This window comes from Microbacterium radiodurans, assembly GCF_008710705.1.
GTDB classification, from domain to species: Bacteria; Actinomycetota; Actinomycetes; order Actinomycetales; family Microbacteriaceae; genus Microbacterium; species Microbacterium radiodurans.
On record NZ_VYRZ01000001.1, the window covers coordinates 1,021,373 to 1,078,353 of the forward strand.

Sequence of the window (56,981 nt, forward strand, 5' to 3'; positions counted from 1 at the left end):
CCGGGAAACATCGAGAGCCTCACGCACTGCGCGACTCGGCTGCGCTTCCAGCTGAAGGATGCCGCGAACGTGGACCAGGCGACCGTCGAGGCGATTCCGGGTGTCCTCGGAGCGGTGCCGCAGGCCGGCGACCGCTATCAGGTGGTCATCGGCGGCGCCGTCCAGAACGTCTACAACGACATCAACGCGCTGCCGGCGATGGCCGGTGCCGGCGGTGGTGCGGTGGACGAGGACGACGCGGACTCGATCAAGGCGCGCGAGCGCGCGAAGGGTCCCCGCGGCAAGGTCGCCTGGCTCGACTCCCTCTTCGAATTCCTGTCGGACTCGTTCCGTCCGATCCTCGGCGCACTGCTCGGGGCGTCGCTGTTCATCACGTTCATGGCGCTCATGGCGACCCTCGGCGTCATCCCCGCCTGGAACGCTCCGGGCGTGACGCTCGAGCCGTCGTGGCAGTTCGTCAACCTGATGTGGCAGTGCGTCTTCATCTTCCTGCCGCTCATGGTCGCCTACAACGCGGCCAAGAAGGTCGGTGCCGACCCGTGGGTGGGCTTCTCGATCATGGCCGTCGTGATGCTGCCGCAGTTCACCGGGCTCCGCGACGCGGAGGGTGCTCAGCAGATCACGTTCCTCGGTTCCGACATCACCACGGTCCCGGTCTTCGGGATGCCGCTGACGATCTTCGACTACAGCTCGCAGGTCTTCCCGCCGCTCCTCATGGCGGGTGCCCTCGGGCTGCTCTGGAAGGGGCTCCGCAAGGTCATCCCCGAGAACATCCAGCTGATCTTCGTGCCGTTCCTGGCGATGCTCGTCATGATCCCGCTGACGGCGTTCCTCATCGGCCCGATCGGCGTCTACGCCGGTGCCGGACTGGCGAACCTGCTGAGCTCGATCAACGACTTCTCGCCGTTCATCTTCGCGATCGTCATCCCGCTGGCCTATCCCTTCATGGTGCCGCTGGGCCTCCACTGGCCGATCAACGCGATCATGCTGCTGAACATCCAGACCCTCGGCTACGACTTCATTCAGGGACCCATGGGCGCCTGGAACTTCGCCTGCTTCGGCGCGACCGCCGGTGTGCTGTGGATCTCGTGGCGCGCCCGTGACAAGCAGATGCGGCAGACGGCGACGGGGGCGCTCGCCGCAGGACTCCTGGGCGGCATCTCGGAGCCGTCGCTCTACGGCATCCACCTGCGGTTCAAGCGCATCTACCCCCGGATGCTGGTGGGCTGCCTCGTCGGCGGACTGATCATCGGCATCGGCGGCGGCGTCCAGACGCAGGCGTTCGTCTTCACGTCGCTGCTGACGATCCCGGCCTTCGACTCGGTCGTGCTCTACGGCATCGCGGTGCTCGCGGCCTTCGTCGTGGCGATGGCGCTCGTCATCTTCAGCGACTACCGCACGCCCGAGCAGCGTGCCGAGTTCGAAGCGCAGCGGGACAAGGCCGAGGCGAAGGCCGGTGCGACCTCTGCCGGTGCTGCGGCAGCGCCCGCTGCGGCTGCGGCCGCGGGCTCGTCGACCGCGGCGCCCGCGCAGACCGCGCAGGGGACCGCGACCGCGACTCTCGACGAGCCCGGCGCCACCGACGAGGTGTCGGCGGCGATCGAGATCGCATCGCCCATCGACGGCACGGCGGTCGCGCTCTCGGAGGTGCCCGACCCCGTCTTCGGCGGGGGCGTCATGGGACCCGGTGTCGCGATCGAGCCGACGGGGAGCACCGTCGTCTCGCCCGGCGCGGGAACCGTCGCGGCGGCCCAGCCCACCGGCCACGCGTTCGGGCTCGAGCTCGACAACGGGGTGGAGCTGCTCATCCACGTCGGCATCGACACCGTCAACCTCAAGGGCGAGGGCTTCGAAGTCCACGTCAAGGCCGGCGACCGTGTCGAGCAGGGCACGCCCCTCGTGACGTTCGATCGTGCCGTGATCGAGAAGGCGGGCTACCCGCTCATCACCCCGGTCATCGTCCTCAACGGCGACGCCTTCGCCACGGTCGACCCCGTCGGCCTCGGCGCGACGACCGCGGGCAGCCCCCTCCTGGTCGTCGAGAAGTAGCCCCCTCCCCGAGCGTCGACTCGCCACGAATCGCGGATGCCGGGCCCCCGGCATCCGCAGATCCTGGCGAGTCGACGTTCTGACGCGGGGTCAGGGCAGGCGGCGGAGCAGGAGGATGCCGTCGAGCAGATGCGGGGGGCGGGATGCTGCGGCGGCGGGGCGCTCGCGGACCTCTCGGCGCTCGCGGACCTCTCGGCGCTCGCGGACCTCTCGGCGCTCAACGATCTCCTCGCGCTCGACGACCCACACGGCGGGATCGAGGTCGAGGGCGGCGCGCTCCTCCGCCGGTGTCGGGAACGGCGGGTGCTCGTGCGCCTCGCCCTCCTGCGCCTCATCGACCCCCGCCTCGGGCGGCGGGCCGCCGGCGTGCGACACCACGAGCAGTCGGCCTCCCGGGGCGACATGCCGGAGGGCTGCGCGCAGGAGCGGGATGCGGGGGAACTCCGGGTCCCACGAGTGCAGGAAGCTCGTCGTCACGAGGTCGAACTCATCGAGCTCCGCGGCGTCGATCTCGCCCGCGACGAAGGTCGCGTCGAGCTGAGCGTCACGGGCGGCGGCCTGGGCACGCGATATCGCTGTCGGGGACAGATCGACGCCGGTCACCGACCACCCGCGCGCGGCGAGCCACAGCGCGTCGCCGCCCTCGCCGCAGCCGAGATCGAGCGCGGTCGTCGGGGTGACGGAGCCCGCCGCCTCTAGTTCGGCGATGATCGCCGACGTCGTCTCGTTCACCCGTCCCGACCAGACCCGGTCGGTCTCGGCGTATCGGGCCTCCCAGTCGGCGGCGTGGCCTCGACGCCGCTCGACCGCGGCTGCGGCATCGAGCGCGACGAGCGCTCCGTTCACGGCGGCCCCCGCCATCGACCCGGCGCCCATCGACAGCGGCACGTTCGCCATCGGGGCGACGACGTTTCCGGCGGCCCAGACTCTCGGGTGGCTGGTGGTGCCGGCGGCATCCACCGCGATGAACGACCCGGCCGGCCCGTCGGCGCGAGCGAGGTCGAGGTCGGCGACGAAGCCGTCGTGCGGCTCGAGGCGTCCGCCGGTGAAGATCGCGTCGATCGCGATGTGCTGACCGTCAGCGGTCACCACGGCCCCGATGGCGGCGTCGTGGGCGACATCCGCCGCATCGTCCGGACCGGTGACGGCGACGACGGGCGACGTGACGATGCGGATGCCGCGGGCGCGGAGCCGCTCGTCGACGTCGTCGCCGAGCTCGCCCACCGCGGCTGTGAAGGCGACGACCTCGGGGGTCCACTGTCGTAGGAGCTCGATCTGGTGCAGGCTCATCGGCGACGTCGCCAGTACGCCGATGCGTCGATCGCGCACCTCCCAGCCGTGGCAGTAGGGGCAGTGCAGCACGGTCCGGCCCCACCGCTCGGCGAGGCCCGGAGCGTCGGGCAGTCGGTCGGCGACCCCGGTGGCGATGAGAAGGGCGCGCGTCGTGATCCGCTCCGCGTCACCGCCGAGGACGACCTCCAGGCCGCCGTCGGTCTCGCTCACCGATTCGACGCGCGCCGCACGGAAGGCGACGCCGTAGCGTTCCGCCTCCTCGCGCCCGCGCCGTCGGAGCTCCGCGGACGAGATCCCGTCGAAGCCCACGACGGCGTGCATGTGCTCGGCGAATCGATTGCGCGGGCTGTCGGAGTCGAGGACGAGCGTGCGGCGGCGGGCACGCCCGAGCATCTGAGCGGCGCTGAGCCCCGCAGGTCCCGCGCCGACGATGACGACGTCATGATCGAAGTTCTGCATGCCGACCAGCATCCGTCGTGAAAACGACTATCAGCAAACGGGTTTGCGGAAATGGCAAACTGGAAGCATGACCGGATTGGATCAGATCGGCCCGCGCCTGCGTGCGGCGAGACGGGAGCGCGGGCTCACTCTCGACGAGCTCGCGGAGCGGGCCGGCATGTCGACGAGCACGCTCTCGCGGCTCGAGTCGGGCAAGCGTCAGGCGAGCCTCGAGCTTCTCGTGCCGCTCACGCGGCAGCTCGGCATCCGCATCGACGACCTCGTACCCGCCGAGCAACCCGATCCTCGGGTGCGTCGGCCCACGACGACGCGACACGGCCATGTCGTCGCGCCGCTGACGCGTGAGAGTTCACCCGTCCAGACCTACAAGGTGACGTTCCCGCCGTCGGATGCGGCACCTACGCCGCGGGTCCACGACGGCTTCGAGTGGTTCTTCGTGCTGAGCGGCCGCATCCGGCTTGTTCTCGGCGACCAGGAGCTCACCCTCTCGCGGGGCGAGGCGGCGGAGTTCGACACCCGCGTTCCGCATTCCATCAGCGCGGTCGGCACGCGCCCCGCCGAGGTCATCAGCATCTTCAATGCCGCCGGCGAGCGCATGCACACCCTGACGCCTCCCTCCTGACGCCGCCCCTCACCCGTCGACTCGCCAAGAACTGCGGATGCCGGTGCCCCGGCATCCGCGTTCTCTGGCGAGTCGACGGGGAGAGAGAAAGGGGGTCAGGAGTGGCGGTGGGTGCGGTAGTAGGCGAGGAGGGCCCGGGTCGAGGCGTCCTGCGACGCGAGGGCCGCGGCGTCGCCCTCGATCGCGGGTGCGATCTGCAGGGCGAGCTGCTTGCCCAGCTCGACGCCCCACTGGTCGAAGGAGTTGATGCCCCAGATCGTGCCCTGCGTGAAGGTGATGTGCTCGTACAGCGCGATGAGCTCGCCGAGCACCTTCGGGGTCAGGGCGGGCGCGAAGATCGACGTCGTCGGGCGGTTCCCCGCGAACGTGCGGGCGGCGACGAGCGCGCCGGTCGTGCCCTCGGCCTCGACCTCCTCGGCGGTCTTGCCGAACGCGAGCGCCTTCGTCTGCGCGAGGAAGTTCGCCAGGAACAGCCCGTGCACGTCGCGGCCGCCGTCGGTGAGCGGGTGGGCCGGGTTCACGAAGGCGATGAAGTCGGCGGGGATAAGCCGCGTGCCCTGGTGGATGAGCTGGTAGAACGCGTGCTGCCCGTTGGTGCCGGGCTCGCCCCAGAAGACCTCGCCGGTGTCGGAGGTGACGGGGGTGCCGTCCCAGCGGACCGACTTGCCGTTCGATTCCATGGTGAGCTGCTGCAGGTAGGCCGCGAAGCGGTGCAGCTGCTGCGCGTAGGGGAGCACGGCGTGCGTCTGGGCGCCGAGGAAGTTCGTGTACCAGACGTTCAGAAGTCCCATGAGGACGGGCACGTTCTTCTCGAGCGGGGTGGATGTCACGTGCTCGTCGACGGCGTGGAAGCCGGCGAGCAGGTCGCGGAACGCCTCGGGGCCGAGCTCGATGACGAGCGAGAGTCCGATCGCCGAGTCGACCGAGTAGCGGCCGCCCACCCAGTCCCAGAAGCCGAACGCGTTGGCGGGGTCGATGCCGAAGGCCTCGACCTTGTCGAGGGCGGTCGAGACGGCGACGAAGTGGTGCGCGACGGCATCCGTCTTCTTCGCTTCGGTGTCATCGATCGCACCGGCGCTCTGGAGACCGGCCCACAGCCAGTCGCGGGCGAGGCGGGCGTTGGTGAGCGTCTCGAGGGTGGTGAAGGTCTTCGACGCCACGATGAACAACGTCGTCTCGGGGTCGAGGTCCGAGGTCTTGTCGGCGATGTCGAACGGGTCGATGTTCGACACGAACCGCGCCTGGATACCCGCTGTCGCGTAGGGCCGGAGGGCCTCGGAGATCATGACCGGGCCCAGGTCGGAGCCGCCGATGCCGATGTTGACGACGTGCGTGACCTTCTTGCCGGTGATGCCGGTCCACTCGCCCGAGCGCACGCGCTCGGCGAAGGCCGACATGTTCTCGAGCACGGCCTGGACGTCGGTGTCGATCTCCTGACCGTCCACGACGAGCGCGGGCTCCGCGCCGGCGGGACGGCGCAGGGCCGTGTGCAGCACCGCGCGGTCCTCGGTGGTGTTGATGTGCTCGCCCGAGAGCATCGCGGCGTAACGCTCGGCGACGCCGGTCTGCTCGGCCAGGCGCACGAGGGCGGCGACGATCTCGTCGGTGACGAGGTTCTTCGACAGGTCGACGTGAAGGTCGGCCAGCGGCAGGCTCAGCCGCTCGACGCGACCCGGATCGCCGTCGAACCAGCCGCGCAGGTCGGGGGTGAAGCCGTTCTTCAGCGACTCGAGGTCGTTCCAGGCGGCGGTGGTGGTGGCATCGATGGGAGCAGCGGTCACGCTCTCACGGTAGCCGCGCCGCCGCATCCTCGTCCACGCGGCTCGACACACGGCGCCCCGAACGCTCCACCACACGGCCGTCGGCGAGTCGGCAGACGGCATCGACGGCTCCCAGTTCGCCGAGGTCGTGCGTCACCGCGACGACGGCGACCCCCGTCGCGGCGACGGCGGCGAGGGCGGACGCGACGGCGTCGCGGGATACCGCGTCGAGCCCGCTCATGGGCTCGTCGAGCAGCAGCAGGTCCGCGTCCTGGGCCAGTGCCTGCGCGAGATGCGCGCGCTGTCGCTGACCGCCCGACAGGGCGGCGAGCGGGCGGCGGGCGAGGCCCCCGAGTCCGACGGTCTCGATCGCCTCGGCGACGCGGACGCGGTCGGTCCGTCGCAGCGGCAGGAACGGGCCGCGCTCGCGCCACCGGCCCATCGTCACGAGGTCGCCCACGGTCAGGGGCAGCCGGGCGTCGTCGGCGGTGGACTGCGGCACGAGGCCGACACGCGCGCCGGCGGCGCGGACCGCCGTTCCCGACGTCGGCGCGAGCAGGCCGGCGGCGACCGACAGGAGAGTCGACTTGCCCGATCCGTTCGCTCCGACGATGCCGAGCAGCTCGCCGCGCACGACGTCGAGGTCGACGCCGCGGAGCGCTTCGTGGCCGTCGTATGACACCCGGACGGCACTCAGAGCGAGCACGGTGTCGGGGCGTCCGGGGGCTGCGGGCGAACGGGGCATGGCTCCATTGTTGCAAATGAAAACCGTTCTCAATTTCATGTACAGTCGTCGATCGTGTCCCTCCTTCTCGATCCGTTCGCCGTCGCCTTCGTGCAGCGCGCCCTGCTCGGCGGCGCCCTCGTGGCGGTCGTCTGCGGCGTGGTCGGAACCTGGGTCGTCCTCCGCGGCATGGCGTTCCTCGGCGAGGCGATGGCGCACGGCATGCTGCCCGGCGTCGCCGTCGCGACACTGGTCGGATTCCCGCCGATGGCGGGTGCGGCCGTCAGCGCCGCGGCCATGTCGATCGGGGTCGGCGTGCTGCAGCGGCGCGGCCGCCTCTCGGCCGACACGAGCATCGGACTGCTCTTCGTCGCGAGCCTCTCGCTCGGCATCATCGTGATCTCCGCGTCGCGGAGCTTCGCCACAGACGCCTCCGCCATCCTCTTCGGCGACATCCTCGCCATCGGCGCGGGCGATCTGCTCGCCCTCGGCGTCGCGCTCGCGGTCACCCTCGTCGTGGCCGCCCTGGGGCACCGGGCCTTCGTCGCGCTCACCGTCGACCCGCGGCAGGCGCAGCTCCTGGGGCTGCGTCCCCGCGCCGCCCACGTCGTCCTGGTCGGGCTCGTCACCCTCGCGGTCGTCTCGGCGTATCAGGCGGTCGGATCGCTCCTGGTCGTCGGGATGCTGCTCGGACCCGCCGTCGCCGCCGGGCGCTGGACGCGGCGGATCGTTCCGACGATGGTCCTGGCCGCCGCGATCGGCATCGTCTCGGTCGCCGCCGGCCTGCTGCTGTCGTGGCACCTCGCGACCGCGGCCGGTGCCACCGTCGCGTTCACCGCGATCTGCTCGGGCGCCGTCTCGACCGGCATCCACGCCCTCCTCGGTGCGCTCCGCAGACCGCACGCCGACGCCCTCCCGACCCTCCCGACCTTCCCGGAAAGGACCGCATGACTTCTCGTGCCCCGCTCTTCCTCCTCGCGCTGACGGCCGGCGCCGCCCTGCTCGCCGGCTGCCAGGCCGCCCCCGGTGGACCCGCCGCGACTGCCGACCCGGCCTCGACGTCCGAGGGCGAAGCGCTCGGCGACGGGCACGGCGCGATCGCCGGCGCGCGCGAGCTCGCGGAGCCCGCGCTGCACCTGACGAGCATCGCCGCCGACGGCGACATCCATCACCTCGACCTGATCGACGAGCAGTCCGAGGTCCTCGGCCGGATCGCCCCGGCCGACACCCTCGACAGCGAGGGGCGGTTCCTCTTCGCGGGGCGCGACGGCGAGGTCTCGATCGTCGACAGCGGCGTCTGGACCTGGAACCACATCGACCACTTCCACTACTACGAGGCGCCGGCCCGGCTCCTCGGCGAGCTCGAGGGCACCGGCGTTCCGCGCACCGTCACGAGCGACCTCGGCGCGGGGGTCTTCTTCGAGGGCGGCGGGCTCGGCGGCGAGGCCGTGCTGCTGGACTTCGAAGCGCTGAAGGAGGGCGAGATCGTCGAGAGCTTCCGACTCGCCCTCGACGCGCCGGGCGCATTCGTCGTCCCGCTGCCCGGCGGAGCGCTCATCGCCGACCCCTCGGCCGACGAGCTCCGTCACGTCGACGCGACGGGCGACGCCCTCGAGACCATCCCGTGCGACGACCCGGCCGGTTCGATCGCCACGAACGTCGGGGTCGTGGTCGGGTGCGCCGACGGCGCCGTCCTCGCCGTCGCGAACGCGGCTGTCACGAACGCCGCCGCGACGGATGCCGCGCACACGGCCTTCGAGCGGATCCCGTACCCGCCGGGCGGTCCCGGCCGCGCGCTCTCGTTCGCAGCCCGGGAGGGCCGTCCCACCGTGGCCGGACGCACCGATTCGTCGGCGTTCTGGCTGCTCGACACCCGCGAGCGCGTGTGGACTTCTCATGACGCGGGCGAGCCGATCGTCCGGGTGAGCGCCGTCGACGACGCCGATGAGACCGTCGTGGCGCTCGCGGCCGACGGATCGGTGATCGTCCTGTCGGGGGCGACGGGCGCGCAGCTCGCCCGCACCGCGCCGCTGGTCGCGGCATCCCTCGCCGACCCCGCACTCGCGAGCGGCGTCGACCTCGTCGTCGACCAGCGCCGCACCTACCTGGGCGGGCCGTCCGAGCGGGCGCTCTTCGAGCTCGACCCCGCCGACGGCGCCCGTGTCGCGCGCACGTTCAGCACCGACCACGCGCCGGTGCTCGTCACGGAGACGGGCCGATGAGGCGCGCCGTCCTCGGCTTCGCGCTCGCCGCCGCCGGCGTCCTCTCGCTCGTCGGCTGCGCCGCAGCGGCGGGCGATCGTCCGACGGTGGTCGTCACGACCAACATCCTGGGCGACATCGTCGAAACCCTCGCCGGCGACGAGCTCGAGGTCATCACGTTCATGCCGCCCGACGCGGATCCGCATTCGTTCGAGCTTTCGGCTCAGGATGCCGCCGTTCTGCGCAGCGCGGATCTGGTCGTCTCGAACGGACTCGGCCTCGAGGAGGGAGTGCAGCACCACGTCGACGCCTCCGCCGAGGACGGCGCGCCGCAGTTCGTCGCCGGCGACCACGTCGAGACCCTCGGCTACCTCGACTCCGACGCGGTCGACCCGCACTTCTGGACCGACCCGACGCAGACCGTCCGTGTCGTCGACGCGCTCGTGCCCGTGCTCGCCGGGCTGGCGGACGACGGTTCGATCGTGACGGATGCCGCGGCCGCCTACCGCGCCGAGCTCGAGACGCTCGACGCCGACCTGGCGGCCGGTCTCGGCGCCATCCCGGCCGAGCACCGCGCTCTCGTGACGAATCACCACGTCTTCGGCTATCTCGCCCGTCGCTACGACATCCGCATCCTCGGTGCCGCCGTGCCCGGGGGGACGACCCTCGCCGCTCCCAGCGCCTCCGACCTGCAGGAGCTCGTCGACGCGATCGACGACGCCGGCGTGCGGACGATCTTCGCCGACTCCTCCCAGCCCGACCGGCTCATGCGCGTTCTCGCCGACGAGGCCGGACGCGACGTTACGGTCGTGCCGCTCCTCACCGAATCGCTCGCCCCGACGGGACAGCCGGGCGACACCTACCTCGACATGATGCGCGAGAACCTCCGGCGCATCACCGACGGCCTCACCCGATGAGGCATTTCCCTGGAAAGGAAACACACCACATGAACAGAACTGTGCGCATCAGCGCCCTGGTCGGCGTCGCCGCCCTGGCGCTCGCGGGCTGCTCGTCGACCGCCGCTCCGGGGGGAGCGAGCACCAGCCCCTCCGGCGACGCCGCGGCCGAGACCGCTTCGGTCGACGGCGCCCGCGTCGCGATCGGCTACGAGGGCGGGGTCCTCGTGCTCGGCGGCGACGAGCTCGAGGTCCTCGGCGACTTCGACTCCGAGGACTTCATCCGGCTGAATTCCGCCGGCGACGGCCGCCACATCATGGTGACGACGTCCGCCGGCTTCCAGCTGCTCGATGTCCGGCAGCCGGAACTCACCGATCTGGTCGTCCCCGCCGCGACGGCCGGGCACGTCGTCGTCCACGGCGACACCACCGTGCTCTACGACGACGCGACGAGCGACACGACGATCTTCGACACGGCCGAGCTGGCGTCGCTCGACGGTTCCCTCCCCGAGTCCGAGGTCATCCCGGGCGTCGAGGCGCACCACGGCGTCTCGGTCGAGCTCGAGGACGGCACGCTGCTGACGACCGTCGGCGGGGAGGCCGGACGCACCGGCATCCGCGTGCTCGACGCCGATCGCACCGAGATCGCGACGAACGCCGACTGCCCCGGCGTGCACGGCGAAGGGACGGCCGAGGGCGAGCGCGTCGTGTTCGGCTGCGAGAACGGCGCGCTGATCTACGACGGCGGCGAGATCACCAAGGTGACGTCACCCGACGCGTACGGCCGCATCGGCAACGCCTACGTCTCCGAGGAGAGCCCGCTCGTGGTCATGGACTACAAGGACGACCCCGATGCGGAGGGCTACCTGCTGCGCAACATCGCGCTGGTGGACACCGCGAGCAAGACGCTCGAAAAGGTCGCGCTCCCGGCGGGCGTCGAGTACACCTTCCGGGGCGTCGCGCGCGGGCCCGCCGGCGAGGCGGTGCTCATCGGAACCGACGGCTCGCTGCACTGGATCGACCCGGCCGACGGATCGATCACGAAGTCGCTCCCCGTCATCGACGCGTGGGAGGGGCCGGCCGAATGGCAGGCGGCGCACCCGGCCGTCAAGGTCGCCGGCGACATCGCCTACGTGACGAACCCCGCCGACAGCGAGATCGTCGCCGTCGACCTCACGACAGGTGAGATCGCTCAGACGGTGAAGCTCCCGCACGTGCCGAACGAGATCGCCGCGATCTCCTGACGCGCAGCGGCCGCAGCGCCGCGTCGCCGCATCCGTTCTCCGTCGATCCCGCGTTCTGCGCACGGTGACACGGGAACGGATGCGGCGCACCCGCGATCCGCGCGGTTAGCCTGTCGTCGTGGCTGCCGTATCGACCTCGCAGCGCACCTACCGCTATCTGCGGCTCGCGCTCGCCGGAGCACCGATCGCGCTTCTGATAGCCGTCGCCCTCGCGGTGCCGGATGCCGGTGTGCTCCCGAGCGTGAGCCACTACTTCTACACGCCGGCCCGCACCGTCTTCTCCGCCGCCCTCGTCGCGGCGGCGGCCTGCCTGCTGGCCCTCTCGGGCCGCGGTCCGCAGCGCGTGCTGCTGGATGTCGCCGCACTCCTCGCGCCGCTCGTCGCCATCATCCCGACCCCGATCTCGGCGGGGGAGGTGCCGGGCCTCGACCCCGCGTGCGCGGGCGCGTGCGTTCCCGCACCGTTCGCCGACGACCTCGACAACGCCCTGCTCACCTATCTCGTCATGACGGCGCTGGTCGTCGTGATCGGGATCGTCCTCGGCATCCGCGGCGACGTGCCGCTCCGGACGGCGGCCCCGACGCTCGCGACCGCGGTCGTCGTGCTCGTCGCCCTCGCCCTGCTCTGGACCCTCGCGCCCGCCGCGATCGTCGGCTCGGCGCACGTCGTCGCCGCCGTCGCGTTCTTCGCCCTCATCGCCGTCACCGCGCTCGCCGAGGCGCTGCGTCCCTCGCCCGAGCACCCGCCGTGCCGCCGGATGCGCGTCGGGTACCTCGTCGTGGCAGCGGCGCTGCTGGTGGATCTCGCGGCGACGTTCGTCCTGGGCGTGATGGCCGGTCTGCCGGTGATCCTCGCGGGCGAGGTCGCCGCGCTGGTGCTGTTCGTCGTGTTCTGGATGATGCAGACGGCCCAGAAGTGGTCGGTCCCCGACCCGTCGATCCGCGGCTGACCGTCGCCGCGCAGCCCGGTCTTCTGCGTGTCGGCGGCGAGGTCTACGCTTCGCTGCATGACCGTCCCGCTCACCGCCGAGCAGCGCACTCGGATGCGCGCGTTCCTCCAGGTGCTCGGCAACACCCTCGTGGCCAACGTGACCTCGAGCTTCCTCTGGTTCGCGCTGACGTTCTGGGCCTACCTCGAGACGAAGAACGTCCTCGCGACGTCGATCATCGGCGGCTCGTACATGCTGCTGGTGGCGGTCTTCGGCATCCTCTTCGGGGCGCTCGTCGACCACATGAAGAAGAAGGCGGTGATGATGCTCTCGAGCATCATCACCCTGAGCACCTACCTCGGCGCCGGTGCCGTCTACCTCGCCTTCCCGGAGTCGACCCTCATCGACTGGGGGCGGCCCTGGTTCTGGGCGTTCGCGGGCCTCATCCTCGTCGGCGGGGTCGTCGAGAACCTCCGGAACATCGCGCTGTCGACGACGGTCACCCTCCTCGTGCCGGGCGACCGCCGCGACCGGGCGAACGGACTGGTCGGCACCGTGCAGGGTGTCGCCTTCATGGTGACGAGCGTCTTCTCCGGGCTGTCGGTCGGGCTTCTCGGCATGGGATGGACGGTCATCATCGCGGTCGTCGCGACGGCGATCGCGCTCGCGCACCTCGTGTTCGTGTCGATCCCCGAGCCCCGGCTGGTCCGGGCCGGCGACGCGGCGATGCCGTCGTTCACGTTCCGCGGTGTCCTCACGACGATCCGCCGGGTGCCCGGGCTGCTCGCGCTGATCGTCTTCACGACGATCAACAACCTGGTGGGCGGCGTCTTCATGGCGCTCATGGACCCCTACGGATTGACGTTGTTCAGCGTGGAGATCTGGGGCGTCGTGCTCGCGGTCACCGGCACGGGATTCATCGCCGGCGGTGCGATCGTCGCCGCTCGCGGACTCGGTCGCAACCCCGTGCGCACCCTGCTGATGGTCAACGTCGGAATCGCGATCCTCGGCATCGTCTTCGCGCTGCGCGAGTGGTGGTGGCTGTACGCCCTCGGGATCTTCGTCTTCATGATGATCATGCCTATCGCCGAGGCCGCCGAGCAGACCGTCATCCAGCGGGTCGTCCCGTTCGAGACCCAGGGGCGCGTGTTCGGCTTCGCCGCATCGGTGGAATCGGCGGCCGCACCCGTGTCGGCCTATCTCATCGGGCCGGTCGCGCAGTTCTGGCTCATCCCGTTCATGCAGACCGATGCGGGGCAGCGCAGCCTCGGCTGGCTGCTCGGACCGGGCGAGGCGCGCGGCATCGCCCTCGCGTTCGTCGTCGCGAGCTCGCTGCTCCTCGTGCTCGTCGCGGTCGCGTTCGCCTCGCCGCAGTACCGGCGCCTCTCGCAGGCCTACGCCGACGCGCCGCCGCCCGAACCGCAGGCGGCGGGTGAGGACGCGGCGCCGGATGCCGCGGAACCGGCACCCGAGGCCGCGGTCCGCTCGACGACCGACGCGGCCGTCGACAGCCCCCTCCCCGGACGCATTCCGCCGGTGTGACCCGAGGCGGGTCGCCTCCGGCCGCTGGCTACGCCGTCGATCGTGCCGGCAGTCCGACGAGCGCGGCGATCGTCGCGAGCGCGATGAGGACGAGCACGCTCCCCGCGACTCCGGTCCAGCCGAGACCGTCGAACGCGTATCCCAGCGACCAGCCGAACAGGCTCGATCCGCCGTAGTAGCCGAGGTAGTACAGCGACGCCCCCTGCGCCCGGCCCGCGGTTCCGGCGATGACCGGCGCCCAGCCCGACGCGATCGCGTGCGCGGCGAAGAAGCCCGCCGTCAGCACGAGCAGGCCGATGACGATCGTCGCGACGGTCGGGACGAGGGTCAGGGCCGTGCCGCCGGCCATCACACCGAGAGCGCCGAGCAGCACCGGGCGGCGTCCGAAGCGACCGGCCAGCGCCCCCGCCCCGGGCGACGTGATCGTGCCGGCCAGGTAGGCGAGGAAGAGCAGGCTCACGAGCCAGAGCGGCAGCAGGTAGGGCGGGGCGGAGAGGGAGAAGCCGAGGAAGTTGTAGACGGCGACGAAGCCGCCCATGAGGAGGAATCCCTGCGCGTAGAGCGCGAGCTGGCGCCCGTCGCGGAGGTTGGCGCCCAGGCGGGCGAGCAGGCTCGGTGACGAGCCCGGCGCCTGCGGGTTGCGGAGGCGATGGGGCGTGAAGCCCCGCGCGGCGGGTGTCAGCACGAGGAACAGTGCCGCGGATGCCGCGCACACGACCGCGACGGCGAAGACCCCGCCTCGCCAGGCGCCGACGTCGCCGAACGGTCCCGCGACGATCCGGCCCAGCAGTCCGCCGATCGTCGTGCCGGCGATGTAGCTGCCGGCGGCCGCGGCGGTGGCTGCGGCGTCCACCTCTTCTGCGAGGTAGGCGAGGGCGATCGCGGGGACGGCGCCCAGCGCGATGCCCTCGAGGAGACGGGCGCCGAGGAGAAGCGGCAGGGTCGGGGCGAACGGGGCGAGCAACCCGAACGCGGTGGCGGCGATGATGCCGACGGCCATCGCCGGCACCCGGCCGAGGCGATCGGCCACCACCGACCAGGGGATGACGGCCGCGGCGAGGCCGAGCGTCGAGGCCGATACGGCGAGGGCCGCGGTCGCCGGCGCCGCGCCGAACTCTTCGGCGACGAAGGGGAGGACGGCCTGCGGCGAGTAGAGCTGTGCGAAGGTCGCCACGCCCGCGAAGAAGAGCCCGGCGATCAGGCGGCGATAGGCGCGTGTGCCGGGCACATGGCCGCGGAACTCGGACACGCCCCCAGCGTACGGGGGGACGGGAAAGGGCCGGTCGACTCAGAAACGCCGACCGGCCCTGTCATCCCTTGCACCAGAGAATCACACCACGCAGTTGGGGGGAACTGCGTTGAGAAGAAGTTATAACGGACAGATAACGGGGCGCAATCGGAATCGGCGGTTCATCAGCGGTGCATAGGAGCCTTCCAGGATCGCCCGCCCGGCGTCAGCGCGACTCGCGCAGCACCACCGAGCCGGCCGAGACGCGGACCTCGACACGGGCAGCGGATGCCGCATCCTCCGTCAGGCGATTGTCGAAGCTGCCGGCTTCCGTCGTCGCCACGACGGCGTAGGGGCCCGTCGGCAGCGCGAGATCGATGCCGCCGGCTTCGGCGGACACCGAGACGGTGCTCGGGGCCGACCCGGTGAGCGAGCCCGTGACGCGTCCGGCGCTGACCTCGACGATCGCGCGCTGCACCCCGTCGAGCTGGACATCGGCGCGCCCGGCCGAAACCGTCGTGTCGAGCGCCGTCGCGGTCCCGGCGGCGTCGAGAGACCCGGCGTCCACCGTCAGATCCAGGGCGCCGAAGTCGCCGGCGATCCGCATCGCACCCGCGCCGACCCGCAGGTCGGCGTCGAGACCGGTGAGGCGATCGGGCAGCACGAGGGTCGCTCGCGACGTGTCGCCCCAGAGCTTCCAGCCGCTCCACCAGTCCCGGTCGGAGTCGACGACGAGACGGTCTCCGTCGCGCGTCATCCCCCAGCCGTCGGAGCCACCGGCCCCGGTGATGGTCAGCGTCGCCTCGTCGACGGCGGCGAAGGAGACCTCGACGTCGGCGGCCGAGCTGTCGACCTCGAGCGCCGAGACCCCGCGGGTCTGCGCGGTCAGCACGGCGGTCTCGACCGAACCGCTCACGGCGGTCGCCGCGGCGCTCGTGCCGAGGGTGACGGCGATGATCGCGGCACCCGCGGCGGCGGTGAGGATCGCGATGGCGCGAGCGCCGGGCGGCCGCCGGGTGGGCGGGGCCGGGTGAGGGGCCGGGGTCGTACGAGGGGTCGTATCAGGGGTCGCTGCGGTGCTCATCGGACTGCTCCGTTCTGCGGCTGCGAGCCGCCGTGTTCGAGGTGGACGAGCGCGGCGAGCACGCGGCGGTTGCCGTGCTCGTCCTGCTCGAGGTCGAGTTTCTGGAAGAGCGAGGTGATGTACTTCTCGACGCTCGCCTCGCTGAGGAACATCGCGGCGGCGATCGCCTGGTTGCTCCGGCCCTCGGCGATCAGCGCGAGCACGGTCCGCTCGCGCTCGCCGAGCCGCGAGAGCCGCTCGTCACGCGAGCGGCGCGTCAGCAGCTGGGCGACGACCTCCGGATCCAGAACCGTCGCGCCGGCCCCGATGCGGGCGACCGTGTCGACGAACTCGCCCACGTCGGCGACCCGATCCTTCAGCAGGTACCCGAGGGCCGCGCCGTGCGAGGTGATGAGATCGCTGGCGTAGCGCTCCTCGACGTACTGGCTGAGCACGAGGATCGGCAGCGCGGGGTTGTCGGTGCGGAGTGCGAGGGCGGCGCGGATGCCCTCGTCGGTGAAGGTCGGCGGCAGGCGGACGTCGAGGATGCAGAGGTCGGGCGCGGTGTCGGTCACCGCCCGGCCGATGCCGTCGGCGTCGGCGAGGGCTGCGACGATCTCGTGACCGGCGTCGGCCAGCAGTCGCACGAGCCCTTCGCGCAGCAGCGTTGAGTCCTCGCAGATCAGGATGCGCATGGGACGCTCACCTCCAGGGCGGTCGGGCCGCCGGCCGGGCTGTCGAGGCGGGTCGTGCCGCCCGCGGCGGTGATGCGATTGCGGATGCCGTCGAGCCCGCCGCCGGCGATGACGCGCGCCCCGCCGACGCCGTTGTCCTCGACGCGGGCCCAGAGCGTGTGGTCGTCGCGGTGGCGGACGACGACGCGGCACTCGGCGGCGCGGGAGTGCTTGGCGGCGTTCGTCAGCGACTCGGCGATCGCGAAGTAGACGGCGGCCTCGGCCGTGCGGCTGCACCTCGCGTCGACGCGGACGTCGAGACTCACGGGCACGTGGGAGCGCGCGGCGAGAGCCGACAGGGCGGCATCGAGCCCGCGGTCGTCGAGCACGGAGGCGTGGATGCCGCGGGCCAGCTGCCGCAGCTCGGTGATGGCGGCCTTGGTCGAGGTGTGCGCCTCGGCGAGGAGGGCCTTCGCGGCATCCGGGTCGTCGTCGATCTTCTGCTGCGCCAGCCCCAAGGTCATGCCGACCGACACGAGCCGCGGCTGGACGCCGTCGTGGAGGTCGCGTTCGATGCGGGTGCGCTCGAGCTCGCTCGCCCGAACGGCGCCCTCGCGCTGGACGCCCGCCGTGCGGGCGGCCTCCTCGAGCTGCGCTTCGCGGGACGGGACGAGGATCGCCCGCACGAGGATGCCGTGCAGCAGAGCGATGCCGACGAGGAGGGCCGCGGGGACGAGCACTGCGAAGACGCCGACGAGCACGGCGGCATCGACGGGGACGCGGAACCAGCTCTGCGCGACGGCGACCTCTCCCGTGGCGTAGAGCGGTGCGAACAGCAGCGCGACACCCGAGGCGAGCACGCCGACGAGCGAGAGGGCGACGAGGCCGAGGACCGTGGAGATCGCGGCGTGGGCGACCCCGCGCCACATCCGACCGTCGATGAACTGCAGCCAGACGGTGCGGAGCCAGCCGCCGAACCCGGCACGCCCGCTCGAGCGCGGAGCCAGCGAGGGGAGTCCCAGGTCGTAGAGCCCCTCGACCCGCGCGTACTCGAGCCACCCGGTGAGCCAGAGGCCGTAGACGAACGCGAGGAGGAGAGGCAGACCGAGCCCGATCACCGGGGCCAGGCCGACCCCCGTCGTCAGGAGCGTCACGAGCGTGGTGAAGACGGCGGTCCCCGCCACCCCGATTGCGGCGAGCTGGGCCAGTGCGGCGAGGGGGCGCAGCACCCGCAGGGCGCGAGAGGGCGGGGCGGGAGGGGCGGCGGCTGTGGTCATGACTCCACGGTAGGACTGTGCCGGGGCCGGCACAGGGGAGGGGGCCGGAGACTCCCGTTCGGGATAACCCCCGCGGGATGGTGCGGGATGGCGCAGGTGGCGCAGGTGGCGGGGTGCGGGGGTGCGGGGCCGGGATGCTGTGGAGGGGATCTGCGTGTCGGAGGTGGTGTCGCGGCATCCCGCCCTCTCGGAGGCCGATCTCCTCCGCCACGCCGGCGGGTCGGCGAGGATGGAACGGTGACGACCCCCGACATCCGCCTCATCGCCGTCGACATGGACGGCACCCTCCTCGACGCCGACGGGCGCATCCCCGACGCGCTCTGGCAGCTCCTGCCCCGCCTGCGCGACCGCGGGATCGCCTTCGCTCCGGCGAGCGGTCGCCAGCTCGCGACCCTGCAGCGGCAGTTCGCCGAGGCCCCCGTGGATGTCGACTACATCGCCGAAAACGGCGCGTACGTGGTGCGGGACGGTGTCGAGGTGAGTTCCGACGCCATGGATCCCGCATTCGCGGCATCCGTCATCGAACGCGTCCGCCGCCTGCAGCACCTCGACATCGGACTCGTCGTGTGCGGCAAGCGATCCGCATACATCGAGCGCGCCGACCACGCGTTCGCCGACGAGGCCGACACGTACTACGCGGAGCTCGAGATCGTCGACGACCTCACCCGCGTCGACGATCAGGTGCTGAAACTCGCCGTCTTCGACTTCGCCGCCGCCGAGGAGTCGGTCGCGCCGGCTCTGCTGGATCTCCGCGAGACCCATCAGGTCGTCGTCTCGGGGCGGCACTGGGTCGACATCATGAATCCGGGCGTGAACAAGGGCCGCGCGCTCGCGCGCCTGCAGGAGGCGCTCGGCATCGGCCCCGAGCACACCGTCGCGTTCGGCGACTACCTCAACGACCTCGAGATGCTGCAGCAGGCGCACTGGTCGTACGCGATGGCCGACGCGCACCCGGAGGTCGCCGATATCGCCCGGTTCCGTGCGCCCTCGCACACCGAGGCGGGCGTCATCACGGTGCTCGAAGAGCTTCTGGCGCGCTGATCGGTCCCACGCAACCCCGGCGCTGCGATAGTCCGAGCGGGCGTAGCGTGAGCGCATGGTCACGATTCCCACTGTCACGCTCAACGACGGCACCGACTTCCCCGAGCTCGGGCTCGGCACCTACGGCCTGCGGGGAGACGCCGGTGTCGACGCGATCGCGGCGGCGATCGAGGGCGGCTACCGGCTTCTCGACACCGCGGTCAACTACGAGAACGAGAGCGAGGTCGGCGAGGCGGTGCGCCGCAGCGGCATCCGCGATCAGCTGCTCATCACCACGAAGATCCCCGGGCGCGACCACGGCTTCGACGAGACGATCCGCAGCGCCGAGGGCTCGCTCCGGCGGCTGGGCGTCGAGACGATCGACCTCTATCTGATCCATTGGCCGAACCCGCGCCATGGGAAGTACCTCGACACCTACCGCGCGATGCTGGCGCTCCGCGACGAGGGGCAGGTCGCCTCGGTGGGCGTGTCGAACTTCACCGAGCCCATGCTCGCCCGTCTCATCGACGAGACGGGCGTCGCGCCCGCGGTGAACCAGGTCGAGATGCACCCCTACTTCCCGCAGACCGAGCTGCGCGCCTTCCACGCCGCCAACGGCATCCGCACCGAGAGCTGGAGCCCGCTCGCCAAGCGCAGCGAGCTGCTCGACGAGTCGGTCATCGGCGAGATCGCCGCTGCGCACGGCGTCACCGGCTCGCAGGTCGTGCTGCGCTGGCACACGCAGCTGTCGTCGACGCCGATCCCGAAATCGGGCGACGCCGCACGGCAGCGCGAGAACGCCGACGTGTTCGACTTCCTGCTCACGGGCGAGGAGATCGCCGCCATCAGCGCGCTCGAGCGCGGGCGCCTGTGGGACGGCGACCCCGACACGCACGAAGAGATGTGAGCGGCGGCGGATAGCGTTGAGGGATGCCGACCGCCTACGACTCCCTCGACGACTTCTTCGCCCTGCCGCGCATCGACGCCGCGATCGTCTCGCCCGACGGCTCCCGCGTGGTGCTCACGGTCGCGACCCTGACCAAGGACCGCACCTCCTACGAGAGGTCGCTGTGGGCCGTACTCTCCGACGGTACGGGGAGCCCGACGCGCCTGACCCGCTCGACGACGGGGGAGTCCGGAGCCGTCTTCACGGCGGCCGGTGACCTGCTCTTCGTCTCCGCCCGCCCCGACAACGACGCCGCCGACGACAGTCCGGCACAGCTCTGGCTGCTTCCCGCCGCCGGCGGTGAGGCGCGCCCCGTCACCCGGCTCGCCGGCGGCGTGTCGGCGATCGTCGCGGCCGAGCGGGCCGAACGCATCGTCATCGCGTCGTCCCTCCTGCCCGAGGCGAGCACCATCGAGGCCGACGCGCGCCTGCGTTCCGAGCGCGCGAAGCTCAAGGTTTCGGCGATCGTGCACGACACCTACCCTGTGCGCTACTGGGACCACGACCTCGGCCCCCACGAGCCCGCGCTCCTCGCGCTCGAACTCACCGAGCTCGCCGACGCTCCTCTCGTCGTCGCGACGGCCGACGCCGCCGTGGATGCGATCGCCGCCGCCGTCGATCCCGCATCGGGAGAATCGGATGCCGCTGACGACCCGTACCCGGCGGGGCTGCCGCGTCCCCGCATCCTCGCCCGCGGCCGGTCGGCCGGAGCCGCCGGCATGGCGCTGACCCCCGATGGCACGACGCTCATCGCCGCGCTCCGCGAACCGCAGGGGCGCGACCAGCGCTTCCGCCTCGTCGCCATCGACACCGAGACGGGGGAGCAGCGGATCGTCCGCGACGAGGTCGACGTCGACCTCGAGAGCCCGGTCCTCAGCCATGACGGCGCGCGGCTCGCGTTCGTCCGCACCGAGAAGTCCACGCCCGCGGGGCCGGCGGCGCAGGAGCTGTGGATCGCCGACATCGACGGCGGCGACGCCCGGCGGCTGGTGCCCGCGTGGGACCGGTGGCCGAGCGGCATCCGCTTCTCGGACGACGACGCCGCGCTCGTGGTCACGGCCGACCAGGACGGTCGCGGACCGGTCTTCCGCATCGCGCTCGCCGGGGACGACACGGATGCCGCGGTCGTGCAGGTCACCCGCGACGACTTCTCGTACACGCACGTCGGCGCGCTCGCCGGGTCGGACGACCTCGTCGCGCTCCGCTCGAACTGGATGACGCCGCCGCATCCGGTCCGGATCGCCGCGGACGGCACCGTCGCCCCGCTGGCGACACCCGCGCCGGTGCCCGAGACGGCCGCCTCGATGGTCGAGGTCGAGACCGTCGCCGCCGACGGCGCACGCGTGCGCGGCTGGCTGGTGCTGCCCGCCGGGGCGGATGCCGCATCCCCCGCCCCGCTGCTGCTGTGGATCCACGGCGGGCCGCTGAACAGCTGGAACGCGTGGAGCTGGCGATGGAGCCCGCAGCTCGCGGCGGCTCGGGGCTACGCCGTGCTGCTTCCGGATCCGGCGCTGTCGACGGGCTACGGCCTCGATTTCATCGCACGCGGCTGGAACGCGTGGGGCGCAGCGCCCTACACCGACCTCATGGCGATCACGGACGAGGTCGTGGCCCGTGGAGACATCGACCAGACGCGCACCGCCGCGATGGGCGGCTCGTTCGGTGGCTACATGGCGAACTGGGTCGCCGGGCACACCGACCGCTTCGACGCGATCGTGACGCACGCGAGCCTGTGGGCGTTCGACCAGTTCGCCGGGACGACCGACTTCGCCCCGTACTGGCAGAGCATCTTCACGCCCGAGGGCGCCGCCGAGAACTCGCCGCACCGGTTCGTCCGCGACATCCGCACGCCGATGCTCGTCATCCACGGCGATCGCGACTACCGCGTGCCGATCGGCGAGGGCCTGCGCCTGTGGGCAGACCTCAACGAGCACCACGCGGCAGAGGACGGCACGAGTCCGCACCGGTTCCTCTACTACCCCGACGAGAACCACTGGATCCTCTCGCCGCAGAACGCGCGGGTCTGGTACGAGACGGTCTTCGCGTTCCTCGCCGAGAAGCTGCCGCCGCGCGCCTAGGGTGGGACGGGCGACGAGGGGGATTCGATCGTGCTGAGTGCGTACGCATGGGCTGGCCGGCTCGGGGTCAAACTGCAGGAGCGGGCGATGTCCGCGCCCTCGCGCGGGCGCTTCGTCTTCCTCTCCGCCATCGAGTTCCTGTTCGCGACGCTCTTCGCGGTCGCCTTCGCGATCGCGGGTCACGGGTGGGGGATCGCCACGGTGATCATCGCGGTCGGCGCCGGCTGGGCGACGACACGGTTCCTCACCGAGGTGCCGCAATGGGTGCGAACCGTCGTCGTGATCGCCGTCGTGATCGGGATGCTGGCACTCGGCTTCTTCGCGCGGCCCGCCGTCGCGGTGGGGCTGGCGGCCATGTTCGGCTACTTCTCGGGGTGGTTCCTGACCTTCGCCGTGTCGCCGATCCGCGCGACGCGCTGGCGCGCGGTGACGAGCCCCGCCCGCTGACGGCCCCCGCCCGCTGACGGCCGTGCCCGCTGGTGTGTCGCCTCGAGGTCCCACTTCGGCCGGTTCTGCCGGACGCATTTCCGGCCGAAGTGGGACCTCGGGGGCCGTGCCGGCGGGCAGGGCGGAGGCGGTCAGGCGGGGAAGGCGCGTCGGAGCACGAGCCGCTGCACCAGAGTCCAGACGACCGTGACGGTGAGGTAGAGCCCGGCGGCGAGCGGCACGAACGCGGCGACGACGGCCGTCGCGAACTGCGCCGCGCCGAGTGCGCCCGCGAGCGCCGCGGGCGCGCCGACGACGCGGAACGCCCGACGGCTGATCTCGCCGACCCCGGCGATGACGATGATCACGGTGCCGAACACGAGCAGGGTCGGCAGCGACGGGCCGCCGGTTGCGACGGAGCCGGCGAGGCTCGCCCCGAGCGGCACGCCGAGGACGGTCTCGGTCAGCAGCGTGTTCGCCCGTCCCGCGACGGTGCCGTGGAGGAATGCCGCGTACAGCAGCCCGACGATCGGCGCCTGCACGAGCACCGGCAGGCATCCGGCCGTCGGCGAGACCTTCTCGTCGCGATACAGCTTCATGGTCTCGCGCTGCAGCCGCTCGGGATCGTTCCGGTGTCGATCGCGCAGCGCTGTCAGGCGGGGTGCGAGCCGCGCCCGGCCGCGGTCCGCGCGGGCTTGCGCGATGCCCGCGGGGATGAGCGCTGCGCGCACGATCACGGTGACGAGGACGATGGATGCCGCGGCAGAGAAGCCGCCGGCGACGGGTTCGAGGGTGGTGGCGAGCGTTTCGAGCGTCGCGACGACGAACTCGAGGGCGGAAGAGAGGAAGGGCAGGGTGAAAGGGTCCACGGGACGTCCGATCGTCGAAGCTGAGCGGGAACGGTCAGCCGCGAAGGGACGCCGACGGCGTGTTCGGAACGCGCGGCGCGGCTAGGCGGCTGCGGCCGCGAGGCCGGGTGCTCGCGGACGACGGCGCCCCGGGGCGTCGGGGTCGCTCTGATCGAGCGGGGCCGAGACGTCGATCGATCGGCGCGGATGCACGCCCCGTCGGGCGCTCGTGCCGGATGCCGCGGTCGTGACAGCCAGCGCGGCGGCAGCGACCACCAGCACCGCGGCTGCGGCGGCGATGAGGAGCGAACTCGCGTCGCCGGGCGCGAGCATGCCGACGACCGTCAGGACGAGGGTGATCGCCGCGAGCGGAGACGGGATCACGGCATCCCCATCCGCACCCGCTCGAGCGGGGTCAGGGGCGTGCCGTCGAAGCGCGCTCCCTCGGGGCGCGAGCGCCGCAGGGCCAGCAGGAGCAGGACGAACCCGCCCGCGGGCAGGAGGAACAGCAGTGTCCACCAGCCCGAGAGGTTCGAGTCGTGCAGGCGTCGCACCGCGACGGTGAACCCGGGGACGATGGTCACGAGCCACCAGGCCGCCGAGCACCAGAGATACACGCCCACGAGCGCGGATGCCGGGTCGGCCGGATCGATCGGGCCGAGGATGGAGCCCTGCTGCCACGTCCACCAGCCGAAGGGATGCAGCAGCACCTGCACATCGGGCAGGCGGCCGTCCAGCAGGGCCGGCACGACGAACAGCAGCACGACGGCGGCGCTGGAGCTCACCAGCATCCACCACCAGTACTCGCTCCGACTGGCGCGTCCGCGCAGGCGGAAGGCGTGACGCGCGAACCGTGCGAGCGCCTCGCGCAGCGACGCCCCCGGCAACGGTGCGGTCGAGGGGGCCTCCATGCGGCGATGCTACCGCAGCGTGTCCAGCGGTTTGGATCTGGTGATGAGGTGAGGCTAGCCTTACTGGGCACCGCGTCCGCCAGACCACACCAGGAGATACGTCCCGTGACCCGCTCCCCCCGCCGCCCCGCCCTCCTCTCGCTCGCGCTCGTCGCCGCCCTCGGGCTCGCGGGATGCGCGCAGACCTCGACGCCCGCATCGACCGGCGACGCCGCCGCAGCCGCTCCGACGACCGTCACCGTGACCGACAATCACGGTGAGATCGAGGTGCCCGTCGACCCCGCGCGCGTCGTCGCCCTCGACAACACGACGTTCCAGACCCTGAGCGACTGGGGCATCGACCTGGTCGCCGCGCCGAAGCCGCTCATGTACGACCTGTGGCCGAATCTCTCCGACGGCGACGACGTCCTGGATGTCGGCCTGCACCGCGAGCCCGACCTCGAGGCCGTCATCTCGGCTCAGCCCGACCTCATCGTGGGCGGCTACCGATTCCGCGACATCTACACCGACCTCGTCGACATCCAGCCGGCCACGATCGAGACCAGCCCGCGCGACGGCGAGGAGCAGATCGCCGAGCTCAAGCGACAGGTGGAGATCCTCGGGCAGGTGTTCGACCGCGAGGAGGAGGCGGCGCAGCTCGCCGACGACCTCGACGCCGCCGTCGCCGAGGCGACCTCCGCCTACAACGGCACCGACACGGTGGTCGGCCTCCTCACCTCGGGCGGCGAGATCTCCTACGCGGCTCCGGGCGACGGACGCGGCGTGGGCGCGGTCTTCCCGACCCTCGGTCTCGTCCCCGGCATCGAGCGTGCCGCCGAGAACGCCTCGCACGGCGACGACATCAGCGTCGAGGCGATCGCCGCGGCGAACCCCGAGTGGCTGATCGTCCTCGACCGTGATGCGATGTTCGGCGAAGACGGCTACGTCGCGGCCCGCGAGCTCATCGAGGGCTCCGAGGCGCTGCGGAACGTGCCCGCCGTCGCGAAGGGTCAGATCGTCTACCTCGATCCGAGCTTCTACCTCGACGAGGGCATCCAGGCCTACACGAAGCTCTACTCCGACATCGCGGCGGCCTTCGCCTCGGCGAACTGACCACTGCGCGGTGCCCCGGCTGCGGCCGGGGCACCGCGTCGCGTCATGACCACTGTCGTCGCTCCGCTCCGTCTCCGCGAGAGGCTCGCGCTTCCCGGCGCCGTCGTCCTCGTCCTCGCGCTCGTCGTGTGCTCGCTGTTCGTCGGCGTCTACGACCTCGGCTCCGACGATCTCGGCGCCGAGATGCTCTGGATCACCCGCGTCCCGCGTACCCTCGCCCTCGTCCTCGCCGGCTGCGCGATGGCCGTCTCGGGGCTCGTCATGCAGCTGCTGACCCAGAACCGCTTCGTCGAGCCCACCACGACCGGCACGACCGAGTGGGCGGCTCTCGGGCTGCTGGCGGCCGTCCTGCTCGTCCCCGAATCGCCCCTCGTCGTGCGCATGACCCTCGCGAGCCTCGCGGCCTTCGTGGGGACGATGGTGTTCCTCGGCATCCTCCGTCGCATCCGGCTGAGATCGTCGCTCATCGTCCCGCTGATCGGGATCATGCTCGGCGCCGTCGTGTCGTCGTTCACGACCTATCTCGCCGTGAGCACGAACACCCTGCAGATGCTCGGCACCTGGTTCATGGGCAGTTTCACCTCGGTCGTGCGCGGGCGGTACGAAGTCCTGTGGATCGTGGCGATCGTCGTCGTGCTCGTGGCCGTGCTCGCCGACCGGCTCACGGCGGCGGGGCTCGGCAAGGACGTCGCCACCACCCTGGGTGTGGACTACGACCGCGTGCTCCTCTTCGGCACCGCCCTGGTCGCGATCGCCACCGGTGTCGTCACGGTCGTCGTCGGCTTCCTGCCCTTCCTCGGCCTCGTCGTGCCCAACCTCGTCTCGCTGTGGCGGGGCGACAACCTCCGCGCGAACCTGCCGTGGGTGTGCCTCGGTGGCGTCGCCATCATCGTCGTCTGCGACATCGTCGGACGGGTCGTCCGGATGCCGTTCGAGATCCCGGTGTCGATGATCCTCGGGGTGCTCGGCGCCGCTGTCTTCGTCGTCCTCCTCCTGCGGCAGCGCGCGCATGGCTGACACCCGCTCGCCCTCCGTCGCGGCCGCCCGATCCCGCGACGTCGCGCGCCGACCGGCCCGGGTGCGGCTTCGCTTCGCCGTGCTGGGTGTCGTCGTCCTCGCCGCAGCCGCGCTGCTGCTGACATGGAGCATCCCGCTGGACCCGGCGCAGCGCGGCTACTGGATCGCGGTCGACCTGCGGCTGACGGCGGTGGCCACCGTCGCGATCGTCGCATGCTGCCAGGCCGTCGCGACGGTGCTCTTCCACACCGTGACGGGCAACCGCATCCTGACGCCGTCGATCATGGGCTTCGACGCGCTGTACGTGGTGATGCAGACGGCGCTGGTGTTCTTCTTCGGCGGAGCGGCGCTCGCCGCGACGGACGGACTCCTGAAGGTCGCGCTGCAGAGCGCGCTGATGGTGGGGTTCGCGACGCTCCTCTACGGCTGGCTGTTCGCCGGCAAGCGGGGGAATCTGCACATCATGCTGCTCATCGGGATCGTGCTGGGCGTCGGGTTCAGCTCGCTGTCGACGGTCATGCAGCGCCTGCTGACGCCGAGCGATTTCGATCTGCTCTCCGCGCGCCTGTTCGGCAATCTCAGCAACTCGAACCCCGAGTACCTGCCGTGGGCGGCCGTCATCGTCACGATCGTCCTCGCTCTCGTCTGGCGACGGCGACGACGCCTCGACGTCCTCGCCCTGGGGCGAGAGATCTCGACGAACCTCGGTGTCGCCTACAAGCGCGAGGTCATCGTCCTCCTCGTCCTCGTCGCCGTGCTCATCTCGGTGTCGACGACGCTCGTCGGGCCGATGACGTTCTTCGGCTTCATCGTCGCGACGCTCGCCTATCAGCTGGCGGGGTCATCGCGTCACGCGGTCGTGCTGCCGTTCGCGGCGCTGCTCGGGATGGCGACGCTGCTCGTGGGGTACTTCGTGCTGCGCCACGTGTTCGCCGCGGCGGGCATGCTGACCGTGATCATCGAGTTCGCCGGCGGTCTGTTCTTCATCATCTATCTGCTGCGAAAGGGCGGGCTGTGATCACCCTGACCGACGTCACGAAGACCTACGGCGGGCTCCGCGTCCTCGGGCCGGTCGATCTGCACATCCCCGCGGGCGGGGTGACCGCGCTTGTCGGTCCAAACGGTGCCGGCAAGTCCACACTGCTCACGATCGTCGGGCGCCTCACGGAGCCGACCACCGGCACCGTGACCGTCGGAGGTCTCGATGTCGCGCGGACCCCGGGCCGGGAGCTCGCCCGGGTCGTGTCGATCCTGCGCCAGGAGAACCACTTCGTCACACGACTCATCGTGCGCGATCTCGTCGGGTTCGGCCGCTTCCCGCATTCGGGTGGTCGCCTCACCGCCCTGGACCATCGCCACATCGACGAGGCGCTGCGCTTCCTCGACCTGGAGGAGCTGTCGCACCGCTACCTCGACCAGCTCTCGGGCGGCCAGCGGCAGCGGGCCTACGTCGCGATGGTGCTCGCGCAGGACACCGACTGCATCCTGCTCGACGAACCCCTCAACAACCTCGACATGCGTCATGCCGTCGGGATGATGCGGCAGCTGCGCCGCGCCGCCGACGAGCTCGGCAAGACCGTCGTCGTCGTGATCCACGACATCAACTTCGCCGCCGCGTACGCCGATCGGATCGTCGCGCTGACGGACGGCACCGTGGCGTGCGCGGGGAGTCCGAGGGAGATCATGCAGCCCGAGGTGCTCGAGTCGATCTTCCGGACCCCGATCGAGGTGCGGGGCGACGGTGCCTACCCGCTCGCGGTCTACTTCCGCTGAGCTAGAGCTGCGCGCCGTCGTCGTCGCGGTCGTAGACGCCCTCGTTGCGGCCGCGCCGCGACTCGTACGCGATGAGCCAGCCGACCGACACCGCCGCGGCGAGCACGAGTCCGAGCCAGACGTTGTTCATGACGAGGCCGAGAAGGATGCCGGCGGCGAAGACCAGCACGGCGCCGAGCGCCCAATAGGTGTGACCGCGCTGCCATCCTCGTCTCGCCATGCGTGCCAGCCTACGCGGAGCGGCCGGCCCGATGCCGCGGACCGTCAGCGGTCGCGATGGTCCTCGGGATGCAGGCGGGGACCCCGGCGCGGCTCGAACGCCCCGGCGGCGTAGATGAGACGGATGACGCGCTGGCGGTGACCTCGCCAGGGCTCGAGGAGCTCGAGCATCCCGTCGTCGTCCGTGCGGTGGCCGGTCAGCGCGTAGCCGACGGTGTGGCACAGGTGGTAGTCCCCGACACTCACGGCATCGGGATCGCCGAAGGCGCGGATGCGCGTCTCGGCCGAGGTCCACGGGCCGATGCCGGGGAGGGACGTCAGCACGCGCTCGTGCTCCTCGCCGCCGGCGTCGGCGGTGAGCGTGCGTTCGAGTGATGCGCGCCGGCGCGCTGTGGCGACCACCGTGCGCGACTGCGGGGGCTCGAGTCCGGCGCGATGCCAGACCCAGCTCGGGATCATGTGCCAGTCGGCGGGCGGGGCGAACATCGGCCGAGGTGTGGGACCGGGCGCGCGCTCGCCGCGCCACGTCACGATCGACCGCCACGCTCCGAAAGCCTGGAGCCCCGTCACCTTCTGCTCGAAGATCGCACTCGCGAGATCATCGAAGACGCGGTCGGTCGCACCGAGTCGAAGCGCGCGATGGCGGTGGTGCGCGTCGGCGATGAGCGGATGCCGCGACGCGTCGAACCCGTCCGGGTCGTCGTCGGCGCCGCACAGTCGCGGCAGCTGATCCAGCGCCCACGCGGCGCCGGCACCCCATGCGGCGGCACGCACACGCGTGCTCCCGATCCGGAGGGCGAGGGTCGCGACGCCGAGCGGCGTCCGGGTGACCCGCCAGAGCACGTCGCCGGACACGGTCATCGTCGGGTCGTGAGCGCCGTGCTGCTGGTGCCGAACGGCGCGGAGCACGTCGGTGGGCCCGCTCGGACGGTACTCGGTCTCGAGCGGTGCGCGCTCGGGCGGACGCGGATCGCGGCCGCGTGCGGTGCGGGCGCCGGGTGCGGGATGCCGCGGCATCCGTCCCGTCGTCGCCGCAGTCATGCCGACACCTTACGTCGGAACCTCCGACATGCCGATCGCGGCAGCCGGGGCCAGCTCAGAAGCGGTCGGGCGAGGGCGTGCCGTGGCCGTAGCGGATGACGACGTCGGCATGGCGGTCGAAGCGGTAGCCGACGCCGCGGACGGTGCGCACGATGTCCTCGTAGCGACCGAGCTTGGCGCGGAGCCGACGCACGTGGACGTCGATGGTGCGCTCGCCGGGAGCCTCCTCGTCGCCGCCGTTGTTCCAGAGCGACTCGACGAGCTCGCCCCGCTCGATCGTGCGGCCCTCGCGCAGAACGAGGTACTGCAGCAGCTCGAACTCCTTGAACGTGAACGCGGCGGACTCGCCGTCGATGAAGACGCGCTTGCGCGAGATGTCGACCGTCACGCCGCCCGGCACGTGGTCCTCGGCAGGCTGGTCCTGCTTGGTGCGCGCGACGGCGCTCGGCTCGTGAAGAGCGAGGCGGACGACGTCGACGTCGCGGCCACCGGCGCCGGTCGGTGCCAGCGCGACGGTCGCGTACGTCTCGGCGTGGGGGGCGAGCTCGCCCAACGTGCGACGAAGCGCCTCGACGAGCGTGGAGAGCGAGACGCCGTCCACGGCTGCCTTCGCCTCGTCGATGCCGACGTAGAGGGCGAAGCCGCGCGGCGCGGTCGTCGCCGACGCAGCGGCAGCCGGAGCGGTCGGCGCGATCGCGTGGTCCTCGACGGCGCGCAGGTGGCGGGTGGGGGCGGGGGCGGTCAGGAGTGCGGTGTTCGACATGAGAGGTTCGTCCTCGGAACGTGAACCCGGGCGGAGGGCCGGAAGCGGGTTCGGCTGTGCGTTGCGTGTCGGCCCGTGACAGGGGCCGGTGAGCGGACGTGCGGCGAGGCGTTGTGGGCCAGTTGCGCCGGCGCCCGGGGATCGGCGACCACATTCAGAAGCGGCGGCGATCAGGCGGGGTTCACCTTGTCAGCGGCACATTCGGCAACACATGACAGCACGCTGCGGCATCATGATGCCGGCAGTTCCGTTCGCCTCCTGGGCGGACAGAGTGCGTGCGAGTTCAGTCATGGGCTTGATTATGACGATCCGTGTCCTGATGTGTCAAATAGACCGACTTCCGTGTCGGCTGCATGACGGAATGTGACAGATTGCTTACCGTGAGCCGCCGCATCCGCGTCGTCGGGGTCTCGGGCTCCGGCAAGAGCGTCCTCGCCGCGCGCGTCGCCGAGCGCACGGGCCTCGCGCGGCTCGAACTCGATGCCGTGTTCTGGGACGCGGGCTGGCGCATGCGCGACCTCGACGAAGCCCGCGGGCTCGTGCGCCGGTTCGTCGCAGACTACCCGGACGGCTGGGTCGTCGACGGCAACTGGACGACGCGGCTGGGCGAGCTGCTCGACGTCGGGATGCCCGACGGCGCCGACACCGTCGTCTGGCTCGACCTGCCGCGCACGCGCGTGCTCCGTCAGGTGGTTGCTCGGACCGTGCGCCGGGGGCTTCGACACGAAGAGCTGTGGCACGGCAATCGCGAACGCCTGGGCAACCTCCTGCGCCGGGACCCGGAACGCAACATCGTCCGCTGGGCCTGGACGAATCATCCGGTGATACGCGCGCGGATGCTGGCGCGCATCGCCGCGGGGGAGGACATCGTCCGCCTGTGCACCCGCGCCGATGTGGACGCCTGGATCGCCTCTCTTCCGGCGCGCGGGCGTAGCGTGGATCCATGAGCGAACTGACGTTCACGAACGAGACCGACGCATCCCGGTACACCCTGCACGATGGGGGAGACCTGGTGAGCGTGCTCGACTACCGCGACGACGGGAAGAGCGTCGCCCTCACCCGGGCGTACACGATCCCCTCATTCCGCGGCCACGGGTACGCGGCCGTCGTCGTCGATCGCGCCGTCGCCGCGCTCGAGGAGGCGGGCGACCGGACGGTCGTGCCCGTCTGCTGGTACGTCGCCGACTGGTTCGAGGCCCACCCCGACCGCGCGGGCATCCTCCAGCCGCGACGCTGACGTCCGCCTCGGCGCGGCATGCAGCCGGCCGCGACCAGTTTGTTGGCGAATACGCCAAAAAGCTTGCGGACGCCGATCGGTACCCGTATCTTCGTGGCGGAAGCGTTTCGACGGGTACTGATCGAAGCGTTTCGACACCGAGCAGCAGCACACGACGAGGGAGTCAGCGGTGGGATCGACGGTCGGAATCGACGAGGTGGCGCGTGCCGCCGGCGTCTCGATCAGCACCGTCTCGTACGCGCTGAGCGGCAAGCGGCCGGTATCGGTCGCGACGCGCCAGCGCGTCGAACGCGCCGTCGCCGACCTCGGCTACAGCCCGAACGCACGAGCCCGCATGCTCGCCGCCCGTCGCACGCAGATCTTCGCCCTGACCGAGCCCCTGCGCCCCGACACGCACGCGCCGACGCACATGGCGTTCGTACTCGCCGCGTCCATCGCCGCCCGCCGCAAGGAGTACGACATCCTGCTCCTGACCGAGGCCGAGGCCTCCGCCGGGATGCAGCGGGTCGCCGACAGCGGTCTCGTCGACGCCATCCTCGTCCTCGACGTCGCTCCGAACGACGAGCGGGTCGGGCTCTCGCGCGCGATCGACACTCCGACGGTGTTCATCGGCGTCCCCACCGACACCGCGGGACTCGTCTGCGTCGACCTCGACTTCGCGGCGGCCACGCGCCGGGCGGTCGACGCGCTCGCGGACGCCGGTCACACCCGCATCGGTCTGCTCGGACACACCCCGGAGGCCTACGAGCTGTCGAACTTCCCGCCGCGCGTGCGCGACGCCTTCCGGCACTGCAGCGCTGAGCGCGGTGTGACCGCGCAGGTGCGCATCCCGGACGGCCCGGGCGCCGCCTCCGAGCGGTTCCGCCGGGCGGCGAGCGATCTGATCGAGGGTGGCGCGACCGGCATCCTCGTGCAGGGGAACGAAGAAGCCCATCTGAGTGTGCTCGCCGAGGCGGAGCGTCGTGGCCTGCGCATCCCGGCCGACCTGTCGCTGCTCTCCCTCGCCGCCACGCACGACACCGGGTCGCTGCCGGTGCCGCTCACGGCGATCCCGCTGGTGCCCCAGGACTCGTGCGATCTCGCGGTAGAGCTGGCAGCGCGGCTGGCCGCCGGCGAGAAGGTCGCCCCCGGCATCCGTCTCATCGACCCGCTGTTCGTCGACCGCGGCTCGATCGCGTCGCCCGCCGCATCCCCCACCCGCCCGACCGCCTGATCGCCGCACCCGGAGGACATCGACCCATGCCCGAGATCGAAACGCTTCGACTGGACGACAGCGGTCTGTGGTTCGGCGGCGACTACAACCCCGAGCAGTGGGACACCGCGACACTCGCCGAGGACGTCGAGCTCATGACGCGCGCCCACGTCGACACCGCCACGGTCGGCGTCTTCGCGTGGTCGTCGCTCGAGCCGCGGCCGGGGGAGTACCGCTTAGACTGGCTCGACGAGGCGCTCGACCGCCTGCACGCGGCCGGCGTGCGGGTCATCCTGGCGACGCCCACCGCGTCGCCGCCGCCGTGGCTCTCGCGGCTGCACCCCGAAGCGCTGCCGATCACGGAGGACGGCGTTCGCCTGCTCCACGGCAGCCGCGACACGTACAACCCCGCAGCACCCGCCTACCGCGCCGCCGCGGAGCGGATCACCCGCGCTCTCGCTGAGCGCTACCGCGATCACCCGGCCCTGGCGATGTGGCACGTGCACAACGAATACGGCACCGTCTCGTACGGGCCCGAGACCGACCGGGCCTTCCGAGCCTGGCTGCAGGAGCGCTACGACGACCTCGACGCACTCAACGCGACGTGGAACACCGCGTTCTGGTCGCAGGGGTACGCCGACTGGCAGGACGTCTGCGCGCCGCAGCGGACTCAGTACCTGCCGAACCCATCTCACCTGCTCGATTTCCGGCGCTTCAGCGCCGACGTCCTGCTCGAGTGCTTCCGCGACCAGGCGCGCATCCTGCGCGAGGTGACCCCCGCGGTGCCCCTGACGACGAACTTCATCCTGCCGACGTGGAACCACTACGACGCCTGGGCGTTCGCCGCGGAGGTCGACGTGGTCGCGATCGACCACTACCCGAGCGACATCGGGCCGCGGGGCGAGGCGCAGGTGGCCTTCGGCGCCGATCTCGCACGCTCGTTCGCCGGTGGTCGGCCGTGGCTGCTCATGGAGCAGGCGACGAGCCTCACCTACGACTACGCCGCGGGTCGCTTCGTACCGAAGGCGCCCGGACGCCTGCGTCGGAACACCCATCAGTACATCTCCCGCGGCTCGTTCGGCTCGCTGTTCTTCCAGTGGCGCGCACCGCTCGTGGGGGCCGAGTTCTTCCACTCCGCGATGGTTCCCCACGTCGGCGCCGATTCGCGCGGCTACCGTGAGATCGCCGCGCTGGGCGCCGAGCTGGCGGGTCTCGCCGAGCTCGCCGCGAGTCCCGCGTCCGGAGCCGTCGTCGACGCCCGCGTCGCGATCGTCTGGAGCGCGGATGCCTGGTGGGCGAGCGAGACCCGGGCGATGCCCTCGAACGACATCGCCTTCCTTCCGGCCGTGACCGCCGTCCACGAGGCGCTCTGGGCTGCCGGACACACCGTCGACATCGTCTCGCCCGACGGCGACCTGAGCGGGTACGACGTCGTCCTGGTGCCGAGTCTCATCCCGGTCTCCGACGAGCAGCGGACCCGCTTCGAGCGGTTCGTGCGCGCGGGCGGCCACCTCGCGGTCTGGTATCTCTCGGGCACGACCGACGAGCATCTGCGGGTGCGCACGGGGTCGTTCTCGGCCGCGTTCGCCGAGCTCGCCGGCATCCGGGTCGAGGAGCACGTTCCGCTCCACCCCGGCATCGGCATCACGCTCGACGACGGTTCGCACGCCGAGGCCTGGAGCGAGGTCCTCCAGGCGCCCGACGCCGAGATCGTCGCGGCGTACACCGACGACGCGCATCCCGTGCTGCCGGCCGGATCTCCTGCGATCACGCGACGCGAGGTCGGCTCGGGCGTCGTGCACTACATCTCGACCCGTCTGGATGCCGCGGCCCTCCGCGCGCACCTCGAGCGCATCCTCGACGGCGCCGGCGTGGCCGCGCCGACGTCGGTCGCGGGAGACGGTCTCGAGATCGTCCGCCGCCGTGCCGGCTCCGACATCTACCTCTACGTCCTGAACCACACCGACGAGGAGCGCGTCGTCCCCGCCCGGGGCGTCGAGCTGCTCACCGCCGCCGAGGTGGAGGGCGAGATCGCCGTCGCCGCCGGCGGGCTCCGCATCGTCCGAGAACACCGAACCGCACCTCGCACCGACACCGACACCGCGGCCGACGCCGGCCGCTGACAGGAAGGAGTGCCGACGATGGCACGCATCCGACGCACCGCACGCTCCACGCGCACGATCACCGCTCTCGCGGCCGGCACCGCTGCCGCCCTGGCCCTTGCGGGCTGCTCGGCGGGCGACAGCGGCGACGCCACCGCCGACGGACCCGTCACCCTGCAGTTCTGGGGATGGGTGCCCGGGCTCGAGGACGCCGTCGCCGAATGGAACGGGGCCAATCCCGACATTCAGATCGACTTCTTCCGGATGACCGGCGACGACGGCGACAAGATCCCGGCCGCCATCGACGCGGGCACCGCGCCCGACATCGTGCAGATGTCGAGCCATTCGCTGCCCGGGCACATCATCAACAACCGCCTGACCGACATCACCGAGTGGGCCGGCGACCTCGAGGGCGACTTCACCGAGAGCTCGTGGGGCACCGTGACCTTCGGCGACAGCGTCTACGCCGTCCCGCAGGACTCCGGCCCCACCGGGCTGCTCTACCGCGCCGACATCTTCGAGCAGTACGGCATCGCCGTCCCGACGACGTGGGACGAGTACATCGAGGCGGGGCGTGCGCTCAAGGCGGCGAACCCCGACGTCTACCTCGCGCAGTTCTCGCCGAACGAGGCGGGACTGTGGCTCGAGACGGTCTGGCAGAACGGCGGCAGCTTCTTCCAGATCCAGGACGATGCGTGGCAGGTGACCGTCGCGGACGAGGCGAGCCAGGAGGTCGCCGAGCTCTGGCAGACCCTCCTCGACGAGGACCTCGTGAAGGTCGTCGAGATGTGGACGCCCGAGTACTGGGCCGAGGTCAACGCCGGAACGATCGCGACGATCAACTACGCCGCATGGTTCCCGGTGCTCCTCGAGGAGAGCGCGGCGTCGACCGCGGGGCTGTGGGAGGTCGCCGCGACTCCGACCTTCGGCGGAACCGAGAGCGCCGGCGAGTCCGGCGGCAGCGTCAACGTCGTCACGACCACCTCCGAGCACCCCGCCGAAGCCGTCGAGTTCATCTCGTGGCTGAACGCCAGCGACGGGGGCGTGGAGCACCTCATCACGGGCGGCGTCTTCCCGTCGGCCACGACCGGTCTGACCAGCGATGCGCTGCTGCAGCCGAGTGAGTTCTTCGGCGGTCAGGTCATCAACGAGGTGTTCGCGGATGCCGCGGAGCGGGTGCCGGGCACCTGGACCGCCGGTCCCACCCACGACCTCACGACCAACGCGCTCAAGGACGCCTTCGGCCGGGTGGCGAACCGCCAGATCACCTTCGCCGAGGCTCTCGACCAGGTGCAGCAGATGACCATCGACGAGCTGACCGCGATGGGCCTCGACGTCGCCTCATGAGTGCCACCGCCCTCCGCCCGGGCACGCCCCGTCGCCGCTTCCGCGGCGGCGCGGGCGTGCGCCTGGCGCCCTACCTCTTCCTGTTGCCGTTCATCGTGCTGTTCATCGTCTTCCTGATCCTGCCGATCGTCACGGCGATCTGGATGAGCTTCTTCGCCGTCCAGCGCGGCGGTCTCGGATTCGGCGGCGCGAACGAGCTGGCCTTCGTCGGCCTCGACAACTACTTGCGCGCCTTCGGCGACGCCGGCTACATGGCGAGCTTCGGCCGCGTCCTGCTCTTCGGGGCCGTCCAGGTGCCGGTGATGATGGCTCTCGCCATCACTCTCGCGCTGCTGTTCGACTCGGCGGTCGTCCGCGCCAAGCGCTTCTTCCAGCTGAGCGTGTTCCTGCCCTACGCGGTCCCCTCCGTCGTCGCGGCGCTCGTCTGGGGCTTCCTGTATCAGCCCCGGGTGAGCCCGATCGTCGAGGGCCTGCGCGGGATGGGCATCCCGGTCGACTTCCTCGCGCCGGGGACGGTGCTGTGGTCGATCGCGAACGTGTCCGTGTGGACCGTCACGGGCGTCAACATGATCATCATCTTCGCCGCGCTCCAGACGGTGCCCCGCGACATGTACGAAGCCGCGCGCATCGACGGTGCGGGCGAACTTCGGACGGCGCTGCAGATCAAGCTGCCCATGGTGCTGCCGGCGGTGGTCCTCACCACCCTCTTCTCGATCATCGGCACGCTGCAGCTCTTCAACGAACCGATGACGATGCGCTCGATCACCTCGAACGTCACGGGCGACTACACGCCGAACATGGCCATCTTCCAGGCCACGACGCTCGGGGGGAACATCAACCTCGGGTCGGCCATGGCCATCATCCTGGGGATCGCCACCTTCATCCTCTCGATCGTTCTGTCCCGGTTCCAGAACCGGAAGAAGGGAGCGGGCGCATGACCGTCCCGGCCGTCCTTCCCGTCATCACCGATCCGGTGACCCCCGAGACGCCGCGCCGGCCCCGCCGGGCGCGCGTGCACGCCGAGGGCGAGCGCCCGAGCCGTGCGGCCCGCATGCTCGCGGGGGTCTTCCTCGTCGCCGTCGCGCTGTACTTCCTCGTGCCGGTGTACTGGCTCGTCGTCGCCTCGACGAAATCCACCGGCGACCTGTTCTCGACGCCCGGCTTCCTCTTCGCCGACTTCCAGTTCGTCGAGAACCTCGTGCGCCTGAGCGAGCAGGCCGACGGCATCTTCTGGCGGTGGATGTTCAACTCCCTCATCTACTCCGGCCTCGGCAGCGTGCTGATGACCTTCATCAGCGTCATCTCCGGCTACGCGCTCGCGATGTACCGGTTCCGCGGTCGGACCGTGATCCTCGCGGCGGCCCTGGGCAGCATGCTGGTGCCGCAGACGGTGCTCGCCCAGCCCACCTACGTGCTGCTGGTCGAGATGGGGCTGAACAACACGATGCTCGGGGTGCTGCTGCCGAGCCTGGTCTACCCCTTCGGGGTCATGCTGGGGTTCGTGTACGCGCAGACGAGCGTCCCGATGGAGCTGCTCGAAGCCGCCCGCCTCGACGGAGCCAGCGAATGGCGGGCCTTCCGGTCGATCGCCCTCAAGCTCCTCAGCCCGGGCGCGGTGACGATCCTGCTGTTCGCCTTCATCGGCAGCTGGAACAACTTCATGCTGCCGCTGCTGGTCCTCAGCGACGCGCGTCTGCAGCCGGTCACCGTCGGCCTCTCGGGCTGGAGCCAGGCGGCGATCACGATCCCGGGCCTGCAGTCGCTCGTGATCATCGGATCGCTGCTGTCGATCGTCCCGATCATCGTCGTGTTCGTCTCGCTCCAGCGGTACTGGCGGTCGGGACTCGCGGCCGGCGGGGTGCGGTTCTGACGATGTCGACGCTGACCTTCACGACGCCGGCTCGGACCTGGCTCGAGCGGCTGCCGCTCGGCAACGGCCGGCTCGGCGCGATGGTCGGCGTCGACGGCGGTGAGACCCGGATCGGCCTGAACGAGTCCTCGGCGTGGTCGGGCGGCGTCGCGAGCGCCCGCCGGGAGTCCGTCGAGCCCGAGGCGGCGGCCGTCGCCCTCGCCGCCGCGCGTTCGGCGCTCGACGCCGGGGACCCGGTCGGCGCCGAGCAGCACCTGCGGGTGCTGCAGCATCGGTACGCGCAGGCGTTCCTCCCGGTCGGCGAGCTCATCGTCACGGCCGGGGGCGACCGCTCCGCGCCCCTGCGTCGCTCGCTCGACCTGACCGAGGGCGTCCACCGCGCGCGAAGCGGGGCGCTCGAGAGCTCGACGGCCTGTACGACCGACCCGGACCTGCTCATCCACACGATCCGGACCTCCGTGCCGGTCGATGTCGGCGTGCGCTTCGCGACGCCCCTCCGCGTGCGGGACGAGCGGATGCCGGATCCCTCCGCGCGCACGTGGGTGCTCGATCTGCCGGCCGACGTCGCCCCCGCCCACGAACCCGACGAACCGGCGGTGACGTGGGACGTGCCCGGCATCCGTCCCGCATCGGTCGTGGTGTCGCTGCGGCTGCGCCACGACGGCGCCCTCTCCGACGCCCCGGACGGTCTCACCGTGCGCGGGGCGACACGGGTCGAGCTGGCCCTCGCGATCGAGACGACCGTGCCGGCCACCGGCCACGATCCCGAACCGATCGACGAGGCGCTCCGGCGTGCGGACGCTCGGCTGGCGGCGTGCGCCGAACCCGCCCGGCACGTCGAGGAGAACCGCGCGCGCCGAAGCGCGGCATCCGGCTTCTCGTTCGAGCTCGGCGCGCCGCCGCACGATCGGGAGGGCGGGCGCGAGCTCGTCGACCCGCTGGGGGGATCGCCCACGGCGCCCGAGGCGCTGCTCGGCTTCCTCGTCGAGTACGGACATCATCTGCTCGGCGCCGCGAGTCGGCGCGGCGGTCCGCCGGCGAACCTCCAGGGCATCTGGAACGCCGACATGCGGCCGCCCTGGTCGTCGGGGTACACGCTCAACATCAACACCCCGATGAACTACTGGGGGGCCGAGGTCACCGGCGCCGCCGACGCCCACCTCGCCCTGCTCGAGATGCTCGAGGCGCTGGCCGCGCACGGCGCCGACACGGCGGCGCGCCTGTACGGGGCCGGTGGCTGGGTCGCACACCACAACAGCGACCTCTGGGGATACTCCCCGCCCACCCGCGGCGACGCCTCGTGGTCGCAGTGGCCGCTCGGCGGGGCGTGGCTCGTGCGTCAGTTCGACGAGCACCGCCGTCACGGGTCGATGTCGCGGGCGACGCTCGCGCGCTATCGTCCGGTCGTCTCCGGATGCGCGCGCTTCCTCCTCGACCTGCTGGTCGACGACGGTTCCGGGGGACTCGGCACCGCCCCCTCGACCTCGCCCGAGAACCGGTTCCTCACCGCCCGCGGCCCGGCCGCGCTGACGCGCTCGTCGGCTCTCGACCGCGCGCTCATCGCCGACGTCCTCGACATCGCCGGCACGGTCCTCGCCGACACCGAACCGGACCTCGCCGCCGAGGCGCTCGCCGCCCGCAGCCGCATCGCCGGACCGCGCATCGGCGTCGCCGGCCGCATCGCCGAATGGCAGGGCGACCCGCACGAGGAGGACCCGCGTCACCGCCACGTGTCCCACCTGTTCCCCTGGTTCCCGGGCGACCGCGTCGCCGAGCCCGCCGAGCGCGCCGCCGTCGCCGCGACGCTCGACCGCCGCGGCGACGACTCGACGGGGTGGTCGCTCGCCTGGAAGATCGCCCTCCGGGCCCGGCTGCGGGACGCGGACGGCGTCTCACGCCTCATCGATCTGGCCCTGCGTCCGGCGCAGGAGGAGGCGGGCAACCCCGCCCACCACCGCGGCGGCCTCTACCCCAACCTCTTCGCCGCCCACCCGCCGTTCCAGATCGACGGCAACCTCGGGCTCGTCGGCGCGATGCTCGAATGCGTCGTCCAGAGCCACCGCCCCGGGTGCATCGACCTCCTACCCGCCGCCCCGCCGGTTCTGGCGCGGGGACGGCTCCGCGGTGCAGTGGTGCGGCCCGGCATCCTGCTCGACCTCGACTGGGCGGACGGACGGCCGGGGCGCGTGAGCCTGCGCGCCCGCAGCGCAGATCAGGCGGGCCGGTACCGCCTCACCGCCGCTGACCGCGCGGTCGACGTCGACATCGCCGCTGACCGCGTCACCGTCCTCCGCGGCGCCGAGCTGGCGATCGAGCCGCTCGATGGCCGACTCTCCTCACGACCCACCCCCGACAGGAGCACCACGTGAAGCTGACCGACGGATTCTGGGGACTGCGCCCCGGTGTCACCGCGCTGTACGGCCAGGAGGCCTACGACATCTGGGAGACCGCCGACACCGTCGACGGTCCGGGCCTCGTCGTCACGGCGCCGACGAAGACCATCGAGAGCCGCGGCGACACGCTGAACCGTCCGGTCCTGACCGTGACGCTCTCGTCGCCCCACGAGGGCGTCGTCCGCGTCCGCATCGCGCACCACGACGGCGGCGAGGCGCCCGCCGGGTTCGAGCTCCCGGGGGCCGTGAGTGACCCCGCCCGGCGCCCGGGCCGAACCGAGGTCGACGCCGACCGCGGCATCCTCGCCACGGGAGATCTGCGCGCGACGATCCGACGAGGCGCCCCGTGGTCGCTCGAATTCACCTCGGGGAAGCGTCGGCTGACCGGCAGCGGCCGCAAGGCCCAGGCCTGGGCGCGGGTCGACGCGGACGCGCCGATCGACCGCGGCCCCGTCGATCTGCCGGGCGAGAAGGACGCGCCCCGGGCGCGGACGTTCGTGCACGAGCAGCTCGACCTCGGCGTCGGCGAGCTCGTCTACGGCCTCGGCGAGCGATTCGGACCGCTCGTGAAGAACGGCCAGACGATCGACATCTGGAACTCCGACGGCGGCACCGCGAGCGAGCAGGCGTACAAGAACGTGCCGTTCTACGTGTCCAGCCGCGGCTACGGCGTGCTCGTGAACGACTCCGGGCGGGTGTCGTTCGAGGTCGGCTCCGAAGCGGTCGAGCGCGTGCAGTTCGCCGTGTCGGGAGAGGTGCTCGAGTACTTCGTCATCGACGGACCGACCCCGAAGGACGTCCTCGCGCGCTACACCGCGCTGACCGGTCGTCCGCCCGTCGTGCCCGCCTGGTCGTACGGTCTGTGGCTCTCGACATCCTTCACGACCGACTACGACGAGGCGACCGTCACCGGCTTCCTCGACGAGATGGCCGCTCGCGAGCTGCCCGTGTCGGTGTTCCACTTCGACTGCTTCTGGATGCGCGAATTCAACTGGTCGGACTTCGCCTGGGATCCGCGCGTCTTCCCCGACCCGGACGGGATGCTGGCGCGCCTCCACGAGCGCGACGTGCGCGTGAGCGTGTGGATCAACCCCTACATCGGCCAGCGCTCGCCGCTGTTCGACGAGGCGCGGCGCGAGGGCTACCTCGTGCGGCGCGCCGACGGCTCGGTGTGGCAGTGGGACATGTGGCAGGCCGGGATGGCGCTCGTCGATTTCACGAACCGCGACGCGGTCGCCTGGTTCCAGTCGAAGCTGCGTGCGCTCATCGCCCAGGGCGTCGACTGCTTCAAGACCGATTTCGGGGAGCGGATCCCCGTCGACGTCGTCTGGGCGGACGGCTCCGACCCCGAGCGCATGCACAATCTCTATGCGCAGCTGTACAACCGCGCCGTCCACGACCTCCTCGTCGAGGAGCGCGGCGCGGGCGAGGCCGTGCTCTTCGCGCGGTCGGCGACGGCAGGCGGCCAGACGATGCCGGTGCACTGGGGTGGGGACTCCACGTCGACGTACACCTCGATGGCCGAGACGCTGCGCGGCGGGCTCTCGCTCGCGATGAGCGGGTTCGCGCACTGGAGCCATGACATCGGCGGGTTCGAGGGAACGCCGGATGCCGGCGTCTACAAGCGCTGGACGGCGTTCGGCCTGCTCTCGAGCCACAGCCGCTTCCACGGGTCGCAGTCGTACCGCGTGCCGTGGATGTTCGACGAGGAGGCGGTCGAGGTGACGCGTCGGTTCACGGGGCTGAAGATGCGGCTCATGCCGTACCTGCACGCGGCCGGACTCGAGGCCGCGCGGACCGGCGTGCCCGTCATGCGACCGATGGTGCTCGAGTTCCCCGACGACCCGGCGGCGGCCTACCTCGACCGTCAGTACATGCTCGGGGCGGATGTGCTCGTCGCGCCGGTCTTCTCGGCCGACGGCGAGGTCGAGTTCTACCTGCCCGAGGGCACGTGGACGCACCTGCTGACGGGCGAGCGCGTCGCCGGCGGGCGGTGGCTGCGCGAGACCCACGACGTCCTGAGCCTGCCGGTGTACGTGCGGCCGGGCGCGGTGCTGCCCTGGGGCGCCCGCGAAGACCGGCCCGACTACGACTACCTCGAGGGGCTGTCGTTCCGGGTGTTCCCGGGCGGCGAGGGCACGGCGTCGGTCGCGGTCACGACCCCCGACGGCCGGAGCGAGACGTTCGAGGTCGATCGCGCCGACGTCACGGAGTGATCGGTCGGCCCCGAACGGCGCCCGTCGGGAGCAAGTGGCCGTTCGGTGCCGCTGTCAAGACGGTGATACCCGACCGGGCGTGCGATCAGACTGAGGCGATCGATCGAAGGAGACAGACATGAACCGCGATCTACCCGAGGGCGTCGTCGATCCCGACGGCGCCGGCGCCACGTCTCTCGCCGCCAGTGAGGCCGAGGACGACGCCGTACGCGACGCGGACACCCCCGCGGACGCCGCTCCCGCGCCCGACGGCGACAGCCCGGACGGATTCGTCGAGAGCGCCGAGATCCAGCAGGGGCTCGACCCCGACCTCGTCACCGACGAGCAGGCGGAGGACGAGCGATGAGCGGACAGGCCGACGAGAACGAATCCAGCGTGTCGGACTCGGCGACCCAGGATGCGCCCGAGACCGGACGCGGCGGCACCCGGGCCACCTCGCCCGGCACCGACGGCGACGTCACCCCACCGAAGGCGGACACCCCCGTCTCGCCTCCCGGCGTCCAGGACGGCCCGGCGCTCGCGATGCACGAGACCGACGACCGCGAACGGCTCGACGGTCTCGTCGCGCAGCTGCGGGCCGACCTCGCCGGAGAGAACCGCGCGACGGTCGAGCACGGCGTCCGGCAGCGGCTGTCGCAGGTCGGCCTGAACCTCGACGACGCCGAGTTCGAGCGGATCGTCGACGAACTCGTCGGCGACTGACCGACCGCGCACGCGCACCCCGGGGGCTGTCGCTCCCGGGCTGCGCGTCGTCCGCGGCCGCGCGGCCGACACAGGAGATCCGGCCGACGCAGGAGCATTCTGCAGCGAACGTCCTGCCTCGGCGTGATCGCCTGTCTGGGGAGTGCAGGATGACCGCCCGGCGCGCACCTACGGTCGCCCGGGCCCGAGCGCAAGAGCGAGCCTGCGGCATCCGAGCGGGCATAGCCTGTCCCCGATGAGCGACACGGCCACGATTCCGCTGTCGGTGCACCAGCGATGGCGGGCCTTCTGGGTGTGCGTCGCGGTCGCCGCCCTGACGATCCTCGACCTGACGAAGGTCAATGTCGCGCTGCCCTCCATCGAGCAGGCGTTCGGCGCCGGCTCCACCGAGCTGCAGCTCATCGTCTCGGGCTACGTCCTCACGTTCGGTCTCGCGCTCGTGCCCGCCGGCCGCATCGGCGATCAGCGCTCGCGGCGGGCCCTGTTCATCGTCGGCCTCGTGCTGTTCGCAGCGACGAGCGTCGTGTGCGCCCTCGCCCCCGACACCTCGGTGCTGCTGGCGGCGCGCCTCGTGCAGGGCGTGGCCGCCGGCATCCAGATGCCGCAGGTCATCGGTCTCGCCCAGGAGATGTTCCAGGGCGAGGAGCGGGGCCGTGCCTTCGGCCTCTTCGGCGCGACGATCGGCATCTCGACGGCGTTCGGGCCGACGCTCGGCGGCCTGCTCATCGCGCTCGGGGGTGCGCAGGACGGGTGGCGCTGGATCTTCTGGATGAACGTGCCGCTGACCCTGATCGTCCTCGCGGGGGTGATCTGGCTGCTGCCCAAGACGCGGGACTCCCGGCCGACGCGCCTCCAGCTCGACCCCGTCGGCCTCGCGCTCTTCGCCGTGGTCGTCGTCGCGCTGATGGCGCCGTTCCTCCTGACGACCGGGTCGTCCGACGACAACCCGCAGCGCTGGTGGATGCTGGCGGTGTTCGCCGTCTTCGCCGCGGTCTTCGTCTGGTGGGAGCGGCGGTACGCGGCATCCGGCAGACACCCCCTTGTGCCGCTCGGGCTGTTCGCCGTGTCGTCGTATCGCAACGGCACGCTCATCCAGGCCGTCTACTTCATGGCGCTGCCGGCGATGTTCCTGCTGACGACCCTGTTCCTGCAGCTGGGCGTCGGGCTCGCCCCCGTCTTCGCCGGAATGGTCTCGATCGGCTTCGCGGTCGCGAGCGCTTTCTCGTCGTACCTCGGCGGTCGTCTCGTGACGCGTGTCGGCCGCCCCCTCGTGGTCTGGGGGCTCGCGATCGTCCTCGTCTCGGCGGCCGCGCTCGCCCTCATCGCGTACCTCGTGCCGCCCGGGATCGTCGAGTTCGCGATGGCGGCCGTGCTCACGGTGGGCGGCTTCGGCGGCGGCATGGTGATCGCGCCGAACCAGACCCTCACCCTCGCCGACGTGCCCGTCAAGCAGGGCGGTCTCGCCGGGTCGGTCGGCCAGCTCGTGCAGCGCATTGGCACGGCGGTCGGCACGGCCGTCGCGCTGTCGCTGTTCTACTCGACGGTCTTCCGCGAGACCGCCGGCGGGGGAGACGCCGACATCGTCGTCTACCACGATGCGTACGCGATCGGGATGATCTCGGTGGCGCTCTTCCTCGCCCTCGCGCTGCTCGTCGGTGTCATCGACCTCTCGGCGCGGCGGCGCGCGGGCAGACTCGCCGGGCGGGACGCCGCCCGACGCTGAGAGTGTGCTCCGCTCCCGGCATGGCTCGCGGGGGATGTCGGAGGGCTCTTCTAGCGTGTGGGTCATGCGCATCCTGCACACCTCCGACTGGCACATCGGGCGGACCTTCCACGGTCACTCCACCCTCGATGCCCTTCGCGACGTGCTCGCGGTGATGACCGAGCAGGTCCGCGAGCACCGGGTCGACGTCGTCGTCGTCGCGGGCGACGTGTTCGACTCCGCGACCCCCGCGGCCGCCTGCTACAGCGTGCTGACCGACACGCTCCGCGCGATGGCCGACACCGGCGCGTGCGTGATCGTGACGAGCGGCAATCACGACTCGGCCGCCCGGCTGGGGTTCCAGTCCGGTCTGCTGCGAGGCGGCATCCACGTCGTGACCGATCCCGCGTCGGTCGGCACGCCGATCACGATCCCGGATGCCGCAGGCCCCGTGCACTTCTACGGCATCCCCTACCTCGAGCCCGCGCTGCTGCGGCATCTGTGGCCCGAAGCGCGGTCGCAGGCGGCCGTGATGGACCGTGCGATGGACCTCATCCGCGCCGACCTCAGCGAGCGCGGCGGGCGCTCCGTGGCGATCGCGCACTGCTTCGCCGCCGGCGTCGAGCCGACGCCGCACCTCGAGCGCGACATCCAGCAGGGCGGGCTCGACGTCGTCCCTCTGGCCGGCCTGGCGGGCATCGACTACGTCGCGCTCGGCCACATCCACGGTCGCCAGCAGCTCGCGCCCGCCATCCGTTACTCGGGGGCTCCGCTGCACTACAGCTTCGGCGAGGGTGACAAGCCGCGCGGCTCGTGGCTCGTCGACCTCGATGCCGACGGTCACGTCGAGACGTCGTGGCTCGACCTTCCGGTGCCGCGGCCGGTCGTGACGCTGCGCGGCCCCCTCGCCGACATCCTCGCCGATCCCGCGCACCTTCCGCACGAGTCGTCGTGGGTGTGCGTCGAGTACACCGACACGCTGCCCGAGCGCGATCCGATGCGGCGGCTCCAGGAGCGCTTCGCCTTCTGCGCGAAAGTCGTCCATGCGCCGGCGGTGGTCGCGGAGCGCTCGAGCCGGACCTACGTCCAGCGGGTGCGTTCGGCGCGCAACGACGCCGAGCTCGTCGACGCGTTCCTCGTGCACGTGCGCGACGGTGCGGGCGCCGACGAGTCCGAGCGCGAACTGCTGGCCGAGATCCTCGATGAGCGGGTGCGCGTCGAGGCGCTCGCGTGAAGCTGCACCGCATCGAGCTCGAAGGGTTCGGGCCGTTCCGCGAGCGCCAGGTCGTCGACTTCGACGCGTTCGACGATGACGGCGTGTTCCTCATCTCGGGGCGCACCGGGGCGGGCAAATCCAGCATCCTCGACGGCGTGAGCTTCGCGCTGTACGGCGCCGTGCCGCGCTACGACAGCGGCGAGCGGCGCCTCCGCAGCGACCACAGCTTCCTCGGCGACCCCACCGAGGTGCGGCTGGAGTTCACCGTCGGGGCGCAGCGCTGGCGGGTGACACGGTCGCCCGACTACGAGCGCCCCGCCAAACGCGGCGACAAGCTCACGACCGAGGCGGCCCGCGCCGAGCTCGAAGAGTCCGTCGACGGCGTCTGGATCGGTCGCGCGGCCAAGCCGCGTGAGGTCGGCGTGCTGCTCGACGAGATCCTGGGCCTGAACGCGCAGCAGTTCCAGCAGGTCATCCTGCTCGCGCAGAACAAGTTCTCGCGCTTCCTCCTGGCGCGCAACGACGAGCGTCAGCAGCTGCTGCGGACGCTGTTCGGCACGCGCCGGTTCGAGAGGTACAAAGAGGAGCTCGAGGATCGACGGCGGGCGGCCCAGCGCGAACTCGAGGATGCGGGAGCGCAGACGCGCACGCTGCTCGAGGTCGCCGAGGCGGCGCTGGCGGCCGCCGTCACCGACGCCGACGCGGGCGACGCGGCGACGGGCGACGCCGCCGCCCCGGCGCCCATCGATCTGGCGGCGCGCCGGTCGCGCGTGGAGCGCGCCGCTCAGCGGGCGGAGTACCGGATCGAGCAGACCGCGCAGGCCCGCGCGCAGCGTGATGCCGAGCATGCGACTGCGGTGTCGGTGCACGCCGAGCTCGTCGAGCGCGCGCGGGTCTTCGACGAGCTCGAGGTCGCCCGGGTACGCATGGACCGCCTCGACGCCGAGGCTCCGCGACGGGCCGAAGAGGCGCGGCGCCTCGACCGGGCCCGGACGGCCGAGGCGCTGCGTGCACCGCTCGAGCTCGCCGTCCGCGCCGAGAGCGCCCTCGACGAGGCCCGTGAGCTCGCGCGCGTCGCCGACGAGCGCTGGGTCGAGTCCGGCGGCGCTCCCGACGACGACCTCGCAGCCCTCGACGACGAGCTGACGGGCGACATCGCCCGATGGACGGATGCCGCCGAGCGCGAGCGCGAGCTGATCGACGCCGCCGCGGAACGCGAGCGGCGCGAGGCGGCGGCCGCAGATCTCACCGCACAGCTCGCGGCGCTCATCGAGCAGCACGCGCTCGTGCCCGCTGAGCGGGAGCGCATCGAGACCGAGCTCGCGACGACGACGACCGATGCCACCCGCCTCGACGACCTGCTCGCGCGTCGCGCCGAGCTGTCAGCGCAGCTCGCGGCCGCGCAGGAGGCAGCCGCCCTCGCCGATCGGCTCGCGGCGGCCGACGCCGACCACCTCGCCGCCAGCGCACGGTCCGACACCGCCGGGGCCGCCGTGACCGACCTGCTGCGACGGCGGCTCACCGGCCGGGCCGCCGAGCTCGCGGCCGGGCTCGCTCCCGGCGCGCCGTGCCCCGTCTGCGGCGCTGCCGAACACCCGCACCCCGCACCGCCGGCGGACGACCCCGTCACCGACGACGACATCGCCCGCGCTGAGGCGGATCGGGATGCGGCGCACGCCGTCCTCCGTGAGCGGAGCGAGCGCGTCACGGCGCTCCGGGCGGCGCACGCCGACGCGGCCGCGCGCTCCGGCGGGCGCTCGACGGCCGAGCTCGAGGCGTCGAGCGGAACCCTCGCCGACGAGGTGTCCGTCGCCGAGCGCGCTCGAGCGCGCGCTGCGGAGCTGAGCGCGCAGCGGGGCGAGCTCGACCGGCTCGACGCGGCGGCCGCGGTCGAGCGGGCGCGTCTCGACGAGGCGATCGCCGCGGCGCGCGCGGCGGTCGCGGTGGCGGAGTCGACCGTCGCGCGCCTGGAGCGCGAGGTCGGCGACGCCCGGGGGACGTTCGCGAGCGTCGCGGAGCGGCTCGCCGCCGCATCCGCCCGCCGCGAAGTCGCGCGGACCGCCGCCGAGGCTCGCGCCGTGCTCGCCGGGTGCGAGCGAGCGGCCGCGGATGCGGCGACCGACCGTGCGGCGCGGGTCGCCGCATCCGATTTCGACGACGCGGACGCCGTCGCCGCCGCGCTCCTGCCCGCCGACGAGACCGCGTCGCTGGCCGCGCGACTCGCCGAGCGCGCCGCCGACGTGGCCGCCACGCGCGCCCGCCTGCTCGAGCTCGAGCTGGCGGCGGCGGGCGAGGGCGCCGGCCGCCCCGATCTCGACGCCTCGGCGCACCGGCTCGCGGCGGCCGACGAGGCCCGCTCGCTCGCGATCGCGGCGCATCGCGACGCGGTGCACGATGCCGAGCGGCTGCGGGAGCTCATCGTCCGGATCGATGCGGCCTTCGCCGCGGTCGGCGCTCGCGCCGAGACCACGGCGACCGTCACCCGTCTGGCCGACACCGTCGCCGGGCGCGCGCCGAATACGCGCAAGATGGACCTCGAGACCTTCGTGCTCGCGGCCGAGCTCGAAGAGATCGTGACGGCGGCGAACCTGCGGCTGCAGGACATGTCGTCAGGCCGCTACACCCTGTACCACAGCGACGCGCTCCAGGCCCGCGGCGCGGCGTCGGGGCTCGCGCTGGAGGTTCTCGACGCGTACACCGGACGGCTGCGCTCTCCGCAGTCCCTCTCGGGCGGCGAGACCTTCCTCGCCTCGCTCGCGCTCGCGCTCGGCCTCGCCGAGGTCGTCACCGGTCGCGCGGGGGGCATCCGCCTCGACACGCTGTTCATCGACGAGGGCTTCGGCTCGCTCGACCCCGAGACGCTCGAGCTCGCCATGCGCACGCTCGACGAACTGCGCGCCGGCGGACGAACGGTCGGAGTGATCAGCCACGTCGAGGCGATGAAGGAGCAGCTGCCCGCGCAGGTGCTCGTCGAGGCGACGCCCGAGGGACCGAGCGCGATCTCGCAGCGCGAGGCGATGGGTGCCGGTTAGGCTGGGCAGGTGAGGACTTTCTGGACCGTCGTCGGCGTCATCGCGGCGATCGTGATCGCGTGGGTGGTCGTCGATGTCGTGCTGCGACTGGCGGCGTTCGCCCTGAAGTTCGGACTCGTCGCCGTCGTCGCGATCGTCGTCTTCCTGCTGCTGCGTCGGCTGTTCCGACCCGGCGGCGATCGTCAGACGCCGTAGTCCTCGCGGACCCGGGCGTAGAGCGCGGCGCTGCACGCGGCGACCGCCTCGTCCCACCCGGTCGTCGCGCCATCCTGCGCGTCGTCCGAGACAGCTTTGAGCACGCGGATCGGCACGCCCATGCGCTGCGCGACCCAGATGTAGACGAACGTCTCCATGTCGACGAGCTCCGCGCCGAGCGAGCGGATCAGGGCGACCGAGTCCGCGTCGTCGACGAAGACGTCGCCGGTGGCGATCGTCACGCCGGCGGCTCCGGTCTCGACGCGCTCGGGCATCGAGATGTGCCGGCCCCGCACGCCGGCGAGATCGAAGACGTCGTGCTGCACGGCGGCGGCGATCTGGTGGATACCCGGACCCACGGCGCCCGCGACGGCGCCCGCGGTGCCGACCACGACGACCTCGTCGTAGGCGGTGCGGTCGAGCGCGCGCGTGAGCTCGTGAGCGGCGAGCACCTTCCCGGGCCCCGTGAGCAGGATGTCGAAACCGGGGATGACCGCGGGGAAACCGACGAGTTCGTCGCGGTGGGCGACCACGAGCAGACGCATCTCAGGCACCGCCCCGGGCGAGGATGCCGATGATCCCCGACAAGAGCAGGTACGCCCCGATGCCGCCCACGACGACCCAGATCGCGATGCGCGCGGAGCTGGGTCGTTTGTCTCCGCCGGAATCGAACGTCATCCCGCCAGCCTAGGCGAGCCCGCCGGGTGATCACGCGGAGCAGCCTCGGCGGGAGTCGGATGCCGCGGCATCCTGACCGTTCGTTATGCCCGGCGCCGCGACGGTCGGCGCGAGGATCCGCGTGGCTAGACTGGCGCCGGAACGACCGCGCGACGGGAGACGACGACATGAAGACTGTGCTTCTCGACACTCCGGAGGGCGTGACCGCCCGCCTCGGCTGGGACCCGGCGATCAGCGTCCACGACCGGCGCCGGATGATCGCGCGCGAGCTCGTCGCCGACAGGCTGGGCTGCCCCGTCGACGAGGTCCGCATCGTGCGCGAGGCGCCGCGCGGGTTCGGCTACCACACGCACCTCGTCGCGACACGCGATGACGTCGACGTGCCGCTCGCCATCACCACGGCCAGCTTCCGCGCGGCCACCGTCGTGGCCGTGAGCGACCCGGGTCTGCCCCTCGGCGTCGACATCCGCGACACGCATCCCGAGCCGGCGGACCTCGCCCGCATGAAGAAGCACTCGCACATCTTCGACATCGACAGGACCGCCGACCTCGTCGACCACTGGGTCCGCGTGCAGGCCGTCCTCGAGGCGGACGGGCGCGGCGTGCGCGTCGCTCCCGAGCACGTGCGGCTCGATTCCGGCCGGCGCCGCGGTTGGATCCCGGACCGCACGATGAAGTACGGCCTCGTCGACGCGTCGCGCGACGGCTGGGTGATCACCTTCGCCTACGGAATGCTCCCGACGGCCTGAGGCGCGGCGCGCGGCCGGTCAGTCGACGAGGTCGGGAAGCGCCCGACGGAGCTCGGCGAGCCAGGCCGCCGCGTTGCCGTCCGAGGGTGCCCGCCAGTCGCCGCGCGGAGAGAGCGACCCCGCGGCCGCGACCTTCGGACCGTTCGGGATGGCGCTGCGCTTGAACTGCGCGAAGCCGAAGAAGCGCTTCACGAACACCTGCAGCCAGGTGACGATCTCGGGCAGGTCGTAGGCGTAGCGGTCCGCGACGGGGAAGCCCGGCGGCCAGTCGCCCGCCTCGGCGTCCGACCAGGCGTGCTGCGCGAGGAAGGCGATCTTCGACGGTCGGAAGCCGTAGCGGAGCACGTGATGCAGCGCGAAGTCGTGAAGCGCGTAGGGGCCGATCGTGTCCTGCGTCGATTGGACCTTGCCGTCCTCGCCGGCGGGCACGAGCTCGGGACTGATCTCGGTGTCGAGCACCGACTGGAGCACGGCGACGGCCTCGTCGGTCAGGTCGGTGCCGGTTCCCTCGCGGTGCGCGATGACCCAGCGGATGAGGTGCTGGATGAGCGTCTTGGGAACGCCGACGTTGACGGCGTAGTGGCTCATGTGGTCGCCGACGCCGTAGGTCGCCCATCCGAGCGCGAGCTCCGACAGATCGGAGGTGCCGATGACGATCCCGCCGTGGCGGTTCGCCAGCCGGAAGAGGAAGTCGGTGCGGACACCCGCCTGCACGTTCTCGAAGGTCACGTCGTAGACGGGCTCGCCCGAGGCGAACGGATGCCGGATGCCGCTGAGCAGCTCGTTCGCCGCGGGTCGGATGTCGATCGTCTCGATCGAGGCGCCGATGGCCTCAGCGAGCTTCACGGCGTTGGACTTGGTGTGGTCGCTCGTGGCGAAGCCCGGCATCGTGTAGGCGAGGATGTCGCTGCGCGGGCGCCCCATCCGGTCCATGGCCCGCGCGACGACGAGGAGCGCGTGGGTCGAGTCGAGGCCCCCCGACACGCCGATGACGGGCCGCGGCGAGCCGATCGCCCGCATCCGCTGTTCGAGGCCGGAGACCTGGATGTTGAACGCCTCGTAGCAGTCCTGATCGAGCCGGGCGGGGTCGTCGGGCACGAACGGGAACCGGTCGAGGACGCGGCGGAGTCCGATGTCGTGGGCGGGCGGATTCAGGAACGTGTCGACGGTGAGGAAGTCGGTGCTCGTCGCGAGCCGGTTGTCGTCGAAGGTGCCCTGCCGGTAGCGGTCCTGGCGGATGCGGTCGAGATCGACGTCGGCGACGCTGCGTCGCGGGCCGTCGGGGAACCGCTCGGTCTCGGCGAGGAGCGAGCCGCCCTCGTAGATCATCGTCTGCCCGTCCCACGACACGTCGTTGGTCGATTCGCCCATCCCCGCGGCCGCGTAGGCGTAGGCCGCCAGGCAGCGCAGCGACTGCGACTGGACCAGGATGTGGCGATCGTCCGCGCGTCCGATGGTGATGGGGGAGCCGGAGAGGTTCACCAGCAGCGTCGCACCGGCCAGCGCCGCGCGCGAGGACGGCGGCACCGGCACCCAGACGTCCTCGCAGACCTCGGCGTGCAGGATCAGCCCGGGGACGTCCCGGACGTCGAAGAGCAGGTTCGTCCCGATGACGGTCTCGAGCTCGCCGATGCGGATCGACTCGCCGTCCCACTCGGTGCCGGCGGCGTACCACCGGCGCTCGTAGAACTCGCGGTAGGTCGGGAGGTTCGCCTTCGGCGCCACGCCGAGCACGGCGCCCCGGTGGATCACGACGGCGCAGTTGTAGAGGCGGTTGCGGTGGCGCAGCGGCGCGCCCACCACGAGAACGGGCAGCAGATCGACGGATGCCGCGACGATGCGCTCGATGGCCGCTTCGACCCCGTCGAGCACGGCGTCCTGCAGGACGAGGTCCTCGATCGCGTAACCCGTGAGGCACAGCTCGGGGAACACCGCGACGGCGACGGCCTCGGCGTCGCACGCGCGGGCCTCGGCCAGGACCGCCTCGGCGTTGGCGTCGGGGTCGGCGATCGCGATCGGGATCGTGCACGCGGCGACGCGCGCGAAACCGTGGGAGTAGGCGCTGGCGAAGGGGAGCTGCGAGGTCACCCTCCCCAGTGTGGCACCGGCGTCGGCCGTGTCGCACCCCGCAGCTAGGGTCATTGAGCGGAAGGGGATCATGCGATACATCGAGGACGAAGGCCGGATCGTCTGGAGCGCCAGCGACCTGAAGGCGGCGGCGGAGTGCGAGTTCGCCTGGCTGCGCGCGATCGACGCGAAGCTCGGCCGCATCCCCGCGGTCGTCGAGCCCGAGGACCTCACGCTCGAGCGCGCCGGACGCCTCGGCGACCAGCACGAGCAGCGGATGCTCGAGACCTACGAGCGCGCGTTCCCGGGCCGGGTCGCCGCGATCCCGCAGACGCGCTCGTCCGACGTCACGGGGCTCGCCGAAGCCCAACGGCTCACCGTCGCGGCGCTCGGCTCCGACGCGACGGTCGTCTATCAGGCGGCGTTCGCCGACGCGGACTTCGTGGGGTTCGCCGACTTCCTCCGCCGCGACGACGACGGGCGCTGGGTCGTCCAGGACACGAAGCTCGCCCGTCGCGCGCGTGTGACGGCGCTGATGCAGCTCGAGGCCTACGCCGTGCAGCTGGACCGCCTCGGCATCCCGGTCGCCGATCGCGTGGAGCTCCTCCTCGGCGACGGCACGGTGTCGGTGCACCAGCGGGCCGACGTCGCGCCGGTGTTCGTGCTGCGTCGAGCCCGGCTGCGCGCGCTCATCGAGGATCGAGCGGTGGCCGACGGCGCGGCGGGACCAGCGATCGCCTGGGGCGACGACCGCGGCGACCTGCGCGTCATGGCGTGCGGGCGATGCGCGACGTGCGATCTCGAGGTGATCGCGTCCCGCGACCTGCTCCTGGTCGCCGGCATGCGGCCCATCCAGCGCGAGCGACTGCGCGCGGCCGGCGTCGAGACGATCGACGAGCTCGCGGCGGCGGGCGAGGCGCCCCCGCGGATGTCGGCTGACACGTTCGCGGGCCTGCGGACGCAGGCGCGCCTCCAGCTGTCGAGCCCGGCCGGGGGCGTGGCGGGAGCCGCCCCGCCGGCGCCCGCTGCCGCATCGGCCGTGCCGACGTTCGAGGTCGTGCTGCCGAAGGCGCTGGGCGCTCTGCCGCGACCCGACCACGGCGACATGTTCTTCGACTTCGAGGGCGATCCGCTGTACACCGAGGGCGCGGCGCAGCAGTGGGGGATCGACTACCTGTTCGGATGGGTCGACACGCGCGAGCAGTACTCGGCGCTGTGGGCGCACTCCTTCGACGAGGAGCGACGCGCCTTCGAGCGCTTCCTCGAGATCGTCGACGTGCAGCGCGGTGCGCATCCGGGGATGCACATCTACCACTACGCGCCGTACGAGCCCACGCACCTGCTCGCGATGGCGGCCCGCTACGGCACCGGCGAGGCGCAGGTCGACCGTCTGCTGCGCGACGGCGTCTTCGTCGACCTGTATCCGATCGTCCGGCGGGCCCTCCGGGTCGGGTCGCGCTCGTACTCGATCAAGAAGCTCGAGCCGCTCTACATGGGCGCGGAGGTCCGCACGAGCGATGTCCAGCGCGGCGACGACTCGATCGTCCGGTACGTCGAGGCACGGCTGCTGCAGGATGCCGGCGACGCGGCGGCTGCCGAGGAGATCCTCGCGGACCTGGCCGACTACAACCGCTACGACTGCGTCTCGACGCGGCGGCTCCGCGACTGGCTCGTCGACCGGGCACGCGAGGCCGGCCTGCGACCCGCGGCCGAGATCGAGCCGGAAGAGCGCTCGTACGAGCCCTCGCCCCGGGCCGAGGCGCTCGCGCGTCTCGCGGCCGCCGCGACCGACGACGGTGCGGCGACCGATCCGGCGGGCGGCCCCGCCAGCGATTCGGCCGAAGCCGTCGCCCTCCGGCTCGGGGCGGCGGCCATCGACTACTACCCGCGCGAGGCCAAGTCCTTCTGGGCCACGCACTTCCTCCGCCTCCGCGAGCCGGTCTCGATCTGGGAGGACACGCGGGACGTCGTCGTCGTGGATGCCGGGCGGAGCCGGGTCGTGACCGACTGGCATCGACCCGAGGGGACGCGATCGGATCGTCGTCTGATCGAGCTGAGGGGCGACGTCGCCCCCGGAACCCGGCTGAGCGTCGACGGCTCGCCGTTCGCGATCTACGAGGTGCCCGCGCCCTTCCCGACGGGGCCCCGGCCCCGCTTCATCCACGCCGATCGCCGGGTGCGGGTGGTCGAGGTCCTCGACGACGGGGCCGTCGTCGAGGAGCTCGCCGCCGACGGCTTCACCTGGGCGCAGCTCCCGCTCGCGCTGACGCCCGCCGCGCCGCCCCTCGCGGGAAGCCAGCAGGCGGCGATCGACGCGTGGGCGGACTCCGTCCTGGCGGCGTCCCCGACGCTGCCCGCCGATCCGGCGACCGATCTCCTGATGCGGCGCGCGCCGCGCACGGTATCGGGCGCGCTGCCGCCCGCGACCGGTGACGACGTCGCCGACATCGCGGCGGCGATCGTCGACCTCGATCGCAGCTACCTCGCCGTGCAGGGCCCTCCGGGGACGGGCAAGACCTACGTCGGCTCGCACGTCGTGGCCCGCCTGGTACGCGAGCGCGGCTACCGGGTGGGCATCGTCGCGCAGTCGCACGCCGTCGTCGAGAACATGCTCGCGCGCATCGCCGATGCGGGGGTGCCGCGCGAGCGCATCGCCAAAGCGGTGAAGGGCACGTCGACCGGCGACGAGCCGTTCACGGTCATCGCGAAGAACGGGGTCGCGGACTTCACCGCAGCCCACCCCGACGGCTTCGTCGTGGGCGGCACGGCGTGGGATCTCACCCACGCCGGACGCATCCCCCGCGGCAGCCTCGATCTGCTCGTGATCGACGAGGCGGGGCAGTTCTCGCTGGCCTCGACGATCGCCGTCTCGGTCGCCTCGCCCCGGCTGCTGCTGCTCGGCGACCCGCAGCAGCTGCCGCAGGTGAGTCAGGGAACCCATCCCGAGCCCGTCGACACCTCGGCGCTCGGCTGGATCCTCGACGGCGCGCACGTCATCCCGGCCGAGCGCGGGTACTTCCTCGCTCAGACGCGGCGGATGCGACCCGAGGTCGCCGCGGCGGTCTCGGTGCTGTCGTACGACGGCCGCCTGGCCGCCCACGAGACGACCGCCGAGCGCTCACTCGCGGACATCGAGGCGGGCGTCGTGCCGCTGCCGCTCACGCACCGTCGCAACTCGACCGCTTCGCCCGAGGAGGCGGCCGTCGTCGTCGACCTCGTGCGCGATCTCGTCGGCCGCGCGTGGATCGACGGCGCCGCGGCATCCCGCACCCTCGCCCCGAGCGACATCATCGTCGTCACGCCCTACAACGCGCAGCAGGTGCTCGTCGAAGACGCGCTGACGACGGCGGGGTTCGGTGCGGTCCCGGTCGGAACGGTCGATCGGTTCCAGGGGCAGGAGGCGGCCGTCGCGATCGTGTCGCTCGCGGCGTCGTCGGGGCGAGACGCTCCGCGCGGCCTGGAGTTCCTCCTGCTGCAGAACCGGCTCAACGTGGCGGTCTCGCGCGCGCAGCACACCGCGTTCGTCGTCTACGGCACCGGCATCCTCGACGATCTGCCGCGCACACCCGACGGGGTCGCGCGGATGAGCGCGTTCGCTCGGCTCGTGGGAGTCGTCTGAGCGAGCCGGCTCAGTCGACGGTGCCGTACAGGCGGTCGCCGGCGTCGCCGAGCCCGGGCACGATGTAGCCCTTCTCGTTCAGCCGTTCGTCGAGCGCCCCGAGGACGAGGGTCACATCGCGGTCGCCCACCTGCTTCTCGATCGCGGCGACGCCCTCGGGGGCGCCGAGGATGCAGATGGCCGTCACGTCCTGAGCGCCGCGCCGGAAGAGGAAGTCGATCGCCGCGCCCAGCGAACCGCCGGTCGCGAGCATCGGGTCGAGCACGAAGCACTGGCGGTCGCTGAGGTCGTCGGGCAGGCGCTCCGCGTACGTCGTCGGCTCGAACGTGACCTCGTTGCGCGCCATCCCGAGGAAGCCGACCTCCGCGGTCGGCAGGAGCTTCGTCATGCCCTCGAGCATGCCGAGACCGGCCCGCAGGATCGGGACCACGAGCGGGCGCGGGTGCGCGATGTTCAGACCGAGGGTGCGCGTGACCGGCGTCTCGATCTCGACCTCCTCGACGCGGACGTTGCGCGTCGCCTCGTACGCGAGCAGCGTCACGAGCTCCTCGGTGAGCTGGCGGAACACCG

At 71.9% G+C, this 56,981-nt stretch carries 50 protein-coding genes (2 of these 50 running past the window's edge); 33 read left to right on the forward strand and 17 right to left on the reverse strand.

What is annotated here, in order from left to right:
* Nucleotides 1-2,049: the 3' portion of a glucose PTS transporter subunit IIA gene (locus F6B42_RS04725; protein WP_150418397.1), read on the forward strand. Its footprint begins 45 nt before the window's first position; only the last 2,049 of its 2,094 coding nucleotides appear in the window; the start codon falls outside the window, past its left edge; its stop codon occupies nt 2,047-2,049.
* 90 nt (nt 2,050-2,139) lie between these two features.
* On the opposite strand, the gene F6B42_RS04730 is transcribed toward F6B42_RS04725, so the two are convergent.
* Nucleotides 2,140-3,801 (reverse strand): bifunctional NAD(P)/FAD-dependent oxidoreductase/class I SAM-dependent methyltransferase, encoded by a 1,662-nt coding sequence (locus tag F6B42_RS04730; RefSeq protein ID WP_150418398.1) that lies wholly within the window; start codon nt 3,799-3,801, stop codon nt 2,140-2,142.
* A gap of 67 nt (nt 3,802-3,868) precedes the next feature.
* Here F6B42_RS04730 and F6B42_RS04735 point away from each other — a divergent pair, with 67 nt between their 5' ends.
* Nucleotides 3,869-4,423 carry a helix-turn-helix domain-containing protein gene (locus tag F6B42_RS04735; RefSeq protein ID WP_150418399.1) on the forward strand — a complete coding sequence of 185 codons (555 nt, stop codon included), beginning with the start codon at nt 3,869-3,871 and terminating at the stop codon, nt 4,421-4,423.
* A gap of 95 nt (nt 4,424-4,518) precedes the next feature.
* On the opposite strand, the gene pgi is transcribed toward F6B42_RS04735, so the two are convergent.
* Together pgi and aztA are read right to left on the reverse strand one after the other, a co-directional pair.
* Nucleotides 4,519-6,204: a glucose-6-phosphate isomerase gene (gene pgi / locus F6B42_RS04740; RefSeq protein WP_150418400.1), complete on the reverse strand. Its 1,686-nt coding sequence runs from the start codon at nt 6,202-6,204 to the stop codon at nt 4,519-4,521.
* Nucleotides 6,205-6,208: 4 nt separating this feature from the next.
* Nucleotides 6,209-6,928 (reverse strand): zinc ABC transporter ATP-binding protein AztA, encoded by a 720-nt coding sequence (gene aztA, locus F6B42_RS04745; RefSeq protein WP_150418401.1) that lies wholly within the window; start codon nt 6,926-6,928, stop codon nt 6,209-6,211.
* Nucleotides 6,929-6,982: 54 nt separating this feature from the next.
* Between aztA and aztB the strand changes: the two genes are divergently transcribed.
* From aztB to F6B42_RS04775, 6 genes are all read left to right on the forward strand, one after another.
* On the forward strand, nt 6,983-7,858 hold the full coding sequence (gene aztB, locus F6B42_RS04750) for a zinc ABC transporter permease AztB (RefSeq protein WP_150418402.1): 876 nt from the start codon (nt 6,983-6,985) through the stop codon (nt 7,856-7,858).
* Nucleotides 7,855-9,129 (forward strand): PQQ-binding-like beta-propeller repeat protein, encoded by a 1,275-nt coding sequence (locus F6B42_RS04755; protein WP_150418403.1) that lies wholly within the window; start codon nt 7,855-7,857, stop codon nt 9,127-9,129. Before aztB ends, F6B42_RS04755 begins: the two co-directional genes overlap by 4 nt.
* The gene (locus F6B42_RS04760) at nt 9,126-10,025 is read left to right on the forward strand and encodes a metal ABC transporter substrate-binding protein (protein WP_150418404.1); all 900 of its coding nucleotides are present in this window, start codon (nt 9,126-9,128) and stop codon (nt 10,023-10,025) included. Before F6B42_RS04755 ends, F6B42_RS04760 begins: the two co-directional genes overlap by 4 nt.
* 29 nt (nt 10,026-10,054) lie before the next feature.
* A complete protein-coding gene (aztD, locus tag F6B42_RS04765; protein WP_150418405.1) occupies nt 10,055-11,248 on the forward strand; it encodes a zinc metallochaperone AztD in 1,194 nt (397 codons plus the stop codon).
* A gap of 118 nt (nt 11,249-11,366) precedes the next feature.
* Entirely contained in the window at nt 11,367-12,197 is an 831-nt protein-coding gene (locus tag F6B42_RS04770) for a hypothetical protein (protein ID WP_150418406.1), read from the forward strand.
* 57 nt (nt 12,198-12,254) lie between these two features.
* The gene (locus F6B42_RS04775) at nt 12,255-13,718 is read left to right on the forward strand and encodes an MFS transporter (protein ID WP_317983607.1); all 1,464 of its coding nucleotides are present in this window, start codon (nt 12,255-12,257) and stop codon (nt 13,716-13,718) included.
* 28 nt (nt 13,719-13,746) lie between these two features.
* Here F6B42_RS04775 and F6B42_RS04780 read toward each other — a convergent pair whose 3' ends face one another.
* From F6B42_RS04780 to F6B42_RS04795, 4 genes are all read right to left on the reverse strand, one after another.
* Nucleotides 13,747-14,967, reverse strand: a complete 1,221-nt coding sequence (locus F6B42_RS04780; protein WP_223878343.1) for an MFS transporter — start codon at nt 14,965-14,967, stop codon at nt 13,747-13,749.
* A 205-nt stretch (nt 14,968-15,172) separates the two neighbouring features.
* Nucleotides 15,173-16,030 carry a hypothetical protein gene (locus F6B42_RS04785; protein WP_150418407.1) on the reverse strand — a complete coding sequence of 286 codons (858 nt, stop codon included), beginning with the start codon at nt 16,028-16,030 and terminating at the stop codon, nt 15,173-15,175.
* Nucleotides 16,027-16,704 carry a response regulator gene (locus F6B42_RS04790; RefSeq protein ID WP_150418408.1) on the reverse strand — a complete coding sequence of 226 codons (678 nt, stop codon included), beginning with the start codon at nt 16,702-16,704 and terminating at the stop codon, nt 16,027-16,029. Before F6B42_RS04790 ends, F6B42_RS04785 begins: the two co-directional genes overlap by 4 nt.
* On the reverse strand, nt 16,692-17,960 hold the full coding sequence (locus F6B42_RS04795) for a sensor histidine kinase (protein ID WP_150418409.1): 1,269 nt from the start codon (nt 17,958-17,960) through the stop codon (nt 16,692-16,694). Before F6B42_RS04795 ends, F6B42_RS04790 begins: the two co-directional genes overlap by 13 nt.
* Nucleotides 17,961-18,197: 237 nt before the next feature.
* On the opposite strand from F6B42_RS04795, the gene F6B42_RS04800 reads away from it, so the two are divergent.
* From F6B42_RS04800 to F6B42_RS04815, 4 genes are all read left to right on the forward strand, one after another.
* Complete coding sequence (locus tag F6B42_RS04800; RefSeq protein ID WP_150418410.1) at nt 18,198-19,001, forward strand: Cof-type HAD-IIB family hydrolase; 804 nt, start codon at nt 18,198-18,200, stop codon at nt 18,999-19,001.
* Between the two features lie 55 nt (nt 19,002-19,056).
* On the forward strand, nt 19,057-19,887 hold the full coding sequence (locus F6B42_RS04805; RefSeq protein WP_150418411.1) for an aldo/keto reductase: 831 nt from the start codon (nt 19,057-19,059) through the stop codon (nt 19,885-19,887).
* Nucleotides 19,888-19,910: 23 nt separating this feature from the next.
* On the forward strand, nt 19,911-22,004 hold the full coding sequence (locus tag F6B42_RS04810) for a S9 family peptidase (protein ID WP_150418412.1): 2,094 nt from the start codon (nt 19,911-19,913) through the stop codon (nt 22,002-22,004).
* Nucleotides 22,005-22,091: 87 nt separating this feature from the next.
* Entirely contained in the window at nt 22,092-22,451 is a 360-nt protein-coding gene (locus F6B42_RS04815; protein ID WP_150418413.1) for a hypothetical protein, read from the forward strand.
* A 131-nt stretch (nt 22,452-22,582) separates the two neighbouring features.
* Here F6B42_RS04815 and F6B42_RS04820 read toward each other — a convergent pair whose 3' ends face one another.
* The 3 genes from F6B42_RS04820 to F6B42_RS04830 form a co-directional block, all read right to left on the reverse strand.
* Nucleotides 22,583-23,299, reverse strand: a complete 717-nt coding sequence (locus F6B42_RS04820) for a YidC/Oxa1 family membrane protein insertase (RefSeq protein ID WP_150418414.1) — start codon at nt 23,297-23,299, stop codon at nt 22,583-22,585.
* A gap of 81 nt (nt 23,300-23,380) precedes the next feature.
* Nucleotides 23,381-23,662, reverse strand: a complete 282-nt coding sequence (locus F6B42_RS04825; RefSeq protein WP_150418415.1) for a DUF6412 domain-containing protein — start codon at nt 23,660-23,662, stop codon at nt 23,381-23,383.
* Entirely contained in the window at nt 23,659-24,189 is a 531-nt protein-coding gene (locus F6B42_RS04830) for a DUF805 domain-containing protein (RefSeq protein WP_150418416.1), read from the reverse strand. The genes F6B42_RS04825 and F6B42_RS04830 overlap by 4 nt, the downstream gene beginning before the upstream one ends.
* A gap of 105 nt (nt 24,190-24,294) precedes the next feature.
* On the opposite strand from F6B42_RS04830, the gene F6B42_RS04835 reads away from it, so the two are divergent.
* From F6B42_RS04835 to F6B42_RS04850, 4 genes are read left to right on the forward strand one after another with little or no spacing between them, the layout of a single operon-like run.
* On the forward strand, nt 24,295-25,281 hold the full coding sequence (locus F6B42_RS04835) for a siderophore ABC transporter substrate-binding protein (RefSeq protein WP_223878344.1): 987 nt from the start codon (nt 24,295-24,297) through the stop codon (nt 25,279-25,281).
* A 45-nt stretch (nt 25,282-25,326) separates the two neighbouring features.
* Nucleotides 25,327-26,298: an ABC transporter permease gene (locus F6B42_RS04840; RefSeq protein ID WP_150418418.1), complete on the forward strand. Its 972-nt coding sequence runs from the start codon at nt 25,327-25,329 to the stop codon at nt 26,296-26,298.
* Nucleotides 26,291-27,316 carry an iron chelate uptake ABC transporter family permease subunit gene (locus F6B42_RS04845; RefSeq protein WP_150418419.1) on the forward strand — a complete coding sequence of 342 codons (1,026 nt, stop codon included), beginning with the start codon at nt 26,291-26,293 and terminating at the stop codon, nt 27,314-27,316. The genes F6B42_RS04840 and F6B42_RS04845 overlap by 8 nt, the downstream gene beginning before the upstream one ends.
* Nucleotides 27,313-28,071: an iron ABC transporter ATP-binding protein gene (locus F6B42_RS04850; RefSeq protein ID WP_150418420.1), complete on the forward strand. Its 759-nt coding sequence runs from the start codon at nt 27,313-27,315 to the stop codon at nt 28,069-28,071. Before F6B42_RS04845 ends, F6B42_RS04850 begins: the two co-directional genes overlap by 4 nt.
* Before the next feature lies 1 nt (nt 28,072).
* Here the strand turns inward: F6B42_RS04850 and F6B42_RS04855 are convergent, their stop codons facing one another.
* The 3 genes from F6B42_RS04855 to F6B42_RS04865 all read right to left on the reverse strand — a co-directional run bounded on the left by F6B42_RS04855 (nt 28,073) and on the right by F6B42_RS04865 (nt 30,094).
* Entirely contained in the window at nt 28,073-28,291 is a 219-nt protein-coding gene (locus tag F6B42_RS04855) for a hypothetical protein (RefSeq protein ID WP_150418421.1), read from the reverse strand.
* Between the two features lie 44 nt (nt 28,292-28,335).
* On the reverse strand, nt 28,336-29,307 hold the full coding sequence (locus F6B42_RS04860) for a DNA-3-methyladenine glycosylase family protein (protein WP_150418681.1): 972 nt from the start codon (nt 29,305-29,307) through the stop codon (nt 28,336-28,338).
* A 79-nt stretch (nt 29,308-29,386) separates the two neighbouring features.
* On the reverse strand, nt 29,387-30,094 hold the full coding sequence (locus F6B42_RS04865; RefSeq protein WP_150418422.1) for a winged helix-turn-helix domain-containing protein: 708 nt from the start codon (nt 30,092-30,094) through the stop codon (nt 29,387-29,389).
* Between the two features lie 380 nt (nt 30,095-30,474).
* On the opposite strand from F6B42_RS04865, the gene F6B42_RS04870 reads away from it, so the two are divergent.
* From F6B42_RS04870 to F6B42_RS04940, 15 genes are all read left to right on the forward strand, one after another.
* On the forward strand, nt 30,475-31,041 hold the full coding sequence (locus F6B42_RS04870; protein WP_223878346.1) for an AAA family ATPase: 567 nt from the start codon (nt 30,475-30,477) through the stop codon (nt 31,039-31,041).
* The gene (locus tag F6B42_RS04875) at nt 31,038-31,331 is read left to right on the forward strand and encodes a GNAT family N-acetyltransferase (RefSeq protein WP_150418424.1); all 294 of its coding nucleotides are present in this window, start codon (nt 31,038-31,040) and stop codon (nt 31,329-31,331) included. Before F6B42_RS04870 ends, F6B42_RS04875 begins: the two co-directional genes overlap by 4 nt.
* 169 nt (nt 31,332-31,500) lie before the next feature.
* Nucleotides 31,501-32,544, forward strand: coding sequence for a LacI family DNA-binding transcriptional regulator (locus F6B42_RS04880; RefSeq protein WP_223878347.1), 1,044 nt, complete (start codon nt 31,501-31,503; stop codon nt 32,542-32,544).
* Between the two features lie 26 nt (nt 32,545-32,570).
* Complete coding sequence (locus F6B42_RS04885; RefSeq protein ID WP_191089262.1) at nt 32,571-34,646, forward strand: beta-galactosidase; 2,076 nt, start codon at nt 32,571-32,573, stop codon at nt 34,644-34,646.
* Nucleotides 34,647-34,664: 18 nt separating this feature from the next.
* Nucleotides 34,665-35,972 (forward strand): ABC transporter substrate-binding protein, encoded by a 1,308-nt coding sequence (locus F6B42_RS04890; protein WP_150418425.1) that lies wholly within the window; start codon nt 34,665-34,667, stop codon nt 35,970-35,972.
* Nucleotides 35,969-36,910 (forward strand): carbohydrate ABC transporter permease, encoded by a 942-nt coding sequence (locus tag F6B42_RS04895; protein ID WP_150418426.1) that lies wholly within the window; start codon nt 35,969-35,971, stop codon nt 36,908-36,910. Before F6B42_RS04890 ends, F6B42_RS04895 begins: the two co-directional genes overlap by 4 nt.
* Nucleotides 36,907-37,842, forward strand: a complete 936-nt coding sequence (locus F6B42_RS04900) for a carbohydrate ABC transporter permease (protein ID WP_191089263.1) — start codon at nt 36,907-36,909, stop codon at nt 37,840-37,842. The genes F6B42_RS04895 and F6B42_RS04900 overlap by 4 nt, the downstream gene beginning before the upstream one ends.
* 2 nt (nt 37,843-37,844) lie before the next feature.
* A complete protein-coding gene (locus F6B42_RS04905) occupies nt 37,845-40,211 on the forward strand; it encodes a glycosyl hydrolase family 95 catalytic domain-containing protein (RefSeq protein WP_150418427.1) in 2,367 nt (788 codons plus the stop codon).
* On the forward strand, nt 40,208-42,451 hold the full coding sequence (gene yicI, locus F6B42_RS04910; protein ID WP_150418428.1) for an alpha-xylosidase: 2,244 nt from the start codon (nt 40,208-40,210) through the stop codon (nt 42,449-42,451). Before F6B42_RS04905 ends, yicI begins: the two co-directional genes overlap by 4 nt.
* Before the next feature lie 118 nt (nt 42,452-42,569).
* A complete protein-coding gene (locus F6B42_RS04915) occupies nt 42,570-42,797 on the forward strand; it encodes a hypothetical protein (RefSeq protein ID WP_150418429.1) in 228 nt (75 codons plus the stop codon).
* The gene (locus tag F6B42_RS14940) at nt 42,794-43,153 is read left to right on the forward strand and encodes a hypothetical protein (protein WP_223878348.1); all 360 of its coding nucleotides are present in this window, start codon (nt 42,794-42,796) and stop codon (nt 43,151-43,153) included. The genes F6B42_RS04915 and F6B42_RS14940 overlap by 4 nt, the downstream gene beginning before the upstream one ends.
* 235 nt (nt 43,154-43,388) lie before the next feature.
* Nucleotides 43,389-44,876: an MFS transporter gene (locus tag F6B42_RS04925; RefSeq protein ID WP_150418430.1), complete on the forward strand. Its 1,488-nt coding sequence runs from the start codon at nt 43,389-43,391 to the stop codon at nt 44,874-44,876.
* Nucleotides 44,877-44,940: 64 nt separating this feature from the next.
* Complete coding sequence (locus F6B42_RS04930) at nt 44,941-46,089, forward strand: exonuclease SbcCD subunit D (RefSeq protein ID WP_150418431.1); 1,149 nt, start codon at nt 44,941-44,943, stop codon at nt 46,087-46,089.
* Complete coding sequence (locus F6B42_RS04935) at nt 46,086-49,103, forward strand: AAA family ATPase (RefSeq protein ID WP_150418432.1); 3,018 nt, start codon at nt 46,086-46,088, stop codon at nt 49,101-49,103. The genes F6B42_RS04930 and F6B42_RS04935 overlap by 4 nt, the downstream gene beginning before the upstream one ends.
* A gap of 9 nt (nt 49,104-49,112) precedes the next feature.
* Nucleotides 49,113-49,298: a hypothetical protein gene (locus tag F6B42_RS04940; protein ID WP_150418433.1), complete on the forward strand. Its 186-nt coding sequence runs from the start codon at nt 49,113-49,115 to the stop codon at nt 49,296-49,298.
* Here the strand turns inward: F6B42_RS04940 and F6B42_RS04945 are convergent.
* Both F6B42_RS04945 and F6B42_RS15055 read right to left on the reverse strand, forming a co-directional pair.
* Nucleotides 49,286-49,843, reverse strand: a complete 558-nt coding sequence (locus F6B42_RS04945) for a phosphorylase family protein (RefSeq protein ID WP_150418686.1) — start codon at nt 49,841-49,843, stop codon at nt 49,286-49,288. The two genes, F6B42_RS04940 and F6B42_RS04945, sit on opposite strands and share 13 nt — an antisense overlap.
* Before the next feature lies 1 nt (nt 49,844).
* Nucleotides 49,845-49,976 (reverse strand): hypothetical protein, encoded by a 132-nt coding sequence (locus F6B42_RS15055; protein WP_263405855.1) that lies wholly within the window; start codon nt 49,974-49,976, stop codon nt 49,845-49,847.
* Nucleotides 49,977-50,143: 167 nt separating this feature from the next.
* Here F6B42_RS15055 and F6B42_RS04950 point away from each other — a divergent pair, with 167 nt between their 5' ends.
* Complete coding sequence (locus F6B42_RS04950; RefSeq protein ID WP_150418434.1) at nt 50,144-50,725, forward strand: 4'-phosphopantetheinyl transferase family protein; 582 nt, start codon at nt 50,144-50,146, stop codon at nt 50,723-50,725.
* 18 nt (nt 50,726-50,743) lie between these two features.
* Here the strand turns inward: F6B42_RS04950 and F6B42_RS04955 are convergent, their stop codons facing one another.
* Nucleotides 50,744-52,813: an NAD(+) synthase gene (locus F6B42_RS04955; protein WP_150418435.1), complete on the reverse strand. Its 2,070-nt coding sequence runs from the start codon at nt 52,811-52,813 to the stop codon at nt 50,744-50,746.
* A gap of 70 nt (nt 52,814-52,883) precedes the next feature.
* Between F6B42_RS04955 and F6B42_RS04960 the strand changes: the two genes are divergently transcribed.
* Entirely contained in the window at nt 52,884-56,411 is a 3,528-nt protein-coding gene (locus F6B42_RS04960) for a TM0106 family RecB-like putative nuclease (protein ID WP_150418436.1), read from the forward strand.
* A gap of 10 nt (nt 56,412-56,421) precedes the next feature.
* Here the strand turns inward: F6B42_RS04960 and upp are convergent, their stop codons facing one another.
* On the reverse strand, nt 56,422-56,981 hold the 3' portion of the coding sequence (upp, locus tag F6B42_RS04965; RefSeq protein ID WP_150418437.1) for a uracil phosphoribosyltransferase. It continues 76 nt past the right edge of the window; the window shows 560 of its 636 coding nt (coding positions 77-636); its start codon lies off the right edge, out of view; its stop codon occupies nt 56,422-56,424.

Excerpts from the sequence above, each read along its gene's own strand:
- F6B42_RS04960 (WP_150418436.1), top strand. The coding sequence starts at position 52,884 with ATGCGATACATCGAGGACGAAGGCCGGATCGTCTGGAGCGCCAGCGAC.
- F6B42_RS04840 (WP_150418418.1), top strand. The coding sequence starts at position 25,327 with ATGACCACTGTCGTCGCTCCGCTCCGTCTCCGCGAGAGGCTCGCGCTT.
- F6B42_RS04790 (WP_150418408.1), bottom strand. The coding sequence starts at position 16,704 with ATGCGCATCCTGATCTGCGAGGACTCAACGCTGCTGCGCGAAGGGCTC.
- F6B42_RS04785 (WP_150418407.1), bottom strand. The coding sequence starts at position 16,030 with ATGAGCACCGCAGCGACCCCTGATACGACCCCTCGTACGACCCCGGCC.
- F6B42_RS04905 (WP_150418427.1), top strand. The coding sequence starts at position 37,845 with ATGTCGACGCTGACCTTCACGACGCCGGCTCGGACCTGGCTCGAGCGG.
- F6B42_RS04730 (WP_150418398.1), bottom strand. The coding sequence starts at position 3,801 with ATGCAGAACTTCGATCATGACGTCGTCATCGTCGGCGCGGGACCTGCG.
- F6B42_RS04875 (WP_150418424.1), top strand. The coding sequence starts at position 31,038 with ATGAGCGAACTGACGTTCACGAACGAGACCGACGCATCCCGGTACACC.
- F6B42_RS04760 (WP_150418404.1), top strand. The coding sequence starts at position 9,126 with ATGAGGCGCGCCGTCCTCGGCTTCGCGCTCGCCGCCGCCGGCGTCCTC.
- F6B42_RS04795 (WP_150418409.1), bottom strand. The coding sequence starts at position 17,960 with ATGACCACAGCCGCCGCCCCTCCCGCCCCGCCCTCTCGCGCCCTGCGG.
- F6B42_RS15055 (WP_263405855.1), bottom strand. The coding sequence starts at position 49,976 with ATGACGTTCGATTCCGGCGGAGACAAACGACCCAGCTCCGCGCGCATC.
- F6B42_RS04895 (WP_150418426.1), top strand. The coding sequence starts at position 35,969 with ATGAGTGCCACCGCCCTCCGCCCGGGCACGCCCCGTCGCCGCTTCCGC.
- F6B42_RS04845 (WP_150418419.1), top strand. The coding sequence starts at position 26,291 with ATGGCTGACACCCGCTCGCCCTCCGTCGCGGCCGCCCGATCCCGCGAC.
- F6B42_RS04810 (WP_150418412.1), top strand. The coding sequence starts at position 19,911 with ATGCCGACCGCCTACGACTCCCTCGACGACTTCTTCGCCCTGCCGCGC.
- F6B42_RS04930 (WP_150418431.1), top strand. The coding sequence starts at position 44,941 with ATGCGCATCCTGCACACCTCCGACTGGCACATCGGGCGGACCTTCCAC.
- F6B42_RS04860 (WP_150418681.1), bottom strand. The coding sequence starts at position 29,307 with ATGCCGCGGCATCCCGCACCCGGCGCCCGCACCGCACGCGGCCGCGAT.
- F6B42_RS04735 (WP_150418399.1), top strand. The coding sequence starts at position 3,869 with ATGACCGGATTGGATCAGATCGGCCCGCGCCTGCGTGCGGCGAGACGG.
- F6B42_RS04775 (WP_317983607.1), top strand. The coding sequence starts at position 12,255 with ATGACCGTCCCGCTCACCGCCGAGCAGCGCACTCGGATGCGCGCGTTC.
- F6B42_RS04755 (WP_150418403.1), top strand. The coding sequence starts at position 7,855 with ATGACTTCTCGTGCCCCGCTCTTCCTCCTCGCGCTGACGGCCGGCGCC.
- F6B42_RS04830 (WP_150418416.1), bottom strand. The coding sequence starts at position 24,189 with ATGGAGGCCCCCTCGACCGCACCGTTGCCGGGGGCGTCGCTGCGCGAG.
- F6B42_RS04805 (WP_150418411.1), top strand. The coding sequence starts at position 19,057 with ATGGTCACGATTCCCACTGTCACGCTCAACGACGGCACCGACTTCCCC.
- aztA (WP_150418401.1), bottom strand. The coding sequence starts at position 6,928 with ATGCCCCGTTCGCCCGCAGCCCCCGGACGCCCCGACACCGTGCTCGCT.
- F6B42_RS04925 (WP_150418430.1), top strand. The coding sequence starts at position 43,389 with ATGAGCGACACGGCCACGATTCCGCTGTCGGTGCACCAGCGATGGCGG.
- F6B42_RS04815 (WP_150418413.1), top strand. The coding sequence starts at position 22,092 with ATGTCCGCGCCCTCGCGCGGGCGCTTCGTCTTCCTCTCCGCCATCGAG.
- F6B42_RS04890 (WP_150418425.1), top strand. The coding sequence starts at position 34,665 with ATGGCACGCATCCGACGCACCGCACGCTCCACGCGCACGATCACCGCT.
- aztD (WP_150418405.1), top strand. The coding sequence starts at position 10,055 with ATGAACAGAACTGTGCGCATCAGCGCCCTGGTCGGCGTCGCCGCCCTG.
- F6B42_RS04915 (WP_150418429.1), top strand. The coding sequence starts at position 42,570 with ATGAACCGCGATCTACCCGAGGGCGTCGTCGATCCCGACGGCGCCGGC.
- F6B42_RS04945 (WP_150418686.1), bottom strand. The coding sequence starts at position 49,843 with ATGCGTCTGCTCGTGGTCGCCCACCGCGACGAACTCGTCGGTTTCCCC.
- F6B42_RS14940 (WP_223878348.1), top strand. The coding sequence starts at position 42,794 with ATGAGCGGACAGGCCGACGAGAACGAATCCAGCGTGTCGGACTCGGCG.
- F6B42_RS04885 (WP_191089262.1), top strand. The coding sequence starts at position 32,571 with ATGCCCGAGATCGAAACGCTTCGACTGGACGACAGCGGTCTGTGGTTC.
- F6B42_RS04900 (WP_191089263.1), top strand. The coding sequence starts at position 36,907 with ATGACCGTCCCGGCCGTCCTTCCCGTCATCACCGATCCGGTGACCCCC.
- F6B42_RS04950 (WP_150418434.1), top strand. The coding sequence starts at position 50,144 with ATGAAGACTGTGCTTCTCGACACTCCGGAGGGCGTGACCGCCCGCCTC.
- F6B42_RS04855 (WP_150418421.1), bottom strand. The coding sequence starts at position 28,291 with ATGGCGAGACGAGGATGGCAGCGCGGTCACACCTATTGGGCGCTCGGC.
- F6B42_RS04865 (WP_150418422.1), bottom strand. The coding sequence starts at position 30,094 with ATGTCGAACACCGCACTCCTGACCGCCCCCGCCCCCACCCGCCACCTG.